The sequence below is a fragment of the Methylobacterium sp. WL12 genome (assembly GCF_008039475.1).
GTDB classification, from domain to species: domain Bacteria; phylum Pseudomonadota; class Alphaproteobacteria; order Rhizobiales; family Beijerinckiaceae; genus Methylobacterium; species Methylobacterium cerastii.
The window spans coordinates 1-55,929 of the sequence record NZ_VRUW01000018.1 but is presented as its reverse complement, the minus strand read 5'-3'; the positions used below and the strand labels follow the sequence as shown (position 1 = coordinate 55,929).

Annotated in this window: 54 protein-coding genes, 2 tRNA genes and 1 pseudogene (1 of these 57 only partly in view); 23 read left to right on the top strand and 34 right to left on the bottom strand. The window is 70.8% G+C overall.

The genetic code is table 11. The annotated features are described in order from the left end of the window. The 21 genes from FV226_RS09795 to FV226_RS09695 form a co-directional block, all read right to left on the bottom strand. Window positions 1-141 carry the start of an ABC transporter ATP-binding protein gene (locus tag FV226_RS09795; RefSeq protein WP_147762753.1) on the bottom strand. The gene continues 573 nt to the left of window position 1, outside the view, so the window shows 141 of its 714 coding nt (coding positions 1-141); the start codon lies at window positions 139-141; its stop codon lies off the left edge, out of view. 11 nt (window positions 142-152) lie between these two features. Further along, window positions 153-1,475 carry a lipoprotein-releasing ABC transporter permease subunit gene (locus FV226_RS09790; RefSeq protein ID WP_147751034.1) on the bottom strand — a complete coding sequence of 441 codons (1,323 nt, stop codon included), beginning with the start codon at window positions 1,473-1,475 and terminating at the stop codon, window positions 153-155. Between the two features lie 7 nt (window positions 1,476-1,482). Next, on the bottom strand, window positions 1,483-2,808 hold the full coding sequence (gene proS, locus FV226_RS09785) for a proline--tRNA ligase (RefSeq protein ID WP_147762752.1): 1,326 nt from the start codon (window positions 2,806-2,808) through the stop codon (window positions 1,483-1,485). A gap of 515 nt (window positions 2,809-3,323) precedes the next feature. Continuing rightward, entirely contained in the window at window positions 3,324-3,668 is a 345-nt protein-coding gene (locus FV226_RS09780) for a DUF1467 family protein (RefSeq protein ID WP_147751052.1), read from the bottom strand. Further along, window positions 3,665-4,069: a methylmalonyl-CoA epimerase gene (gene mce / locus FV226_RS09775; protein WP_147726100.1), complete on the bottom strand. Its 405-nt coding sequence runs from the start codon at window positions 4,067-4,069 to the stop codon at window positions 3,665-3,667. Before mce ends, FV226_RS09780 begins: the two co-directional genes overlap by 4 nt. Window positions 4,070-4,241: 172 nt before the next feature. Next, window positions 4,242-5,915, bottom strand: a complete 1,674-nt coding sequence (locus tag FV226_RS09770) for a ribonuclease J (protein WP_147751036.1) — start codon at window positions 5,913-5,915, stop codon at window positions 4,242-4,244. A gap of 16 nt (window positions 5,916-5,931) precedes the next feature. Next, on the bottom strand, window positions 5,932-6,720 hold the full coding sequence (locus FV226_RS09765) for a biotin--[acetyl-CoA-carboxylase] ligase (RefSeq protein ID WP_147762751.1): 789 nt from the start codon (window positions 6,718-6,720) through the stop codon (window positions 5,932-5,934). 4 nt (window positions 6,721-6,724) lie between these two features. Continuing rightward, the gene (nuoN, locus tag FV226_RS09760) at window positions 6,725-8,179 is read right to left on the bottom strand and encodes an NADH-quinone oxidoreductase subunit NuoN (RefSeq protein WP_147762750.1); all 1,455 of its coding nucleotides are present in this window, start codon (window positions 8,177-8,179) and stop codon (window positions 6,725-6,727) included. Between the two features lie 14 nt (window positions 8,180-8,193). Next, window positions 8,194-9,714, bottom strand: coding sequence for an NADH-quinone oxidoreductase subunit M (locus FV226_RS09755; protein WP_147762749.1), 1,521 nt, complete (start codon window positions 9,712-9,714; stop codon window positions 8,194-8,196). 188 nt (window positions 9,715-9,902) lie between these two features. Beyond that, window positions 9,903-12,014, bottom strand: coding sequence for an NADH-quinone oxidoreductase subunit L (gene nuoL, locus FV226_RS09750; protein WP_147762748.1), 2,112 nt, complete (start codon window positions 12,012-12,014; stop codon window positions 9,903-9,905). Window positions 12,015-12,076: 62 nt separating this feature from the next. Beyond that, window positions 12,077-12,382, bottom strand: coding sequence for an NADH-quinone oxidoreductase subunit NuoK (gene nuoK / locus FV226_RS09745; protein ID WP_147751041.1), 306 nt, complete (start codon window positions 12,380-12,382; stop codon window positions 12,077-12,079). A 55-nt stretch (window positions 12,383-12,437) separates the two neighbouring features. After that, on the bottom strand, window positions 12,438-13,058 hold the full coding sequence (locus FV226_RS09740) for an NADH-quinone oxidoreductase subunit J (RefSeq protein WP_147726107.1): 621 nt from the start codon (window positions 13,056-13,058) through the stop codon (window positions 12,438-12,440). Between the two features lie 144 nt (window positions 13,059-13,202). Next, window positions 13,203-13,691 carry an NADH-quinone oxidoreductase subunit NuoI gene (gene nuoI / locus FV226_RS09735; RefSeq protein WP_147751042.1) on the bottom strand — a complete coding sequence of 163 codons (489 nt, stop codon included), beginning with the start codon at window positions 13,689-13,691 and terminating at the stop codon, window positions 13,203-13,205. 44 nt (window positions 13,692-13,735) lie between these two features. Next, window positions 13,736-14,758: an NADH-quinone oxidoreductase subunit NuoH gene (gene nuoH / locus FV226_RS09730; RefSeq protein ID WP_147762747.1), complete on the bottom strand. Its 1,023-nt coding sequence runs from the start codon at window positions 14,756-14,758 to the stop codon at window positions 13,736-13,738. A 9-nt stretch (window positions 14,759-14,767) separates the two neighbouring features. After that, window positions 14,768-16,840: an NADH-quinone oxidoreductase subunit NuoG gene (gene nuoG / locus FV226_RS09725; RefSeq protein WP_147762746.1), complete on the bottom strand. Its 2,073-nt coding sequence runs from the start codon at window positions 16,838-16,840 to the stop codon at window positions 14,768-14,770. A 35-nt stretch (window positions 16,841-16,875) separates the two neighbouring features. Beyond that, on the bottom strand, window positions 16,876-18,177 hold the full coding sequence (gene nuoF / locus FV226_RS09720; RefSeq protein WP_147762745.1) for an NADH-quinone oxidoreductase subunit NuoF: 1,302 nt from the start codon (window positions 18,175-18,177) through the stop codon (window positions 16,876-16,878). A 19-nt stretch (window positions 18,178-18,196) separates the two neighbouring features. Continuing rightward, window positions 18,197-19,306, bottom strand: coding sequence for an NADH-quinone oxidoreductase subunit NuoE (gene nuoE, locus FV226_RS09715; protein ID WP_147762744.1), 1,110 nt, complete (start codon window positions 19,304-19,306; stop codon window positions 18,197-18,199). Window positions 19,307-19,327: 21 nt separating this feature from the next. Continuing rightward, window positions 19,328-20,518, bottom strand: a complete 1,191-nt coding sequence (locus FV226_RS09710; RefSeq protein ID WP_147751046.1) for an NADH-quinone oxidoreductase subunit D — start codon at window positions 20,516-20,518, stop codon at window positions 19,328-19,330. Between the two features lie 15 nt (window positions 20,519-20,533). Continuing rightward, entirely contained in the window at window positions 20,534-21,181 is a 648-nt protein-coding gene (locus FV226_RS09705) for an NADH-quinone oxidoreductase subunit C (RefSeq protein ID WP_147762743.1), read from the bottom strand. A gap of 9 nt (window positions 21,182-21,190) precedes the next feature. Then, window positions 21,191-21,778, bottom strand: a complete 588-nt coding sequence (locus FV226_RS09700) for an NADH-quinone oxidoreductase subunit B (RefSeq protein ID WP_147728470.1) — start codon at window positions 21,776-21,778, stop codon at window positions 21,191-21,193. A gap of 39 nt (window positions 21,779-21,817) precedes the next feature. After that, entirely contained in the window at window positions 21,818-22,183 is a 366-nt protein-coding gene (locus FV226_RS09695; protein ID WP_147728471.1) for an NADH-quinone oxidoreductase subunit A, read from the bottom strand. 359 nt (window positions 22,184-22,542) lie between these two features. On the opposite strand from FV226_RS09695, the gene FV226_RS09690 reads away from it, so the two are divergent. After that, window positions 22,543-22,619, top strand: a tRNA-Asp gene (locus FV226_RS09690). Window positions 22,620-22,692: 73 nt separating this feature from the next. On the opposite strand, the gene FV226_RS09685 is transcribed toward FV226_RS09690, so the two are convergent. Both FV226_RS09685 and FV226_RS09680 read right to left on the bottom strand, forming a co-directional pair. After that, complete coding sequence (locus FV226_RS09685; RefSeq protein ID WP_147762742.1) at window positions 22,693-24,060, bottom strand: ATP-binding protein; 1,368 nt, start codon at window positions 24,058-24,060, stop codon at window positions 22,693-22,695. After that, entirely contained in the window at window positions 24,060-24,725 is a 666-nt protein-coding gene (locus FV226_RS09680) for a response regulator transcription factor (RefSeq protein WP_147754654.1), read from the bottom strand. Before FV226_RS09680 ends, FV226_RS09685 begins: the two co-directional genes overlap by 1 nt. A 146-nt stretch (window positions 24,726-24,871) precedes the next feature. Between FV226_RS09680 and FV226_RS09675 the strand changes: the two genes are divergently transcribed. From FV226_RS09675 to FV226_RS09630, 11 genes are all read left to right on the top strand, one after another. Then, window positions 24,872-25,543, top strand: a complete 672-nt coding sequence (locus FV226_RS09675; RefSeq protein WP_147762741.1) for a DNA-binding protein — start codon at window positions 24,872-24,874, stop codon at window positions 25,541-25,543. A 127-nt stretch (window positions 25,544-25,670) separates the two neighbouring features. After that, window positions 25,671-25,970: a hypothetical protein gene (locus FV226_RS09670; RefSeq protein WP_348644093.1), complete on the top strand. Its 300-nt coding sequence runs from the start codon at window positions 25,671-25,673 to the stop codon at window positions 25,968-25,970. A 188-nt stretch (window positions 25,971-26,158) separates the two neighbouring features. Continuing rightward, window positions 26,159-27,910 (top strand): ABC transporter ATP-binding protein, encoded by a 1,752-nt coding sequence (locus FV226_RS09665; protein ID WP_147762739.1) that lies wholly within the window; start codon window positions 26,159-26,161, stop codon window positions 27,908-27,910. A 62-nt stretch (window positions 27,911-27,972) separates the two neighbouring features. Further along, window positions 27,973-28,851 carry an aldose 1-epimerase family protein gene (locus FV226_RS09660; protein WP_147762738.1) on the top strand — a complete coding sequence of 293 codons (879 nt, stop codon included), beginning with the start codon at window positions 27,973-27,975 and terminating at the stop codon, window positions 28,849-28,851. A 1-nt stretch (window position 28,852) separates the two neighbouring features. Continuing rightward, on the top strand, window positions 28,853-29,560 hold the full coding sequence (locus FV226_RS09655; RefSeq protein ID WP_147762737.1) for a uroporphyrinogen-III synthase: 708 nt from the start codon (window positions 28,853-28,855) through the stop codon (window positions 29,558-29,560). A gap of 157 nt (window positions 29,561-29,717) precedes the next feature. Continuing rightward, complete coding sequence (locus FV226_RS28555; RefSeq protein WP_246691541.1) at window positions 29,718-31,115, top strand: hypothetical protein; 1,398 nt, start codon at window positions 29,718-29,720, stop codon at window positions 31,113-31,115. Then, window positions 31,112-32,023 (top strand): hypothetical protein, encoded by a 912-nt coding sequence (locus tag FV226_RS28550; RefSeq protein ID WP_246691540.1) that lies wholly within the window; start codon window positions 31,112-31,114, stop codon window positions 32,021-32,023. Before FV226_RS28555 ends, FV226_RS28550 begins: the two co-directional genes overlap by 4 nt. A 151-nt stretch (window positions 32,024-32,174) precedes the next feature. After that, window positions 32,175-33,815, top strand: coding sequence for a heme biosynthesis HemY N-terminal domain-containing protein (locus FV226_RS09645; RefSeq protein ID WP_147762736.1), 1,641 nt, complete (start codon window positions 32,175-32,177; stop codon window positions 33,813-33,815). Between the two features lie 357 nt (window positions 33,816-34,172). Continuing rightward, complete coding sequence (locus FV226_RS09640; protein ID WP_147762735.1) at window positions 34,173-34,631, top strand: NUDIX hydrolase; 459 nt, start codon at window positions 34,173-34,175, stop codon at window positions 34,629-34,631. A gap of 118 nt (window positions 34,632-34,749) precedes the next feature. Beyond that, window positions 34,750-34,824 (top strand) — tRNA-Thr (locus FV226_RS09635). A 247-nt stretch (window positions 34,825-35,071) separates the two neighbouring features. Beyond that, window positions 35,072-37,054 (top strand): alpha/beta hydrolase domain-containing protein, encoded by a 1,983-nt coding sequence (locus FV226_RS09630; RefSeq protein ID WP_147762734.1) that lies wholly within the window; start codon window positions 35,072-35,074, stop codon window positions 37,052-37,054. Window positions 37,055-37,288: 234 nt separating this feature from the next. Here the strand turns inward: FV226_RS09630 and FV226_RS28945 are convergent, their stop codons facing one another. From FV226_RS28945 to FV226_RS09600, 7 genes are all read right to left on the bottom strand, one after another. Then, window positions 37,289-37,417 carry a hypothetical protein gene (locus tag FV226_RS28945; protein WP_281406033.1) on the bottom strand — a complete coding sequence of 43 codons (129 nt, stop codon included), beginning with the start codon at window positions 37,415-37,417 and terminating at the stop codon, window positions 37,289-37,291. 96 nt (window positions 37,418-37,513) lie between these two features. Further along, entirely contained in the window at window positions 37,514-37,789 is a 276-nt protein-coding gene (locus tag FV226_RS09625; protein WP_147762733.1) for an adenylosuccinate synthase, read from the bottom strand. Between the two features lie 20 nt (window positions 37,790-37,809). Beyond that, window positions 37,810-38,025 carry a Trm112 family protein gene (locus FV226_RS09620; protein WP_147762732.1) on the bottom strand — a complete coding sequence of 72 codons (216 nt, stop codon included), beginning with the start codon at window positions 38,023-38,025 and terminating at the stop codon, window positions 37,810-37,812. Window positions 38,026-38,110: 85 nt separating this feature from the next. Further along, a complete protein-coding gene (locus FV226_RS09615) occupies window positions 38,111-38,779 on the bottom strand; it encodes an LON peptidase substrate-binding domain-containing protein (protein ID WP_147762731.1) in 669 nt (222 codons plus the stop codon). Between the two features lie 37 nt (window positions 38,780-38,816). Further along, a complete protein-coding gene (locus FV226_RS09610) occupies window positions 38,817-39,731 on the bottom strand; it encodes a co-chaperone YbbN (RefSeq protein WP_147762730.1) in 915 nt (304 codons plus the stop codon). A gap of 228 nt (window positions 39,732-39,959) precedes the next feature. Next, the gene (locus tag FV226_RS09605) at window positions 39,960-40,442 is read right to left on the bottom strand and encodes a hypothetical protein (protein ID WP_147753790.1); all 483 of its coding nucleotides are present in this window, start codon (window positions 40,440-40,442) and stop codon (window positions 39,960-39,962) included. A 69-nt stretch (window positions 40,443-40,511) separates the two neighbouring features. Further along, window positions 40,512-41,489 (bottom strand): glutathione S-transferase family protein, encoded by a 978-nt coding sequence (locus FV226_RS09600; RefSeq protein WP_147762729.1) that lies wholly within the window; start codon window positions 41,487-41,489, stop codon window positions 40,512-40,514. Window positions 41,490-41,681: 192 nt separating this feature from the next. On the opposite strand from FV226_RS09600, the gene FV226_RS09595 reads away from it, so the two are divergent. Further along, a complete protein-coding gene (locus FV226_RS09595) occupies window positions 41,682-41,909 on the top strand; it encodes a hypothetical protein (protein WP_147753788.1) in 228 nt (75 codons plus the stop codon). A 92-nt stretch (window positions 41,910-42,001) separates the two neighbouring features. Here FV226_RS09595 and FV226_RS09590 read toward each other — a convergent pair whose 3' ends face one another. Then, a complete protein-coding gene (locus FV226_RS09590; RefSeq protein ID WP_147762728.1) occupies window positions 42,002-42,928 on the bottom strand; it encodes a hypothetical protein in 927 nt (308 codons plus the stop codon). A 73-nt stretch (window positions 42,929-43,001) separates the two neighbouring features. Here FV226_RS09590 and FV226_RS09585 point away from each other — a divergent pair, with 73 nt between their 5' ends. The 10 genes from FV226_RS09585 to purQ all read left to right on the top strand — a co-directional run bounded on the left by FV226_RS09585 (window position 43,002) and on the right by purQ (window position 50,797). After that, on the top strand, window positions 43,002-44,132 hold the full coding sequence (locus FV226_RS09585) for a spore photoproduct lyase family protein (RefSeq protein WP_246691539.1): 1,131 nt from the start codon (window positions 43,002-43,004) through the stop codon (window positions 44,130-44,132). Between the two features lie 44 nt (window positions 44,133-44,176). After that, the gene (locus FV226_RS09580) at window positions 44,177-44,731 is read left to right on the top strand and encodes a 2'-5' RNA ligase family protein (RefSeq protein ID WP_147762727.1); all 555 of its coding nucleotides are present in this window, start codon (window positions 44,177-44,179) and stop codon (window positions 44,729-44,731) included. Between the two features lie 14 nt (window positions 44,732-44,745). After that, window positions 44,746-45,504, top strand: coding sequence for a phosphatase PAP2 family protein (locus FV226_RS09575; RefSeq protein ID WP_147762726.1), 759 nt, complete (start codon window positions 44,746-44,748; stop codon window positions 45,502-45,504). Between the two features lie 119 nt (window positions 45,505-45,623). Then, window positions 45,624-45,962: a PilZ domain-containing protein gene (locus FV226_RS09570; protein ID WP_187278727.1), complete on the top strand. Its 339-nt coding sequence runs from the start codon at window positions 45,624-45,626 to the stop codon at window positions 45,960-45,962. Between the two features lie 69 nt (window positions 45,963-46,031). Continuing rightward, window positions 46,032-47,336 (top strand): Gfo/Idh/MocA family oxidoreductase, encoded by a 1,305-nt coding sequence (locus FV226_RS09565; protein ID WP_147762724.1) that lies wholly within the window; start codon window positions 46,032-46,034, stop codon window positions 47,334-47,336. Between the two features lie 67 nt (window positions 47,337-47,403). Further along, window positions 47,404-48,798, top strand: coding sequence for an ActS/PrrB/RegB family redox-sensitive histidine kinase (locus FV226_RS09560; protein WP_147762723.1), 1,395 nt, complete (start codon window positions 47,404-47,406; stop codon window positions 48,796-48,798). 39 nt (window positions 48,799-48,837) lie between these two features. Beyond that, window positions 48,838-49,437 (top strand): ActR/PrrA/RegA family redox response regulator transcription factor, encoded by a 600-nt coding sequence (locus FV226_RS09555; protein ID WP_147754105.1) that lies wholly within the window; start codon window positions 48,838-48,840, stop codon window positions 49,435-49,437. A gap of 112 nt (window positions 49,438-49,549) precedes the next feature. Continuing rightward, window positions 49,550-49,789 carry a hypothetical protein gene (locus FV226_RS09550; protein WP_147762722.1) on the top strand — a complete coding sequence of 80 codons (240 nt, stop codon included), beginning with the start codon at window positions 49,550-49,552 and terminating at the stop codon, window positions 49,787-49,789. An 88-nt stretch (window positions 49,790-49,877) separates the two neighbouring features. After that, on the top strand, window positions 49,878-50,117 hold the full coding sequence (purS, locus tag FV226_RS09545) for a phosphoribosylformylglycinamidine synthase subunit PurS (protein WP_147762721.1): 240 nt from the start codon (window positions 49,878-49,880) through the stop codon (window positions 50,115-50,117). After that, window positions 50,117-50,797, top strand: a complete 681-nt coding sequence (purQ, locus tag FV226_RS09540; RefSeq protein WP_147762720.1) for a phosphoribosylformylglycinamidine synthase subunit PurQ — start codon at window positions 50,117-50,119, stop codon at window positions 50,795-50,797. Before purS ends, purQ begins: the two co-directional genes overlap by 1 nt. Window positions 50,798-51,407: 610 nt before the next feature. Here the strand turns inward: purQ and FV226_RS09535 are convergent. The 3 genes and pseudogenes from FV226_RS09535 to FV226_RS09525 all read right to left on the bottom strand — a co-directional run. Further along, window positions 51,408-53,828, bottom strand: coding sequence for a penicillin-binding protein 1A (locus FV226_RS09535; RefSeq protein ID WP_147754101.1), 2,421 nt, complete (start codon window positions 53,826-53,828; stop codon window positions 51,408-51,410). A gap of 181 nt (window positions 53,829-54,009) precedes the next feature. After that, the gene (locus FV226_RS09530) at window positions 54,010-55,275 is read right to left on the bottom strand and encodes an N-acetylmuramoyl-L-alanine amidase (RefSeq protein WP_147762719.1); all 1,266 of its coding nucleotides are present in this window, start codon (window positions 55,273-55,275) and stop codon (window positions 54,010-54,012) included. Between the two features lie 323 nt (window positions 55,276-55,598). Continuing rightward, a pseudogene (locus FV226_RS09525) lies at window positions 55,599-55,929 on the bottom strand (Phasin); the annotation flags it as partial.

Here is a 55,929-nt window from a genome sequence, read left to right as displayed (position 1 = left end):
CAGCTCGCCCGGCCAGATCGCGAGGTCGGCCCCGCGCAGGATGTCGAGGCCGCGGTCGCCCTGCGCGTAGCGCCGCTCGACGCGGGAAAAGAACAGGGCCGGCACCGGCGGGATGCCGGCGGGCTCGGGGGTTCCGCTCATGGGAATGCCGCTCAGCCGTAGCGCAGCGCCTGCACCGGATCGAGCCGGGCCGCGCGCCAGGAGGGATAGACCGTCGCGGCGAGCGCGAGCAGGAACGAGGTCAGCACCACGACCGTGATCTCGGTAGGATTCATCTCGGCGGGGATCTCAGCGAGGAACCGCACCGTCGGGTCCCAGGCTCCGGGAAACAGCACCCGCTGGATCGGCTTGATGTTCAAGGTGATCAGGATGCCGAGCCCGAGGCCCGACAGCGTGCCGACGAGGCCGATCAGCGCGCCGTTGATCAGGAACACGCGCATTACCGTGCCCGGCGTCGCGCCCATGGTGCGCAGGATCGCGATGTCGCTCGACTTGTCGCGCACCAACAGGATCAGGCCGGAGACGATGTTGAGCGTCGCCACCACGACGATGAGGCTCAGGATCAGGAACATCACGTTGCGTTCGACCTCGAGCGCCCCGAAGAAGGTGCGGTTGCGCTGGCGCCAGTCGGTGAGCAGCACCGGCCGCTCGGCCGCCATCTCCAGCGGCTCGCGCATGGCGGCGACCGCGTCGGGGTTGTCGATGTAGATCTCGATCAGGCTGACGTCGCCCTCGCGGTTGAAGAACGCCTGCGATTCGGAGAGCGGCATGAACACGAAGGTCGAATCGAACTCGGTCATGCCGATCTCGAAGATCGCCTTCACATTGTAGCTCTTAGTCCGCGGCGCGGTGCCGAAGGCCGTGGTCGCCCCCTTCGGCGTCGAGAGGGTGATGGTGTCGCCGGCCTGGATCGCCAGGCTGTCGGCGAGCCGGCGGCCGATCAGCACGCCCGAGCCGTCGTCGAAGCCCTCCAGCGTGCCGCCGCGCAGGGATTTCGAGATGCCGCCGATCGCCCCGAGGTCGTCGCCGCGCACGCCGCGGACCAGCACGCCGCTGCCGCCGTAGGGCGAGGAAGCGAAGGCCTGGCCCTCGACCAGCGGGATCGCGGCGCGCACCCCCGCCACCTTCGAGAGCCGCTCGGACAGGTCGGCGAAGTCGGTGAAGGTGCGGTCGATCGGGGTGACGAAGATGTGGCCGTTGATGCCGACGATCTTCGACAGCAGCTCGGTGCGGAAGCCGTTCATCACGGAGAGCACGATGATCAGCGTCGCGACGCCGAGCGCGATGCCCAGCACCGAGAAGAACGCCACCACCGAGACGCCGCCGCCCCGGCGCCGCGCGCGGAGGTAGCGGCCGGCGATGATCCACTCGAAGGCGGCGAACGGCGCGGTCGCGCCGCCGCGCGACGCCGGCTTGGCACCCGGCTTGGCGTCCGGTTTGCGCGGGCTCGCCCCGGTTTCGGCTGCGACCGCCATGGGAGCCTCAGGCACGCCGGATGCGCGCGATCAGGTCCACCGCCGCCAGGGTCTCGCGCTCGCCGCCGGCGCGGCGCTTCAGCTCGACCTTGCCCTCGGCCAGGCTTTTCGGACCGACCACCACCTGCCAAGGCAGGCCGATCAGGTCGGCGGTGGCGAACTTGGCGCCCGGCCGCTCGTCGCGGTCGTCGTAGAGCACGCTGAGGCCGGCGGCCTCCAGCGTCGCCTGGATCTCGGCGCAGGCGGCGTCGGTGCCGGCGTCGCCGACCTTGAGGTTGATCAAAGCCACGTCGAACGGCGCGACAGCATCGGGCCAGACGATGCCGGCCTCGTCGTGCGAGGCCTCGATGATCGCGGCGACGAGACGGCTCGGGCCGATGCCGTAGGAGCCCATGTGGACCGGGCGCTCGATCCCGTCCGGGCCGGCGACCTTGGCGCCCATCGGCTCAGAATACTTCGTGCCGAAGTAGAAGATGTGCCCGACCTCGATGCCGCGGGCCGACATGCGGTTCTCCTCCGGCACCTCGGCGAAGGCGTCGGCCTCGTGCATCTCGTCGGTGGCGGCGTAGTGCGAGGTCCAGGCGTCGACGAGGCCCTGCAGGGCGGCGACGTCCTCGAAGTCCACGGTGGCGGGCGGGATCTCGAAATCGAGGTAGGCGCGGTCGCAGAACACCTCGCTCTCGCCGGTCTGGGCCAGGATGATGAACTCGTGGCTGAGGTCGCCGCCGATCGGCCCGGTGTCGGCCCGCATCGGAATCGCCTTCAGGCCCAGCCCTGCGAAGGTGCGCAGGTAGGCGACGAACATCCGGTTGTAGGCGTGGCGCGCGCCGGCCTGGTCGAAGTCGAAGGAGTAGGCGTCCTTCATCAGAAACTCGCGCGAGCGCATGGTGCCGAAGCGCGGCCGCACCTCGTCGCGGAACTTCCAGGAGATCTGATAGAGGTTCTTCGGCAGGTCCTTGTAGGAGCGCACGCTCGCGCGGAAGATCCCGGTCACGACCTCCTCGGCGGTGGGGCCGTAGAGCATCTCGCGCTCGTGCCGATCCTTGATGCGCAGCATCTCCTTGCCGTAGGCGTCGTAGCGGCCGGATTCCCGCCACGGCTCGGCCGACTGGATCGTCGGCAGAAGCAGCTCGATCGCGCCCGCCCGGTCCTGCTCGGTGCGGATCACGTCGCAGACCTTGTTCAGCACCCGCAGGCCGAGCGGCAGCCACGCATAGATGCCGGCCGATTCCTGGCGCACGAGGCCGGCGCGCAGCATCAACCGATGCGAGACGATCTCGGCTTCCTTGGGCGTCTCGCGCAAGGTCGGCAGGAAGTAGCGGGACAGACGCATGGGGCTTCTTTTGACGGTTCCGGCGGGCGGCTCGGGGCGGGCGGCGCGCACGGACGCCGATCCCGTTGCCGGGGGCACACAACACACTGCAACCGGAAAACACAAGCGGCTTGGATTTTTCGGGCCGGCCGGAGCCCAGTTTCGCCCGCGCGAGCGTCCGGCGGCGGGCCGGGAGGCCGATTCATGCGGCCTGTCGGCGAAAAAACGCAGATTTCTCTCTTCGACCCGGTGACAGGACGAAATGTTGTTCCTATAAGCGGCCCGCGATGGTTGCGAAGCCCCTTAGAGGGCACGCAAAGGTCCGGGTCTCGGGAGGAAAATCGACCGCCACGCAGTCAATGCGTAGGACAATCAAAGGTCGAGCCAGATTGACTGCTAGAAAAGCAAGGCCTCAGGCCTTGCTTTTTTGTTTTGCGAGACCACCGACGACCCTCCCAATCAGGCCGACAGCGGTCGAAACATGGACGGCACGCCGCCGGCCATCCGAGTACCAGCCCGCGCAGGCGGACGTTGCGCTAGAGCCCCGTCAGCGGAAACGCCGCGAGCGCGACCAGGAAGGCCGCGCCGGCGGCGAGCGTCGTCCAGATCGCCTTCTCGCGCAGACGCGGCGCGGCGGGCGCGCCGGGGTCCTGCCCCGGCACCACCCGAGCCGGGTCGGTCTCGGCCTGGTTGCGGATCGGCAGGATCGCGAAGAGCAGCGTCCACCACACCACGAAGTAGAGGGCGCTCGCCCCGAACACCGTCAGGCGGAACTGCAGCACCGCCACCGCGACGAAGGCGGCGACGAGGACGAGCACCACGCCGAGCGTCCGCGGGGTCGAGCGCGCCACGGCCTTGAGGAATGCGTTCACCCGGATCAGACCTGCTCCAGCTCGGTCAGCGTCCCGAGGAAGTCCTTCGGGTGGAGGAACAGCACCGGCTTGCCGTGCGCGCCGATGCGGGGCTCCCCGGTGCCGAGCACGCGGGCGCCCTCGGCCTTCAGCCGGTCGCGGGCCGCAATGATGTCGTCGACCTCGTAGCAGACGTGGTGGACGCCGCCGCCCGGGTTGCGCTCGACGAAGCTCGCGATCGGCGAATCCGCGCCCAGCGGCGCCATCAGCTCGATCTTGCTGTTGGGCAATTCGACGAACACGACGGTGACGCCGTGCTCCGGCTGCGGCAGCGGCGCCGTCAGCGTCGCGCCCAGCGTCTCGCGGTAGACCTTGCACGCGGCGTCGAGGTCGCGCACCGCGATGGCGACGTGGTTGAGCCGGCCGATCATTGGTTTCTCCCGATCTTCACCGTGCCCTTCCCTCTCCCCTCTGCGGGAGAGGGCGGCCCGCGAGCTAAGTCCGGAGAGGGGAGCGACGGTGCCTGGAATGGCGGTCCCCTCTCCCGACCTTCGCTCACGCGAAGGCCACCCTCCCCCGCTTCAGGGGGAGGGACGATTGCGATCAGACCTCGACCACCTGCACGTGGCAAGCGGGCTTCTTGCCCCAGACCTCGTTGACGGCCGAGCGCACGGCGCGGTCGACGGCCTTCTCGACGGCCTCCGAGTCGCGGCGCTTGCCCTTCGACAGGCCGGACAGCGTGCGCGAGACCGAATCGACGACGGTGTCGATCAGCGGCGCGCCGCCGCGGCCGCGGTTGGGCAGGCCGATGATGTCCACCGCCGGCTCGCCCAGCACCTCGCCGCTCTCGTCGATGGCGATCGCCACCGAGACGAGGCCGGCCTGCGCGAGCTTGCGCCGCTCGGGGATCGCGCGGTCCTTGCCGTCGATCAGGACGTTGCCGTCCTTGAACAGGCGGCCCGACTTCACGTGGTCGATGATCTCCGGCCGGCCGGGGCTCAGGCGGATCAAGGTGCCGTTGCGGGCCTTGACCACGTTGTCGACGCCGTGGGCGCGGGCAAAGCGCGCGTGCTCGTCGAGGTGCAGGGCCTCGCCGTGGACGGGAATCGCCGTCTGCGGCCGGGTCCAGGCGTACATCTCGGCCATCTCGTCCCGGCGCGGGTGGCCTGAGACGTGGACCAGCTCGGTCCGGTCGGTGATGACCTCGACGCCCTGCTCGATCAGGTCGTTGATGATCGCGCCGACCTCGCGCTCGTTGCCGGGGATGGCGCGCGATGAGAAAATCACCTGATCGCCCGCGGCGAGCGCGATGTCCGGGTGATCCTTGCGGGAGACGCGGGCCAAAGCCGCACGCGGCTCGCCCTGCGAGCCGGTGAGCAGCGCCACGACCTTGTCGCGCGGCAGGTCGCGCCAGGAATCGGCGCGGCGGAAGTCCTGCAGGCCGTCGAGGAAGCCGCATTCGCGGGCGACGTCGATCACCCGGTCCATGGCGCGGCCGACCGCGACCACCTCGCGGCCGCAGGCCTTGGCCGCCAGGGCCACGGCGCGGATGCGGGCGACGTTGGAGGCGAAGGTCGTCACCGCCACGCGCTGCGGCGCGACGGCGATGAGCTTGGCGAGCGTCGCGGCGACCTCGGCCTCGCTCGGCGAGAAGCCCTCGCGGACGACGTTGGTCGAATCGCAGACGAGCGCCAGGATGCCCTCGTCGCCCATGGCGCGGAACGCCTCGGCCGAGGTCACGTCGCCGAGGATCGGCGTCGGGTCGATCTTCCAGTCGCCGGTGTGCAGCACGAGGCCGGCGGACGTCCGGATCGCCACCGCGTTCGACTCGGGGATCGAGTGCGAGACCGGCACGTAGTCGATCTCGAACGGTCCGAGCGTCACCCGGCGGCCCGGCTTGATCTCGCGCAGGTCCACCTTCGGCGCGCCCGGCTCCGACAGGCGCCGGGTCTCGAGCAGGCTCTTGGCGAAGCGGGTGGCGTAAACCGGCACCTTCAGGCGCGGCCACAGCTCGGAGATCGCGCCGATATGGTCCTCGTGCGCGTGGGTGATGAAGATCCCCAGCAGGTCCTTCTTCCGCTCCTCGATGTAGGTGAGGTCCGGGAACATGAGGTCGACGCCGGGCATCGCCTCCTCGCTCGCGAAGCCCATCCCGCAATCGACCATGATCCACTTGCGGCCCTTCTCCGGCCCGAAGCCGTAGAGGGCGGCGTTCATCCCGATCTCGCCCACGCCGCCGAGCGGCAGGAAGACGAGCTCGTCGTGTCCCGTTGTCATCAGTTCCAAATCCATCTCATGCCGCCGTCGCGGCCGTCCCAAAATGCACCTCGCCCGCCGTCACGGTTCGCCGCGTTCCGTCCGGGGCGAGGATCACGAGCCGCCCCCCCTCGTCGATGTCTTCGAAATCGCCGACCAGGGTCTCCGTGCCGCTGCGGACCGCGATGCGCGACCCGAGGCCGGAGGCCCGTGCGAGCCATCGCTCGCGAATCTCAGGGAATCCCCGCCCGCGATCCCAGATACGGGCCGCCGCGGCAAGCTTATTCGTCAGATCCGCCAGCACCATGCCGGCATCACTTTGGTATCCGAATCCCGCGAGCGAGGCGGCGGAACTCGAAAACGCCTCGGGAACGCCTGCGACATTGACGCCGAACCCGATCGCCACCGCCCGCCTGCCGCCCGGCAGCGTCTCCGCCTCGAGCAGAATGCCGGCGAGCTTGGCGCCGCCCGCCAGCACGTCGTTCGGCCATTTCAGCCCGAACGTCCCGGCCGAGCCCGGGCCGCAGACCGCCTCCAGGGTCTCGACCAGCGCGACCCCGGCGACGAAGCCGAGGCCGGCGACCCGCTCCGGCTCGACGCCCGCCACCGGCCACAGCGCGCTGGCGGTGAGGTTCCCCGGCACCGAGGCCCAGGCGTTGCCGCGCCGGCCGCGGCCGGCCTCCTGGGCGTGCGCCGCGACCCAGAGCGGGCCGGTCGCCCCGGCGCGCGCCTGGTCGAGCGCTTCGGTGTTGGTCGAGCCGAGGCGGTCGTGGACGTGAAGGCGATGCCCGACGGCGCGCGCGCCGTCGCCGAGACGGAAGTCCAAGGCGCTAGAACAGCGACTTGGCCGCCGCGCCCGCAGCCCCGACGAGCGGTGCCGGCAGCAGCCAGAACAGGATCACGACGACGCTCGACAGGGCGAGCACGATGCGCAGGCCCGGGGCCATCGCCTCGTAGGGCGCCTTGGCCTCGTCGAAGTACATGATCTTGACCACGCGGATGTAATAGTACGCCCCGACCACGCTGGTGACCACGCCGACGACGGCGAGCGCCACGAGGTTGGCCTGGATCGCGGCGGCGAACACGTAGAACTTGCCGAAGAACCCGGCGAGCGGCGGGATGCCGGCCAGCGAGAACATCATCATCGCCAGGCAGAACGCGATCCACGGATGGGTGCGCGAGAGGCCGGACAGGTCCTCGATCGTCTCGAACATCTCGTTCCGGCGGCGCAGGCTCAGGATGATGGCGAAGGCGCCGAGCGTCGTCGCGAGGTAGATGATCATGTAGACCACCACGCCGCGGATGCCCTCCTCGGTGCCCGCCGCCAACCCGATCAGGGCGTAGCCGACGTTGCCGATCGACGAGTAGGCCATCAGGCGCTTGAGGCTGCGCTGGCCGATGGCGGCGAAGGAGCCCAGCGTCATCGAGGCGATGGCGATGAACACGATGATCTGCTGCCAGATCGCGGTGACGTCGGGGAACGCGCCGATGAAGACGCGGACCGTCATCGCCATCGCCGCCATCTTCGGGGCGGAGGCGAAGAACGCCGTCACCGGCGTCGGAGAACCCTCGTAGACGTCCGGCGTCCACATGTGGAACGGCACCGCCGCCAGCTTGAACGAGACGCCGGCCGCGACGAACACGATGCCGAGCACGATGCCGAAGCCGGCATCCTCGTGGAGCGCCGAGACGATACCGGGGAAGGACACGGTGCCGGTGAAGCCGTAGACCAGCGAGGCGCCGTAGAGCAGCATGCCCGAGGAAAGCGCGCCGAGGACGAAGTACTTCAGGCCGGCTTCGGTGGACTTCAGGTCGTCGCGGTGGAACGCGGCGATGACGTAGGCGGCGAGCGACTGCAGCTCGAGGCCGAGATAGAGCGCGATCAGGTCGTTGGCCGAGACCATGACCAGCATGCCGATCGTGCACAGCACGATCAGGATCGGGAACTCGAACCGGTCGATCTTCTCGCGCTGGAAGTAGTCGCGCGACAGCAGGATCGTCGCGGCGGAACCCAGCAGCACCAGGGCCTTCATCACCTTCGAGAAGCCGTCCTGGATGAAGCTGCCGGACAGCGTCGTCACCTTGGTGCCGGGCGCCTGCGACATCACCACGAACAGGGCGACGAGCAGCAGCGCGAGGGCGCCGACGTTGATGGTCTCGACGGAGCGCTCGCCGCGGAACGCGCCGTAGAGGATCAGCACCATCACGCCGACGCCGAGGATCAGCTCGGGCAGCAGCGGGGTGAGCGAGGGCAGGACGGTCTGCACGGTCTGGACGGTCGGCATCTCTGGCCCTGCCTTCAGCGCGCGAGGGGCAGCGCGGCGGCCGCGGTCTGCGTGTTCGAGAGGGCGGCCTTCATGCTCGTCATCAACGCCTCGGTGGAGGGGGCGAAGACGTCGAGGATCGGGGCCGGGTGGACGCCGTAGTAGATCGTCAGCGCGACGAGCGGCGCGAGGATCAGCTTTTCACGGTTGTCGAGATCGAGGATGCCCTGGAGGTTGGGCTTCTCGAGCTTGCCGTAGATCACCCGCGCGTAGAGCCACAGGGCGTAGCCGGCCGACAGGATGATGCCGAAGACCGAAAAGAACGCCACCGTCGGGTTCGCCTTGAAGGCGCCCATCATCGCCAGGAACTCGCCGACGAAGCCGGAGGTGCCGGGCAGGCCGACATTGGCCATGGTGAACACCATCATCGCCACGGCGTAGAGCGGCATCCGCTTCACGAGGCCGCCATAGGCCGCGATCTCGCGGGTGTGCATCCGGTCGTAGACCACGCCGACCCCGAGGAAGAGCGCGCCCGAGACGATGCCGTGCGAGATCATGAGGAACAGCGCGCCCTGGATGCCCTGTTCGTTGAGGGTGAACAGGCCGAGCGTGACGAAGCCCATATGCGCCACCGACGAGTAGGCGATGAGCTTCTTGATGTCGGTCTGCATCAGGGCGGTGAGCGAGGTGAAGATGATCGCGATCACCGACAGCGCGAAGACCAGCGGCGCGAAGGTGTGGCTCGCATCCGGCAGCATCGGCAGCGAGATCCGGATGAAGCCGTAGCCGCCCATCTTGAGCAGGATGCCGGCCAGGATCACCGAGCCGGCGGTGGGCGCCTCGACGTGCGCGTCGGGGAGCCAGGTGTGCACCGGCCACATCGGCATCTTCACCGCGAAGCTCGCGAAGAAGGCCAGCCACAGCCACCATTGCATGCTCACGGGGAAGCGGGTCTGCAACAGGGTCGGGATGTCGGTCGTGCCGGCCTGCCAGTACATCGCCATGATGGCGAGCAGCATCAGCACCGAGCCGAGCAGGGTGTAGAGGAAGAACTTGAAGCTGGCGTAGATGCGCCGCTTGCCGCCCCAGATGCCGATGATGAGGAACATCGGGATCAGGCCGGCCTCGAAGAACAGGTAGAACAGCACCAGGTCGAGCGCCTGGAAGACGCCGATCATCGTCGTCTCGAGCACGAGGAAGGCGACGAAGTACTCCTTCACGCGGGTGCCGATCGCGTGCCACGAGGCGCCGACGCAGAACGGCATCAGGAACGTCGTCAGCAGCACGAGCGGCATCGAGAAGCCGTCGACGCCGAGCTTGAACCGGATCGTCTCGGCGAGCCACGCGTGGCTCTCGACGAGCTGGAAGCTCGCCGAGGTCGCGTCGTACCGGTTCCAGGCGACGAGCGAGAGCAGGAAGGTGACGACCGTGGTCGCGAGCGCCGCCCAGCGGGCGTTCTTCGCGACGGCCTTCTCGTCGCCCGACAAGGTCAGGATGAAGGCCGCGCCGCAGAGCGGCACGATCAGCAGGCCGGAGAGGATGCCGAGACCGAACATCTAGCGAAGGCTCCAAACGATGGGATTCGCGCTCGGACGGCACGACGCAGCCCCCTCTCCTGTGCGGGAGAGGGTTGGGGTGAGGGATGAGGACGTGCCGGAGAGGTCACGCCCCTCACCCTGTCCCTCTCCCACTGGGAGAGGGGACCCGCGCAAGGGCCGGATGCGATGCTGAGCGACGACCATCGTCAGTGCCCCCCGGGCTTCGGAAGGCCGGCCATCAGGTACCAGCTCAGGATGCCCGCGACGCCGATCAGCATCACGAAGGCGTAGTGGTAGACGTAGCCGGTCTGGAAGCGGACGACGCCGCGGGTCACGTCGACGACGCGGGCCGCGATCCCGTCCGGGCCGGCGCCGTCGATGGCGCGGCCGTCGACCTGCCGCCACAGGAACAGGCCGAAATCCTTGGCCGGACGCACGAAGATCCGGTCGTAGATCTCGTCGACGTACCACTTGTTGAGCAGGAACCGGTACAGGGCCGGCTGCTGGGCGGCGAGCGCGCCCGGCAGCTTCGGCCGGCGGATGTACATGATGAAGGCCAGCACGAACCCGAGCAGCAGCATGATGAACGGCGCGTAGGAGACCAGCGCGGGCACGTGGTGGATGTCGTGCATGATGTGGTTGTCGGGCCCGTGCGCCAGGGCGTGGCCCCAGAACGCCTCCATGCCCTCGCCGATGAAGCGATCCTTGAAGATCAGGCCGGTGAACAGCGCGCCGAAGGCGAGGATGCCGAGGGGGATCGTCATCACCAGCGGGGATTCGTGTGGCGTGTGATCGCCGTGATGGCCGTGCCCGTGGTGGTCGTCGGCGACGAGGTCGCTCTTGTGCGCCGGCTCGATGTCGTGGCCGTGGTCGTCGTGCGCCACGCCCTCGGTGTGGCCCGGCGCGCCGTCGGCTTCGACGGCCTGAGACGCATGCGCGACGGCCGGCGTCGCGTGGTCGTCGTGATGGGCGTGCGCGCCCCAGCGCGCCGGCCCCTCGAAGGTGAGGAAGAACAGGCGCCAGGAATAGAACGAGGTGAAGAACGCCGCGATCACGGTCGCCATGAAGGCCAGCGTGTGCCCGGGCCGCGTCGAGGCGTAGGCCGCCTCGATGATCGCATCCTTCGAGTAGTAGCCGGCGGTGAAGGGGAAGCCGATGAGCGCCAGCGTACCGATCGCCATCATCGCGGTGGTGAACGGGATGTAGCGGCGCAAGTCGCCCATGTTCCGCATGTCCTGCTCGTGGTGCATCGCGTGGATGACCGAGCCGGCGCCGAGGAACAGCAGCGCCTTGAAGAAGGCGTGGGTGAACAGGTGGAAGATGCCGGCGGAGTACGCGCCGACGCCGAGCGCGACGAACATATAGCCGAGCTGCGAGCAGGTCGAGTACGCGATCACGCGCTTGATGTCGTTCTGCACCAGGCCGACCGTGGCGGCGAAGAAGGCGGTGATGCCGCCGATGACCGTGACGAACACGAGGGCGTCGGGCGCGAGCTCGAACAGCGGCGACAGGCGCGCCACCATGAACACACCGGCCGTCACCATGGTCGCGGCATGGATCAGCGCCGAGACCGGGGTCGGGCCTTCCATCGCATCCGGCAGCCAGGTGTGCAGCAGGAACTGCGCCGACTTGCCCATCGCGCCCATGAACAGCAGCAGGCAGGTCAGCGTCAGCGCGTGCCAATCCTGGCCGAGGAAGTGGAAATGCGCGTCCTTGAGCTCGTTCACCCGCGGGAAGATGCCGTCGAAGGCGACCGAGCCGAACAGCACGAAGACGAGGAAGATGCCGAGCGAGAAGCCGAAATCGCCGACGCGGTTGACGATGAAGGCCTTCATCGCGGCGGCGTTCGCCGAGGGCTTCTCGTACCAGAACCCGATCAGCAGGTAGGAGGCGAGGCCGACGCCCTCCCAGCCGAAGAACATCTGCACGAGGTTGTCGGCCGTCACCAGCATCAGCATGGCGAAGGTGAACAGCGACAGGTAGGCGAAGAAGCGCGGCCGGTGCGGATCCTCCTCCATGTAGCCGACGGAGTAGAGGTGCACGAGGGTCGAGACGGTGGTGACGACGACGAGCATCACCCGCGTCAGCGTGTCGATGCGGAAGGCCCAGTCGACGGTGAGGTCGCCGGCCGTGAACCAGGTCGCGACCTGCACCCGCGTGGCGTGGTCGCCCTCGATGAACACGCCCCAGGACAGCAGCGCCGAGAAGGCGAGGCAGGCGGTGGTGACGTACTCGCAGACCCGCGCGCCGATGAAGCGCCCGAACAGCCCGGCGATGAGGGCGCCGATGAGCGGGAAGAAGACGATCGCGTGATACATCGTGCGGTCCGGCCTCGCAGGGCGGCGGGTTTCTGGCGGAAGGGCGTCGCGGGGTGAGCCGCTCAGCCCTTCATCATGCTGATGTCCTCGACCGCGATGGAGCCGCGGTTGCGGAAGAACACCACGAGGATGGCGAGCCCGATCGCGGCCTCGGCCGCGGCGACCGTTAGCACGAACAGGGCGAAGACCTGGCCGGTGATGTCGTTCAGGTGGGTCGAGAAGGCGACGAAGTTGATGTTCACCGCGAGCAAGATCAGCTCGATCGACATCAGGATGACGATGACGTTCTTGCGGTTGATGAAGATCCCCAGCACGCCGAGCGTGAACAGGATCGCGGCGACCGTGAGGTAGTGGCTGAGGCCGATCATCGTGCTGTCTCCGCCCAGGTCTTCAGGGTCGCCCAAGCCGTCCGGGTCTCGGCCATCAGACCTCGACGCCCTGGCGGGAGGGCACCTTGCGGGTCTCGACCGCGTCGCCTTGCGTGCGCGCGTTCTGCAGCGCGATGTTCTGGCGCTTGACGCCGGGGCGATCGCGCAGGGTCAGCACGATCGCGCCGATCATCGCGACGAGCAGGATCAGGCCGGCGATCTGGAAGAAGTAGACGTATTCCGTGTAGAGCACCCGGCCGAGGATCACCGTGTTGCTGGTGTGCTCGCCCGCCGCCACGTTGCCGAGCGGCGCCTGCACCAGGCCGGGATCGATCGTCCACGAGCCGACGACGAGCAGAAGCTCGATCAGGAACACCGCGCCGATCATCGCGCCGACCGGGAGATACTGCTGGAACCCCTGCCGGAGCTGGGCGAAGTCCACGTCGAGCATCATCACGACGAACAGGAACAGCACCGCGACCGCGCCGACGTAGACGACGACCAGGATCATCGCCAGGAACTCGGCGCCCATCAGCACGAACAGGCCGGCGGCGTTCACGAAGGCGAGAATCAGGAACAGCACCGAGGCGATGGGATTGCGGGACGCGATCACCATGAAGCCCGAGGCGATGGTGAGGCCCGCGAAGAGGTAGAAGAAGGCGGCGGCTGCAGTCATGCGCTTGTCGGGATCGGCCGCCGGAGCGGCCCCTTCTGCCTCATGAGAAAACGGTCCGCAAAAACGGTCCGGACCCGGCCGGCCGTCTATAGAACCCGCTCCCGCGCCGCACAACCCGCGGCGCTGAGGGACGGGGCGGGGATGTCAGCGGTAGGGGGCGTCCATCGCGAGGTTTCGCGCGATCTCGCGCTCCCAGCGGTCGCCGTTCAGCAGCAGCTTCTCCTTGTCGTAGAGCAGCTCCTCGCGGGTCTCGACCGAGAACTCGAAGTTCGGCCCCTCGACGATGGCATCGACCGGGCAGGCCTCCTGGCACATGCCGCAATAGATGCACTTCACCATGTCGAGGTCGTAGCGGGTGGTGCGCCGAGTGCCGTCGTTGCGGCGGGGTCCCGCCTCGATGGTAATGGCCTGCGCCGGGCAGATCGCCTCGCACAGCTTGCACGCGATGCAGCGCTCCTCGCCGTTCGGATAGCGGCGCAGGGCGTGCTCGCCGCGGAAGCGCGGGCCGCGATGGCCCATCTCGAAGGGGTAGTTGATCGTCGCCTTCGGCTTGAAGAAATACTTCATCGCGAGGACGAACCCCGAGGCGAACTCCTTCAGCAGAAGGCCCTTGGCGACCTGATCGAGCTTCATGCCGCGATCTCCGATTTCTGGGTGAGGCTCAGGCGCGAATTCACTCAGGCACCTGGAGCGAGGCCGGTCAGCTTGAGCACGAAGGCGACGACCACGACCGAGACGAGCGAGAGCGGAAGGAAGACCTTCCAGCCGAGCCGCATGAGCTGGTCGTAGCGGTAGCGCGGGACCATGGCCTTCACCATGGCGATCATGAAGAACAGGAAGCTGGCCTTCAGCGCGAACCAGATCAGCCCCGGCACCCAGGTGAAGGGCGCGAACGGGATCGGCGAGAGCCAGCCGCCGAGGAACAACACCGTGCCGAGCGCGCACATGGTCATGATCGCCACGTACTCGCCGAGCATGAACAGCAGGTACGGCGTCGAGGAGTACTCGACCATGTAGCCCGCCACGAGCTCCGATTCGGCCTCCGGCAGGTCGAAGGGGGGGCGGTTCGTCTCGGCCAGCGCGGAGATGAAGAACACCACGAACATCGGGAACAGCCACAGCCAGTACCAGCCGAGGATGCCGAGCGAGGTGTCCTGCGCGATGACGATCTTCGAGAGGTTGAGCGAGCCGGCGCAGAGCAGCACGCAGATGATCACGAAGCCGAGCGAGACCTCGTAGGAGATCATCTGTGCCGCCGAGCGGAGCGCGCCGAGGAACGCGTATTTCGAGTTCGAGGCCCAGCCGCCCATCAGCACGCCGTACACGCCCAGGCTGGAAATCGCGAAGATGTAGGTCATGCCGACGTTGATGTCGGCGAGCGCCCAGCCCTCCGCGAGCGGGATCACGGCCCAGGCCGCGAGCGCGAGCGTCGCGAAGACCAGCGGCGCCAGCAGGAACAGCGCCTTGTTGGCGCCGGCGGGAATCACCGGCTCCTTCAGCACGAACTTCAGCAGGTCGGCGAAGGACTGGAACAGACCGAACGGCCCGACCACGTTCGGGCCGCGGCGCAGCTGCACCGCCGCCCAGATCTTGCGGTCGGCCAGCAGCGCGTAGGCGATGAAGACGAGCAGGCACGCCAGCAGCAGGAAGCTCTTCAGCGCCAGCAGCAGCACGAGGCCGACGGTTTCCCAGGGTGTCATGGCGGACCCTTACTCGGCGGCTTCGAGGGCGCGCCCGCGGGCGAGGCTCGAACATTCGGCGAGCACGCGCGAGGCGCGCGCGATCGGATTGGTGAGGTAGAAGTCGAGCACCGGCGAGGCGAAGGCGGCCTTGGCCATCGTGCCGCCGAGGCCGGCCAAACGATCGACCGCCGCCACCGTGTCGCCCGACTCGACGCTGCCGATGGCGGCCAGGTGCGGGTGTTCGGCGTAGAGCGCACGGCGCAGGGCCACCAGCGAATCGTAGGGCAGGCGGTGGCCGAGCACGTCGGAGAGCGCGCGCAGGATCGCCCAGTCCTCGCGGGCGTCGCCCGGCGGGAAGCCGGCGCGGTTGGCCTGCTGCACCCGGCCCTCCAGGTTGACGTAGGTCGCGCTCTTCTCGGTGTAGGCGGCGCCGGGCAGCACCACGTCGGCGCGCGAGGCGCCGCGGTCGCCGTGGGTGCCCTGGTAGATCACGAAGGCGCCGGCCCCGACCGTGCATTCGTCGGCGCCAAGGTTGAACACCACGTCCAGCGCGCCCGGCGCGATCATGCCGGAAAAGTCGAGGCCGCCCTCCCCCGGCACGAAACCGAGGTCGAGCGCGCCGACCCGGGCGGCGGCGGTGTGCAGCACGCCGAACCCGTTCCACTCCGCCGTGACGGCACCGACGTCCTTGGCGAGCGCCGCGGCTGCGGCGATCACCGCCGGGTCGGCGAGCGCCGCACCGCCGACGATCACCAGCGGGCGCTCGGCGCCCTTCAGGATCTCGAGGAAGCTGTGCTCGCCCTTGGCCAGGGCCGCCAGGGTGTCGGTGCCGGCGCCGAGATAGGTGTGGGGATAGGTGAGGTCGGTGTCCTCGCCGATCAGGCCGACCGCGAGCCGCCCCATCCGCCAGCGCTTGCGGATGCGGACGTTGAGGAGCGACGCCTCGGTCCGCGGGTTGGCGCCGACGAGCAGGATCGCGTCCGCCGCCTCGATGCCGGGGATGGTCGGGTTGAAGACGTAGGACGCCCGGCCCCAGGCCGGATCGAGCCGCTCGCCGCCCTGGCGGCAATCGAGGTTGGCCACGCCGAGCGCGGTCATCAGACCCTTGAGCGCGAAGATCTCCTCGACGCCCGCCAGATCCCCGACCAGAGCGCCGACGCGCTTGGGGTCGGCGCCCTTCACCTTGGCGGCGATCGCGGCGAAGGCCTCACCCCAGGAGGCGGGGCGCAGGCGGCCGTTCTCGCGCAGGTACGGCCGGTCGAGGCGCTGGACGCGTAGGCCGTCCACGGGATGGCGGGTCTTGTCGGAGATCCACTCCTCGTTGATGTCCTCGTTGACCCGCGGCTCGATCTGCATGACCTCGCGGCCGCGGGCGTCGACGCGGATCGCCGAGCCGACCGCATCCATCACGTCGACCGATTCGGTCTTCGACAGCTCCCAGGGGCGGATGTTGTAGCTCTGAGGCTTGGGCACGAGGGCGCCCACGGGGCAGAGGTCGGCGACGTTGCCCTGAAGCTCCGAGCCCATCGCCTGCTCGAGATAGCTCGTGATCTCCATGTCCTCGCCGCGGCCGATCGCGCCGAGGTCCGGCACGCCGGCGACCTCGGCGAGGAAGCGCACGCAGCGCGTGCAGTGGATGCAGCGGTTCATCGCCGTCCGCACCAGCGGGCCGATGTACTTTTCCTCGACCGCGCGCTTGTTCTCGCCGTAGCGGGTCGAGTCGACGCCGTAGGCCATCGCCTGGTCCTGCAGGTCGCAATGGCCGCCCTGGTCGCAGATCGGGCAATCGAGCGGGTGGTTGATGAGGAGGAACTCCATCACCCCCTCGCGCGCCTTCTTCGTCTGGCCGGAGCGCGTCAGCACCTCGGGCGGCTCGCCGTTCGGGCCGGGGCGGCAATCCTTCACCGCGTAGGCACAGGAGGCCACGGGCTTGGGCGCACCCTTCAGCTCGACCAGGCACATCCGGCAATTGCCGGCGATCGACAGCCGCTCATGGAAGCAGAAGCGCGGGATTTCCGCGCCGGCCATCTCGCAGGCCTGCAGCAGGGTGTATTCGGCGGGAACATCGACCTCGATGCCGTCGACGAGGATTTTGGTCATGCGTTCATCTCAGGACTGAGCGTCGGCAAAGGCGGTCACTCGGCGGCCATCGGCACCGCATCGGAATGCGGGTTGGCGCTGTAGCGGTCGATGCGCTTCTCGATCTCGGGGCGGAAGTGGCGGATGAGGCCTTGGATCGGCCAGGCCGCCGCGTCGCCGAGCGCGCAGATCGTGTGGCCCTCGATCTGCTTGGTGACGTCGAGCAGCATGTCGATCTCGCGCTTCTGCGCGCGCCCTTCCGCCATCCGCAGCATCACCCGCCACATCCAGCCGGTGCCCTCGCGGCAGGGCGTGCACTGGCCGCAGGACTCGTGCTTGTAGAAATACGCGATGCGGGCGATCGCCTGGACGATGTCGGTCGAGCGGTCGAGCACGATCACAGCCGCGGTGCCCAGGCCGGAGCCGAGGTTGCGCAGGGTGTCGAAGTCCATCTTGGCGTCGATGATCTGCTCGGCCGGCACCAGCGGCACCGAGGAGCCGCCGGGGATCGAGCAGAGCAGGTTGTCCCAGCCGCCGCGCATGCCGCCGCAATGCTCGTCGACGAGCTCGCGGAAGGTGATGCCTAGCTCCTCCTCGACGTTGCACGGCTTGTTGACGTGGCCGGAGACGCAGAACAGCTTGGTGCCGGTGTTGTTCTTGCCGCCGAGGCCTGCGAACCACGCGCCGCCGCGACGCAGGATCGTGCCGGCGACCGCGATCGACTCGACGTTGTTCACCGTCGTCGGGCAGCCGTAGAGGCCCATGTTGGCCGGGAACGGCGGCTTGAGCCGCGGCATCCCCTTCTTGCCCTCGAGGGATTCGAGCAGCGCCGTCTCCTCGCCGCAGATGTAGGCGCCTGCGCCGTGGTGGACGTAGATGTCGAACGGGTAGCCGTGGACGTTGTCCTGGCCGACGAGGCGGGCCGCGTAGGCTTCGTCCACCGCCCGCTGCAGCGCGTGCTTTTCGGCGACGTATTCGCCTCGGATGTAGATGTAGCAGGCATGCGCCGCCATCGCGAAGGAGGCCAGCATGCAGCCTTCGATCAGCAGGTGCGGATCGTGCCGCATGATCTCCCGGTCCTTGCAGGTGCCGGGCTCGGACTCGTCGGCGTTGACCACGAGGTAGTGCGGCCGCCCGTCCGACTTCTTGGGCATGAACGACCACTTGAGGCCGGTCGGGAAGCCGGCGCCGCCGCGGCCGCGCAGACCCGAGGCCTTCATCTCGTCGATGATCCAGTCACGGCCCATCTCGAGCAGGAATTTGGTGCCGTCCCACGCGCCGCGCTTCTGCGCGGCCTCGAGGCCGGGCGAGTGCAACCCGTAGAGGTTGGTGAAGATGCGATCCTGATCGGCCAGCATGGCTTTGGCTTTCCGTGTCTCAGGTGGCCGGATCCGACTTCGCCGGCTTCGCCGAAGGCTCTGCCGGTTTCGTCGAAGGCTCGGACGGCTTCGCGGCGGGCGCGTTCTCGCTCGCCCCGGACGCCTCCGGCTGCGGCGGCACCGCATCGCGCGGCAGGTCCGACTGCGCCCCCGCCTCTGCGCCCGCAGGCTCGCCCTCCGCCACGCGCTTGGCCGGCGAATCCAGCACGTCGGCGTCGCCCGGCCGGGCGCTGCCGTGCTTGGCGATGGAGCGACCGCGCTCGGCCGCGTCGGCGTGGTCGTCGGCCTTGATCGGCGCGTCGCCGCCTGCCGCCCGCTGCGCCGGGGCGTCGGAGACGGGCCGCTCGACGGGGCGGCCTGCATCGGGCTTGGCGATCTTGGGCTCGGTCGCGGCGCGGGCCTCGGTCGAGGCGGCCTCGTCCTTGGCCCGGGCCTCGTCGCCCTCCGCCTTGTTCTTGTCCTCGAAGCGCTGGCGCCAGGCGCCGACGCGCGAGCCGTCGAACAGCGTCGGGTCGCTCAGCGTCGCAGCCCCGCCCTGCGGCTCCGACGAGACGCGGCCGGTCTGCGAGCCGACCTTGACCGTACGGCCGGCGGCGAGGTCGTCCATCAGCGTGCCGAGACTCTCGGGCGTCAGGTCCTCGTAGTAGTCCTGGTTGATCTGCACCATCGGCGCGTTGCAGCAGGCGCCCAGGCACTCGACTTCGAGCCAGGAGAAGTTGCCGTCGGCCGAGACGTGGCCGGCCGGCCCGAGGCGGGCCTGCAGCATGCCCTTCAACTCGCGCGCGCCGCAGGAATCGCACGGCACCGTGCCGCAGAGCTGGATCCAGAACCGGCCCACGGGCTCCAGGGCGAACATCGTGTAGAAGGTCGCCACTTCGAGCACGCGGATGTGCGGCATGCCGAGCTCGTCGGCCACCGCCTCGATCGCGCGGCGCGGCAGCCAGCCGCCGTTCTGCTCCTGCGCCTTCCACAGCAGCGGGATCACGGCCGAGGCTTGGCGGCCCTCCGGGTACTTCTCGATCTGCCCCTTGGCCCAGGCGGCGTTCTCTTGCGTGAACGCGAAGCTCTCGGGCTGCTCGGAAGCGGGGGCGAGCCTGCGGTTCGACATCTCAGTTCTGGCCCTTCCAGCTCAACGGTCGACCTCGCCGAAGACGATGTCGAGCGTGCCGAGCACGCAGGACACATCGGCGAGCAGGTGGCCGCGGCACATCCAGTCCATCGCCTGAAGGTGGGCGAATCCCGGAGCGCGAATCTTGCAGCGATACGGCTTGTTGGTGCCGTCGGAGACGAGGTAGACGCCGAACTCGCCCTTGGGCGCCTCGACGGCCGCGTAGACCTCCCCCTCGGGCACGTGGAAGCCTTCGGTGTAGAGCTTGAAGTGGTGGATGAGCGCTTCCATCGAGCGCTTCATCTCCCGGCGCGGCGGCGGCGCGAACTTGCCGTCGATCGAGGCGATCGGACCCAGGCCCGCCGGCTCGCGCAGCTTGACGCAGCATTGCCGCATGATCTTCACGGATTCCCGCATCTCCTCCATGCGGATCACCTGGCGATCGTAGGTGTCGCCGTTCTTCCCCACGGGGATGTCGAACTCCATCTCCTCGTAGCACTCGTAGGGCTGCGACTTGCGCAGGTCCCACGGGATGCCCGAGCCGCGCACCATCGGGCCGGAGAAGCCCCAGGCCATCGCCTCGTCCACCGAGACGATGCCGATGTCGACGTTGCGCTGCTTGAAGATGCGGTTGGACATGACGAGGTCGTCGAGGTCCTGGACCACCTGCAGGAACGGGTCGCAGAACGCCTCGATGTCGTCGATCAGCGCGGGCGGCAGGTCCTGGTGGACGCCACCGGGGCGGAAGTAGTTGGCGTGGAGCCGGGCGCCCGAGGCCCGCTCGTAGAAGATCATCAGCTTCTCGCGCTCCTCGAAGCCCCAGAGCGGGGGCGTGAGGGCGCCGACGTCCATCGCCTGCGTCGTGACATTGAGCAGGTGCGAGAGCAGGCGGCCGATCTCGCAGAACAGGGTGCGGATGAGCTGCGCGCGCCGCGGCACCTCGATGCCAGCGAGCTTCTCGATCGCCAGGCAGAAGGCGTGCTCCTGGTTCATCGGCGAGACGTAGTCGAGCCGGTCGAAGTACGGCGTGACCTGGAGGTAGGTCTTGTACTCGATCAGCTTCTCGGTGCCGCGGTGGAGCAGGCCGATATGCGGGTCGACGCGCTCGACCACCTCGCCGTCGAGCTCCAGCACCAGGCGCAGCACGCCGTGCGCCGCCGGATGCTGCGGCCCGAAGTTGATCGCGAAGTTGCGGATATTATGCTCGGTCATGGTGAGCCCTCCGCCTCAAGCCGTCTTCTTCTCGTCGCCCGGAAGCACGTATTCGGTGCCCTCCCACGGCGAGAGGAAGTCGAAGTTCCGGAATTCCTGCGTCAGCTTCACCGGCTCGTAGACCACGCGCGCCTCGTCCTGGTCGTAGCGGACCTCGACGAAGCCGGTGAGCGGGAAGTCCTTGCGCAGGGGGTGGCCCTCGAAGCCGTAATCGGTGAGCAGCCGGCGCAGGTCCGGGTGGCCCGAGAACAGGATGCCGTAGAGGTCGTAGGTCTCGCGCTCGTACCAGTTGGCCGCCGGGAACACCTCGATCACGGAGGGGACCGGCGTGACCTCGTCGGTGCGCACCTTCAACCGGATGCGGGAATTGTTGCGCAGGCTGAGCAGGTGGTAGACCACGTCGAAGCGCTGTGCGCGGCTCGGGTAGTCGGCGCCGCAGATGTCGATGAAGTTCCGGAAGGCGCAGGCCGGGTCGTCGCGCAGGAACGTCAGCGCGAACACGATGTCCGAGGCCTGGACCACCAGCGTCAGCTCGCCGAGCGCGATGGTGCGCTCGACCACCGCCGGGCCGAGCGCCCCGGCCACGTGGTCCGACAGCGCCTGCAGGGCCGCGTCGCCGGAGACGGGCTGGGTGTGGGCGAGGATCGAGATGCCGTTGGTCATCGCCTGCCCTCAGCGCTCGATCGTGCCGGTGCGGCGGATCTTCTTCTGCAGCAGCAGCACGCCGTAGAGCAGCGCTTCGGCCGTCGGCGGGCAGCCCGGCACGTAGATGTCGACAGGCACGACCCGGTCGCAGCCGCGGACCACCGAATACGAGTAGTGGTAGTAGCCGCCGCCGTTGGCGCAGGAGCCCATCGAGATCACGTAGCGCGGCTCCGGCATCTGGTCGTAGACCTTGCGCAAAGCCGGGGCCATCTTGTTGGTCAGCGTGCCCGCGACGATCATCACGTCGGACTGGCGGGGCGAGCCGCGCGGGGCGAAGCCGAAGCGCTCGCAATCGTAGCGCGGCATCGACATCTGCATCATCTCGACCGCGCAGCAGGCGAGCCCGAACGTCATCCACATCAGCGAGCCGGTGCGGGCCCAGTTGATCAGGTCGTCGGTGGAGGTGATCAGGAAGCCGCGGTCGGCGAGTTCCGCGCTGATCGTCAGGAAGGTCGGGTCGTCGGCACCGATCGGGCGGCCGGTGTTCGGGTCGACGAGCCCCTTGGCCTGCGGCGCGATCGCCGGGGCACGGGACAGTTCGGGGGTGAAGGCCATGGATGCCTCAGGAGCGGGCGGGCGGGGCGACGACGCGGACTAGTCCCATTCGAGGGCGCCCTTGCGCCACTCGTAGACGAAGCCGACGGTGAGGACCCCGAGGAAGGCCATCATCGACCACATGCCGAACCAGCCGAGATCCCCGAACGTGATGGCCCAGGGGAACAGGAAGGCGACTTCGAGGTCGAAGATGATGAACAGGATGGCGACGAGGTAGAACCGCACGTCGAACTTCATGCGGGCGTCGTCGAAGGCGTTGAAGCCGCACTCGTAGGCCGAGAGCTTCTCCGGGTCCGGGCTCGAATAGGCCACCAGGAACGGGGCCACCAGAAGAGCCGCCGCGATGAACAGCGACACGCCGAGGAACACGATGAGCGGCAGGTAATCCGCCAGGAGACCGGTCATGCGACACCTCTCACGCGCTGGACCGCGCCGCCCTGAACTTCACCGAACGGCGATATGGAATTGCTCCAATGCCAGAGTGCGCGCGGGCCGAGGCTTAGTCGAGCCGACCCGGTGAAACAAGCCGTTTGCGCGTCGCACAATCGCGGCCTGAGACAGAGAGGTGGCGCGATGTCAGGTCTTCGCCAACACGGCAGATCGGCGCAGCCCCCCAATAGACAGATCCGGTTCGCCGACCGGAGAATCGGGGCCTGCGGACAATCGCGTCTCGCGTGGCAAGGTCACGCTTGACACTCCCTGCCCCCCCACCTAAACCCCCGCTCGTCGCCGAAGCCCACCGGGCTTTCGAGCGGATACGCCGTGCGGGCGTAGCTCAGTTGGTTAGAGTGCCGGCCTGTCACGCCGGAGGTCGCGGGTTCGAGTCCCGTCGCCCGCGCCACGTACCTTCCCGATCACATTAGTCGAACCAGCCCTCCGGCCCGACGCCGTCGAGGGCTTCTTGCGTTGGGTCCTCAGCCCGGCAGGACGAGGGTCGCGCGCAGACCGCCGAGGTCGGACCGGTCGAGGGTCAGGCCGCCGCCGTAGAGTTCGGCCAGCTCCAGGGTGATCGACAGGCCGAATCCGTTGCCCGGCACGGTCTCGTCGAGGCGCTGCCCACGCCGCAGGACCGAGGTCGCCGCCGCCGGATCGAGGCCCATCCCGTCGTCCTCGACGCCAATCGCCACCGCGTCGCCCTCCGTTGCCGCCGAGACCCGGACCTCGCCGCGGCACCATTGGCAGGCGTTGTCCATCAGGTTCCCGAGCATCTCGTCGAGGTCCTGCGCCTCGCAGCTGACAGTCAGCCCTTCGGCGATCTCCGTTCGGACGCGCACGCCCTTGGCGGCATGCAGGCGGCCGAGGGTCGCGGCGAGATCCTGGATAAGGCTCGCCAAGCCGATCCGCCCACGGGCCGTGCCTTCGAGCGCCGCCGCGCGGGCGCGGCGCAGGTGATGGCGGACCTGCCGGTCCATCGACCCGACGAGGCCGCGCAAGGTGCCGTCGGCATCGCGCGCCGGGTCGGCGAGCGCCAGGGTCAGGGTGGCGAGCGGCGTCTTGAGGCCGTGGGCGAGGTTCGCGACATGCGTGCGCGCACGCGCGAGGTTGGCGGCGTTCTGGTCGAGGAGCCCGTTGAGTTCGGCGACCAGCGGCCGGATTTCGGCCGGCTGCGCGACCGGCACCCGCTCGCGCCGCCCGGCGCGGACGTCGGCGAGGTCCGCGCGCAGGCGCTGCAGCGGCGCGAGGCCCAGGCGCACCTGCGCCAGCACCCCGCCGACGAGGCAGAGGCCGAGCACCGCGAGCGCCAGCGCCAGCGTGGTCAGGGCCTCGCGCAGCGGCCCGCGCAACGCCGCCGCGGGCGCCGAGGCGGCGATGGTCGTCGGCGCGGCCCCGTCCTCGGCGGGCAGCGTCAGGACTCGCAGGACGAGGCCGCGCCCGTGCGCGTCGGTCGCGTCGGCGGGCTGCGGCCGGTCCGAGCCCTCGTCGGGACGGGGGGCCGCCGGCACGGGCAGCGCCTCGCGTCCGAGCGAGGCGGAGCGCAGCAGCGTCCCGCCGCGCCGCACCTGCCAGGCCCAGCCCGAGCCCTCGCGGTCGAAGGGCGGCGCGTCGAAGTCGCGGGACAGGCGCGGACCGTCCGGCCCCTGCTCGAGCCCGGAACGGATCGCCACGATCTGCGCATCGAGCCGTCCGTCGATCTGCCCGCGGACGAACCGGTGGAGGATGAAGCCGATCGCGACGCCCGCGACCACGAGCGCGACGGTGATGAAAACGAGGGCTACCGCAAGGAGGCGGCGCGCGAGGGAACCGGTGAGGCCTGCGCCGTCGGCGGCGGATGCGCGGGCCATCAGGCGGCGTCCGCGTGCAGGCGCCAGCCGTGGCCGCGCACCGCCTCGATCTGCGCTGGCGCGATCTTGCGGCGCAGGCGCGTGATGATGACCTCGACCGAGTTCGAATCGACGTCGGCGTCGCCGTCGTAGACCCGCTCGATCAGCTGCGAGCGGGGCACCACCGCGTCCTTGCGCAGCATCAGGCAGGAGAGCACCCGCCATTCGAGGCCGGTGAGCTTCAGGGGCAGCCCGTCGCGCTCGAAGGCGCCGAGGCCGGGATCGAAGCTCAACGGCCCGCACACGAGCCGGCTCGCGCCGCTGGCCTGAGCGCGCCGCACCAGCGCCCGCAGGCGGATCACCAGCTCTTCGGTGCGGAACGGCTTGACCAGGTAGTCGTCGGCGCCGGCCTTGAAGCCCGCGACCTTATCGCTCCAGCCGTCACGCGCTGTGAGGATCAGGACCGGGAGCGTGCGTCCGCCTGCGCGCCAGGCCTGCAGCACCGAGACGCCGTCGCGCTTGGGCAGGCCGAGGTCGAGCACCACCGCGTCGTAATCCTCGGTCTCGCCCAGATGCTGCGCATCCTCGCCGTCGCGCGCGTGGTCGAGGGCGAAGTTTTCCGCGCGCAGCGCCTTCGCGATCTCGGCGCCGAGCGCCGCATCGTCCTCGACCAGCAGGACCTTCATGGATCTTCGAACCTCTCGGGGACGGGCGCCGGGGTTAGGCCGGCCGGTTTAACCGGAGCTGAACCGCGCGGTTCAGGGTGGATTGGCGGCCCTCTCCTAGAACGCCGTCAACCCGAAAGGGCCCACCCGAACAGGACACGATCATCATGAGCAACGAACAGGTCATCGACGGCACCGCCACCGAAATCCCCCAGGCTGCCGCTTCGAAGCCGCCAGTCCGCCGCCTGCCCCGCCGCACCCTCGTCGTCGGCGCCATCGCCGCGCCGCTGGCGCTGGGCGCCGTCGGCCTCTCCCTGGCGCAGAACGGCGCCCCTTCGACCACGCCGATCGCCCCGGTGGCGATCTCCGCCCTGGTGCCGTCGGGCGGCATCGCCGCCAAGGGCGAGGTCGCCGAGATCTTCGGCAACAAGTTCGTGCTGCAGGACGGCACCGGGCGGGCGCTGGTCGAGACCGGGCGCCAGGGCGAAGGCGGCACGCTGGTCGCCAAGGGCGAGACCGTCACCGTGCAAGGGCGCTTCGAGAACGGGTTCCTGCACGCGGCGGTGCTGACCCACGGCGACGGCAACCGGGTGCTGCTCGGCCCGGCCGGCGGCCCGCCCCCCGGCACCCTCGACTGGGCGAAGGACAAAGTCGGGCTCGGGGCCAACCCCGACGTGCCGGCGCTGACCGCCTCGGTGCAGGCGGCCGGCTACTCGGACGTGCGCGTCACCGGCCGCGGCCCGCGCCACCTCGAGGTCGCCGCCAAGGGCCAAGACGGGCGCGAGCGCGCGCTGCACGTCGGCTTCGACGGGCAGATCCGCGAGATGCGGGCGTTCTGAGCCGACGCCCCCGGGGTCGGCGCGGCACGATCCTCGCCTGGATCGGTGGGGTGCGATGCAACCGATCCCGGCCTGCCGCGTCATGGCGAGAGACAGACCACGAAGGAGCCTGCCCCGGATGGAGCCCATGAAGCCGATGGAACCGATGAAGCCGATGGAACCCATGAAGCCGATGAAGGGCATGGAGCCCTGGTGGCCGGAGGACCTCGGCAAGCCCTCGACCAGCGGGTCGCAGAACGGAATGAAGTACGCCTTCTTCCCCGAGAAGCACCGCCTGCTGATCGAGCAGGACGGCAAGACCACCACCTACGACAGCGGCGACCACAAGATCGGCGGCGTCTCGCAGCAGGACGGCGGCAGCAAGTCTCTCAGCTTCACCAGCCAGAACGGCGACGTGGACCTCGGCTCGCTGAAGAAGGTCGCCTGAAGGCCTGACGGGGCGGGCAGGGCTTCGCGGCCGCGCCCGCCCGCGTGGACAGCATGGCGCCGGGCCTCTATGCGCTCGGCCCACATGAGAGAGCGCTTCACAGAGAGATCCGCGCCGGGCGCCCTTCCCTCCCTACCCCGCAGGGGGGGAAAAGAGAGTCGCGTTCTGCCGATCCCGAGGACGCACCCTTGCGCGCGCTGATCGACCTCGTCCGCGCCATGCGGGCGCGCGACCGGCGGCGGCTGGCGCTGATCGCGCTCGGCCTCACCGGCGCGGGCCTGCTCGAAGTGGTCGGCGTCGCCTCGGTGATCCCGTTCCTGACGCTGGTCGGCGATCCCGCGGCCGCCACCCGCCTGCCCTACCTCGCCCACATCCGCGATACGCTGGGGCTGGCCGACGACCGCAGCTTCCTCATCGCCGCGGGCCTGGCGGCGCTGCTCGCGATCCTCGTCACCGCCGTGGTCAACGCCGCGCTGACCTACGCCCAGCTCCTGTTCACGCATCTCACCGGCTACGGCTTCGCCCGGCGTCTGCTGTTCCGCTACCTCGCGCGTGAACGCTTGTTCTTCACGCAGGGGAACAGCGCGGAGCTCGCCAAGAACGTGCTCTCGGAGACCGACCGGCTGGTCATCGGCGTGCTGACGCCGGCGACCGTCATCGCGTCCCGCGCGATCTCGGCGCTCGCCGTCATCGCCTTCCTGCTGGTCTACGCGCCGCGCCTCGCGCTGATCCTCGGCGGCGGCTTCGGCGGGCTCTACGTCGGCATCTACGTGGTGATGCGTGCGCGCCTCGCCTCGCTCGGCGCGCGCTCGGTCGGCGACAACGCGCAGCGCTACCGCGTGGTGCAGGAGACGCTGGGCGCGCTCACCGAACTCAAGCTCTACGGCCGGGCGGAGACCTTCGCCGGCAAGTTCGACACCCCCGCCCGCGCCTACGCGAAGGCCACCGCCGAGAGTCTGCTGACCGGGCAGATGCCGCGCTTCGTCATCGAGGCGCTGGCCTTCGGCGGCGTCATCGTGGTGGTTCTGTTCGCGCTGGCCCAGGGGCTCGACACCGCCGGCATCCTGCCGCTGCTCGGGCTGTTCGCCTTCGCCGGATACCGGATGCTGCCGGCCTTCCAGAACATCTTCAACTCGCTGGCGCTGCTGCGCTTCTACCTGCCGGCGGTGCGCGTCATCGTCGACGACCTCGCCGGCGAGACCGAGAGCCCGCCGCGGACTCTCGCCCGGCTGCCGTTCTGCGACGCGATCCGCCTGGAGGGCGTCGGCTTCGCCTACGCGCCCGGCCGGCCGGCGCTGGCCGAGGTGAGCCTGACGATCCGGGCCAACACCACCGTCGGCCTCGTCGGGCGCACCGGATCGGGCAAGTCGACCCTCGTCGGCCTCGTCCTCGGCATCCTGACACCGGATGCGGGCCGCATCACCGTCGACGGCACGCCCCTCGACGCGGACACCCTGCCCGCCTGGCAGAACCGGATCGGCTACGTGCCCCAGGACGTGTTCCTGGTGGACGGGACGGTGGCCGAGAACATCGCGCTGGGCCTCGAGCCGGTGGACCGCGCGGCGGCGGAGCGCGCGGCGCGGCTGGCCGGCGCGCACGACTTCGTCGCGGCCCTGCCCGAGGGCTACGACGCCCGGGTCGGCGAGCGCGGCGCGCGCCTCTCCGGCGGGCAGCGCCAGCGCATCGGCATCGCCCGGGCGCTCTACCACGACCCCGACGTGATCGTGTTCGACGAGGCGACCTCGGCGCTGGACGGCGAGACTGAGGGCGCGGTGATGGCCGCGCTGAACGCGCTGGCCGGCCAGCGCACGCTGATCATGATCGCCCACCGCCTCACCAGCCTGGAGGCCGCCGACACGGTCCACGTGTTGGAGGACGGCCGCCTCGTCGCCTCCGGCCCGCTTCATGCGGTGACCCAGCACCTCGGGGCGGCGGCGTGATCCGCGTGCTGGAAGGCCATTTCCGCCAGGGTGACATAGCCACGACCTCGGAGATCACGTCCATGTCCGACACGATCCACCTGAAAGCCGCCGACGGCACCGAAGCGGCCTTGGCGCTCGCCGGCGCCGAGCCGGTGTCGTGGCGGGTGGGCGGCACCGAATATCTCTGGAACGGCGATCCCGAGCACTGGAACCGGCACGCGCCCTGGCTCTTCCCGGTGGTCGGCGCCTCGGCCGGCGGGGTGGTGCGGGTCGAGGGCCGGACCTACCCGATGGCGCAGCACGGCTTCGCCCGCGACCTGCCCTTCGCGGTGGTGGAGCGGGCCGACGACGCCGTCACCCTGCGCCTGACCGAGACGTCCGAGACGCTGGCGCACTATCCCTTCCGGTTCCGCCTCGACGTCACCGCCCGGGTGCGCCCGGCCGGGCTCGACTTCGCGATCGCGGTCCACAATCCGGGCGATACGGCCCTGCCCTACGGGCTCGGCTTCCACCCGGCCTTCCCCTGGCCGTTCGCAGGCGGCACGCGGGCGGCGGGCGGCGGCTACGCGGTGGAATTCGAGCAGGCGGAGCGCGCCGGCGTCCCCGAGGTCGGCCCCGGCGGCCTGCTGCTGCGCGAGGAGCGCCCGATCCACCTCGACGGCACGACACTGCCGCTCGATCCGGCCCTGTTCACCGAGGCGCTGGTGTTCCGCGATGCGCTGAGCCGCACGATGCGCTTCACCGGGCCGGGCGGCCGGGCGATCCGGATGGCGGTGGAGGACTTTCCGCACCTGGCGGTGTGGACGAAGCCGACGGCGCCGTTCCTGTCGCTCGAAGCCTGGACCGGGCATGCCGACTGGGCCGGCTTCTCGGGCGAGCTCGCCGAGCGGGACGCGCAGCGCCTGCTGGCGCCGGGCGCCACGGCGCATCACGGCATCCGCCTCGACCTGGAGGGTTGAGGTGCGGATCTGGGTGGCGCGGCCAGAGCCCGGCGCCGCGCGCACCGGCGAACGCCTGGCCGCGCTCGGCCACCGGCCGCTGGTGGCGCCGGTGCTGGCAGTGCGCCCCACCGGCGCGGCCCTGCCGCACGGACCCTTCGACGGCCTGATCCTCACCAGCGCGAACGCCCTCGACGCGGTGCTCGCGACCACCGACGCCGGGGCGTTGCGCGGAATCCCGGTCTTCGCCGTCGGCGCGCGCACGGCGGCGCTCGCCGAGGCGCGGCTCGGACCGGTCGCGGTCGGCGCGGGCGACGCCGTCGCGCTCGCCGCCTTGGTGCGGGGCAGGCTCGCGGCCGGCGCGCGCCTGCTCCATCTGGCGGGCGCCGAGCGCAAGGCCGAGCCCGCGGCGGCGCTGACTTCTGCGGGCTACGCGATCGCGACGCACGTGGCCTATGCGGCCGAGGCCGTGCCGCACCTGCCGGACGCGGTCTTTTCCGCGCTGGCCGCGACGCCGCCCGGGCTCGATGCCGCCCTGCACTACTCCCGCCGCAGCGCACGCGTGGCGCATCGATTGTCGGGAGCGGCCGGACACGGCGGAGCTTTCGGCGCGTTGAGGCATTACTGCCTGTCGGACGACGTGGCCGCAGCCCTGGACCAAGCCGGGGTCGCGGCCCATTTCGTCGCTGGGCGACCGCGCGAGGACGACCTCCTCGCGGGCCTGTGCTGACATCCTTGCGATGCCGTCGGATCGGGTCTCGCCCGGTTCGAACCGGGGATGGTAGGAAGGCGTCGCACGAGGCGGCGCGGGGTCGCGGAAACGCTTGAGATCGGGGCGCCGGCAGAGCCGCCGCGCCGGGCACGTCGAGACGGGAGAGACAACGGCCGTGAAGCCACCATCCAACGACGCCGACCGCTCGAACGCCGGAACCCCGCCCCCGGGCGCCGCGAAGGACGGCCCGACGACTCCGAACGCCCCTCCCGCGCAGGCCGGCAAGCCCGGAGCGCCCGCGACGCCGCAGGGCCGCCCCTCCGACACCCTGCCGCCGGGCATCCACGTGAAGTCGGAGCCGGGCAAGCTCGAAGCCGGCAAGTTCGAACCGGGCAAGCCGGCGGCTTCCGTCGCCTCGCCTTCGCCCTCGTCCGCCCCCACCCCGGCGTCGAAGCCCGAGGCTGGCCGGACCGATCCGCCGACCTCCGCCAACCCCAAGATCGAACCCGGCCGCCCGGCTCAGCCGTCCTCTGCGGCGTCGGATCCGACGAAGACCGAGGCCAAGCCCGCGGTCGCGCCGGGCGCCGGCGCAGCGAGCCCTGTGGGCAAGCCTGGCACCGAGCCTGGCAAGCCCGGGCTCTCCGGCGTACCGGCCGGATCGTCCGCTGCAAAGGAGCCGGGCAAGCCCGAGACGAACAAGCCGGACGCCGGCAAGCCCGAGTTCGGTCGCCCCGGTGCGACCACCGAGCCGCCGAAATCCGCCGGCGGCCTGGCCCAAGGCGGGCCGCGCCCCACGGGCGCCCTCACCGACGGGCCGATCATCGACCTGAAGGCCAAGCGCGTCGAGGACGCCGCGAAGAAGCCGGACGCGAAGGGCGACGTGCACGGCGACGCCAAGGCGGCGGCGGCCGGCGCAGCGGGCCTCGCTGCCGGCATGGCCGCATCCAACGGCAAAACTTCCGAAAAGGCTTCCGACGACAAGGCTTCCGACAGCAAGCCAGGTGCCGCGACGGCCGGCGCCAAGCCCGCCGGCTCCGGCAGCGCCCCGCCGCGCGTCGGCCCGGCCGACGTGCCCGCCGCCCGCGGGCCGGGCTTCGGCTCGGTGGCGACCGCGGGCCTGCTCGGCGGCGTCATCGGCGCCGGCCTGCTTTTCGCGGTGGAACGCGCCGGCATCCTCGGCAACGCCGGAGACGACGCCCGGCTCACCGCGCTCGACCAGCGCATCTCCGGCCAGCTCACCGGCCTCGACCAGCGGATGGCGTCCTTGAGCCCGCGCGACGCGGTCTCCGCCCTCGACAAGCGCGTCGCCGCCAACGAGGCGACGCTGAAGCCGCGGCCAAGCAGGCCCTGGACCGCGCCGCCGGCGCGCCGGCCACGCAGGCCGCGGGCCAGGACGCGAGCCCGGCCCCGGCCGCGCTCCCCGCCGACATCGTCGCCCGCCTCGACAGCCTCGACCAGCGCGTCTCCGCCCTGCAGGAGGAGCCGGGCCGCGACCAGCCGGCGGATGCGCGCCTCGGCGCGACCCAGGCCGGCGACGGGCCGAAGCAGATCGCCGCCCTCGACGGGCGCGTGAAGGCGCTCGAGGACAAGGCGCCCGACAAGGCGGCGCGCGCGCCGGCGGCCGACCTCGCCCCGAAGCTCGCCGCGCTCCAGGGCGAGGTCGAGACGCGCACCAAGGCGAACGCCGAGGCCGACCAGGCGCTCGGGCAGCGCCTCGACGCCCTGCAGAAGACCCTCGACGACCGGGTGAAGGCCGCCACCGAGGCGGTCCAGACCGCGACCCAGGCCAGCCGCGAGGCGGCCGAGGCCGGCAGGAGCACGGCCGAGGCGGCGACCAAGGCCCTCGACCGGCGCCTGCAGGAGCAGGCGGAGAAGGTCGCGGCCCTCGACAAGGCGGTGGCCCTGCGGGCCGAGGCCAGCACCGTACAGGCCGCGCTGAAGGTCGTCACAGCGGACCGGATCGCCGCCGCGCTCGACGCCGGCGTGCCCTATGCCGAGCCGCTGGCGACCCTGCGCAAGCTCGAGACCGGCGACACGAGCCGGATCGACGCCCTGGCGCCCTTCGCCGACAAGGGCGCGCCCACGGCCGACCAGCTCGCCGCCGAGTTCCGGCCGATCACCGACAAGGCGGCGGCGGCGCGCAAGGCGGCGGCCTCCAAGGACGTGGCCGCCAACGGCGACCTGAAGAGCCGCTTCCTCAGCATCGCGGATTCGATCGTGCAGGTCCGCAAGGTCGACGCGCCGCAAACGGCCGAGGCCGCCGACACCGATCCGGTGGCGAAGGTCCAGGCGGCGCTCGACAGCGGCGCGCTGCTCGAGGCGTCGCAGGCCTACGCGGCGATGCCGCAGGACCTGAAGGCGCAGGCCGGCGGCTTCGGCGCGACGCTGACGGCGCGGGCCGCCGCGGCGCAGGCGGCGCAGGCGCTGCTCTCCGACGCCTTCAAGGGCCTGCCGACGACCGCGCCGGCCGCCAAACCTTGATGCATTCCTTGCCGTGATCGCATCGAAGCCGTGATCAGTCTCAAGTCGTGATCGCGGCGACACACCATCCCGCGGGGGCGCCCGACGCCCCCGCCCACGACCTCGTCGCGACGCGACGCCGTTCTCGCGGCTGACAGGAGTACCCGACCTCATGTGGCGCGCCCTCGCCTTCCTGGCCCTGCTTGCCGTCGCCGCCTTCGGGGCGGTGTGGATCGCCGACCGACCCGGCTCGGTCACCATCGTGTGGAACGGGTACGAGGTGGCCACCAGCCTCGCCATCGCGCTCGTCGGCGTCGGCGTCGCGGCGATCGTGCTCGGCCTGGTCTGGGCCGTGGTGCGCGGCCTCATCACCCTGCCGGACACCCTGGTGAACGGCTCGCGCGAGCGGCGCCGGGCGAAGGGCTTCACCGCCTTGTCGCGCGGCATGGTCGCCGTCGGGTCGGGCGACCCGCTCGCCGCCCGCCGCCATGCGGGCGACGCCGAGCGCCTTCTCGGCGCCGAGCCGCTGACCCTGCTGCTCAAGGCCCAGGCGGCGCAGATCTCCGGCGACCGGCAGGCGGCCGAGAGCGCCTTCCAGCGCATGGTCGACGACCCCGAGACCCGGGTGCTCGGCCTGCGCGGCCTGTTCGTCGAGGCCCGCCGCCGCGAGGACGACGTCTCCGCTCGCGCCTACGCCGCGGAAGCCGCACGCCTCGCCCCCAGCGTCACCTGGGCGAACGACGCCGTGCTCGAGGCGCAATGCGCCGACGGCGATTGGGGCGGCGCGCTTGAGATCGTCGAGCGCCGCGGCTCCCTCGGGCTGATCGAGAAGGCGGAGGCGCGCCGCCAGCGCGCGGTCCTGCTCACCGCGATGGCGCAGGTGCGCGAGGCCGGCGAGCCCGAAGCCGCCACCGAGCGCGCGCTCCAGGCGGTCAAGCTCGCGCCCGACCTCGTTCCCGCCGCCTGCATCGCCGGGCGCCTGCTCGCGCGCCGCGGCGACCTGAAGAAGGCCGCCAAGATCGTCGAGGCGGCCTGGAAGGCCAACCCGCACCCGGACCTCGCCAAGGTCTACCTCAACCTGCGCACGGGCGATTCCGTGCGGGACCGCCTAACGCGGGCCGAGACCCTGGCCAAGCTCTCGTCCTGGACCCCCGAGGCGCGCCTCGCCCTCGCCCAGGCCGCCTTCGACGCCCGCGACTTCGCCAAGGCGCGCGAGGCGATCCAGCCGCTCCTCGACGACGGCCCGACCGTGCGGACCTGCCTGATGATGGCGCGGATCGAGGAAGCCGAGCACGGCGCCGGCTCGGGCCGCGCCCGCGAGTGGTTGGCGCGTGCCGCGCATGCCCCGCGCGACCCCGTCTGGATCGCCGACGGCGTCGCCTCGCCGACCTGGGAGCCGATCTCCCCGGTCTCCGGCCGCATCGACGCCTTCGTCTGGCAGGCGCCGCCGAACCTGCTCACAGGCCAGGAGCCGTTCGAGAGCGCCGCACCCGAGGCCGAGTCCGCCGCCCTCGCGGCACCTCGCCCGGCCGCGCCGCCCACCGCGAACCCGGCGCCCGCCTTCCCCGCGAGCGTCTCGACGACCGAGCCGAAGCCGGCGACCGCGATACCGCCGAACGGCGCGACGTCGGCCACCACCCTGCCGGCCGGCGCCCCCTCGGCACGGACCGGACCTGCGACCGGCTCTTCCGCGAACCTCGCCGAGCCCGGACCGATGCCGGCGGGCACCGCAAGCCCCGTCGTCCTGCCGCAGCCCCTTCCTCCGGGCAGCCCGAACGAGGATGCAGAAGCCAAGGCCCGCCGGTTCGGCTGACCGGACTGGGCGCAGGTCCGAACCCTGCCCCGCATCGGGCTTTCATCGGACAGCTATCTCGATCAAGCGTCCTGCAGCACCAGATTGTCCGACAGGACGGGACCGAGCCGTGACTTGGCGCGTTTGACCCGGGTCAGGTCCGTGTCATGGGCGGGGAAATGGCCTGGATGTCGCAGGGCATTCGCTTCCCTGGACGACCCGGATCGATTATTTGCCGGGTAACTATTCGATCCGAGAGGCTTCGCCGCTGTTCCATCCCCGTTCCGGTCCTGGAAACCGCATCGTCCTGGCCGCGACCGGGCCGCACGTGATTGCGCGCCATGCACGCTTCGGCGCGTCCGCCCGGGGGCGGCGGGCATGACGACGATGCCGCTTGACGACGAGCGCGAGGCGCGCCCGCAGGTCGGGGCGCTGCCGTTCCGGCGCGAGCCCGACGGGAGCTACAGCGTCCTCCTCGTCACCTCCCGCGAGAGCCGGCGCTGGGTGATCCCGAAGGGGTGGCCGATGAAGGGGCGCAAGCCGTTCGAGGCGGCGGCACGCGAGGCCTACGAGGAGGCCGGCGTGCTCGGGCAGATCGGCAAGCGGCCGCTCGGCTTCTACCTCTACCAGAAGCGCCTGAAGAACCGCGATGCGGTGCTGTGCCAGGTGAAGGTGTTCCCCCTCGAGGTACGCAAGCACCGCAAGAGCTGGCCGGAGCAGCACGAGCGCGAGCAGCGCTGGTTCACGCCGGCCGAAGCCGCCGAGGCCGTCACCGAACCCGGCCTCGCGGCGATCATCCGCGCGGCGCTGAAGAAGGACGGCCGCGCCAAATCGTGAGCCGTCCGGTCGATTGCGCCGCCAGGACCGCCAGACGCGATTGCCAAGCCGCCGCCGATCCCTTAAAGCCCCTCTCGGTTGGACGGAGACGCCCCCTCGCGGGCCCCGAAAAGCCGTCGCTGCGGTAGCTCAGTGGTAGAGCACCTCATTGGTAATGAGGAGGTCGTGGGTTCGATCCCCCCTCGCAGCACCATCCATCACACCTCGCAAGATCAACGCTCGACCTCTCCGCAGGCGCCCGATACGGGCGCCTTTTTTGCGTCGGCAACATCGATGTCCGACCGCCCGTGCCGTCGATTGCCGCCGGACCGGCGACCGGCTCTCTCGGCTGACAGGTCGGCGAGGTCGGCACCTCTCGGACGACGCACCCCCTCGACGCTTGCCCCAACGTGTGGTTGCTGACCGCACCGGCCTTCTTCGAGCCGGACCAGGGAGTGACCATGCGAACCAACGGCGCCATCCTCGCCGCGCTCGGTTGCGCGCTGTGCGCCGCGCCCGCGGAGGCCCGCATCGTCGGGATCGACGTCACGGCGGTCGAGCCCTTCGCCGACGGAGCCATGTTCGGTGCGGCCGGCGCCTACGAGCGCGTCGTCGGCACGGCCCGCGGCGAGCTCGACCCGGCGGACCCAGCCAACGCCGGCATCGTCGACATCGCGCTGGCGCCGCGAAACGCCCGCGGCCTGGTCGAATACAGGACCGACCTCTTCATGCTGCGCCCGAAGGACCCCGCCCGCGGGAGCGGCACGCTGCTGTTCGAGGTGCTGAACCGCGGCCGCAAGTTCCTGTTCAACTGGGTGCTCGACGCGCCGGCGCAGGCGGCCCAAGCCGTCAACGATCCGCGCTCCGCCGCGGATGCCGGAACCGGCCTCGTCCTGCGCCGCGGCGACACGGTGGTCTGGTCGGGCTGGGAGGCGGACGCCCTGCGCCAACAGGGCGGCATGGCGATCGACGTTCCTGTGGCGACGCGCGACGGCAAGCCGATCGTCGAGACGGTGCGCGACGAGCTCGTCAGCGCCACGCGCGGGCCGCCCGAGGCGCCGTTCTACCTCACCTTCAAGGCCGCGAGCCAGGACAAGGCCGCGAGCCCCGACAAGGCCGGCGCGCAGCTCACCGTCCGCCGCCGCGAGGGCGACCCGCCGCGGCCGGTCCCGGCCGACGCCTGGCACTACGCGACGCCGCGGCAACTCGAGTTGCTGCCCAAGGGCACCAAGCCGCTGCCGGGGTCGCTCTACGAGCTCACCTACCAGGCCACCGAGCCGAAGGTGCTCGGCGTCGGCTTCGCCGCGACGCGGGACGTGGTGGCCTATCTGCGCGGCGCCGCGGCCGACGGGGCGAACCCGGCCGGCGGCTCCATCCGCCACGCCGTCGCCCTCGGCATCTCGCAGAGCGGGCGCTACCTGCGCGACTTCGTCTTCCAGGGCTTCAACCGCGACGAGGCCGGCCGCCGGGTCTTCGACGGCATGCTCTCGCACATCGCGGGCGTCGGCGGGATCTTCCTCAACGCCCGGTTCGGGCAGCCCTCCCGCACCAACACGCAGCACGAGGACCACCTCTATCCCGAGAACGCCTTTCCGTTCTCCACCGCGCGGCAGCACGATCCGATCACCGGCCGGACCGGCGCGCTCCTGCGCGACGACGGCTTCGACCCGCTCCTGATCGAGGTGAACACCGGCACCGAGTATTGGCAGAAGGGCGCCTCGATGCTCACCACGGACCCGCTCGGCCGGTCCGACATGCCGCTGCCCGAGACGTCGCGCGCCTTCCTGGTCTCCAGCGGCTTTCATTACGGGCGCGCCGGCTTGACCTCGACCAAGGGGGCGTGCGCGAACCCGCGCAGCACCCTGAACCCGGCGCCGGCCCTGCGGGCGCTCCTCGTCGCGCTCGAGGAATGGGTGACCGCGGGCAAGGCTCCGCCGGAGAGCCGCGTCCCCCGCCTGTCGGACGGCACGCTGGTGGAGGCCGCCGACGCCGGCTTCCCGTTCCTGGTGGGCATTCCCGTGCCGACGACGCCCAACGCGATCGCGCGGTTTTCCACCTATGTCGACCCGCGCCCCGAGACCGGGCCGCAGTACCGGCCGCTGGTGCCGCGTGTCGACGCGGACGGCAACGAGGCGGCGGGCATCCGCCTGCCCGCGGTCGCGGCCCCGCGCGCGACCTTCACCGGCTGGAACCTCTACGCCGACCCGTTCCCGGCCGGCGCCCTGTGCGATCGCGAGGGAAGCCAGATCGGCTTCGCGCGCACGCGGGCCGAACGCGAGGCGGCCGGCGACCCGCGCCCGTCCCTGGAGGAGCGCTACGCAAGCGCGGACGCCTACGTTGCGGCGGTCACGAAATCCGTCGACGCCCTCGTCGTGGACCGCCTGCTGCTGCGCGAGGACGGCGACCGCCTGATCGCGTCGGCACGCCAGGACGCGGCGCCCTAGCGCATTTTCATGCGAGGTGGATGCCGGCTCGCATGAGGAAAGTGCGACCACATAGCAAGTTATACCAGACCTCGATGAGCCCGACTCATTGAAGTCTGGCCCCCGCAACTGCGGGGCGGCGGCAATCCGCCGGACCTCATGGGTTCCTACCCATGAGACTTGGTATTAGAGCATGTTCCGTGATCCAGAGATCACGGAACATGCTCTCGCGCGATCGATCGCGCGAAACGCGATTCAGCGCGGGGCGGCGGCCGGCTCGGAGATCGACGGCTTGGCCGGCGCGCCCCTCAGGGCGATGAAGGCGCTGCCGAACACGGCCAGCACGATGGCGGCGGCGAAGGTGAGGAAAAGCCAGCGGGGCATGCCGTCCCCTAGCACGGGGGCGGGCGGACGGGCACCGCGGCACGTTCGTCGGCGTGCCTCGCGTCGGCGCGGCTTGCGTCGGCCGAGAGTGCGGCGTCAGGCCGGGTCGATCGCGAATTCCATGCCGCGGCCCGGACCCTGGTCGGCATAGCCGACGAGGACGTAGCCGCGCTCGGCGAGCGCGGTGTCTAGGTGGTCGCGGTGCTTGCGATAGAGCTGCCCGATCGCCAGCGGCGTCAGGCGCGGGTTGCCCTGACGCAGCCGGTCGACGCCGACCTGAAGCGGCGCGCCGTCCCGGTCGGCGATGCGCACGAGGGCCGACGCGAGGTCGGCGGCCTTGGTCTCGGAGGCCGATTTCGCCTTGAAGGCCATGCCTGGCTCCTCGTGCCGGATCAGTCCGTGAGCTGGCGCGCCTCTTCCGGCAGCATGATCGGGATGCCGTCGCGAATCGGATAGGCGAGCTTGGCCGAGCGGCTGATCAGTTCCTGGCGGCCGGCGTCGTAGTCGAGGGTGCCCTTGGTCAGCGGGCAGACCAGCAGCTCGAGCAGCTTCGGGTCGACGCGGGTCGCCTCGACGGCGGTGCCCGGGGTGGTCATGTCCTGCGTCATGCTCTCGATCTCCGTTCGAAGCCGTGCCGGTTGGTAGCGGAGGCGCAGGCGTTCGTCATCGCCGAACCCGCCGTGGGAACGCCCGCTACTGCATCGTCGGCTCGGGCCCGGTGCTGCGCACCATCTCCATCTCGGTGACCGCGACCAGGATCTCGGCGCGGGTCTTCAGGTCGGGCGCCTCGAGCATCGCCTGCTTCTCGCGGACGCCGAACGGGCTCATCATGCAGAGCGCGTTGACCAGCGCCTCGTTCGGGGCCTCCTCGATGCCCGCCCAGTCGACCTTGAGGTCGTTGGAATCGACGAAGTCGCGCAGGGCCCGCAGGACGCCGTCGCGGTCCACGGCGTCTTCCCCGGCGCGCGCGGTGAAGTCGATGGCGAAGTCGTCGTAGCTGACCTGGCAACGGCGGTAGGCGCCGGTGGTGGCGAGCTCGCTCATCACCCGGAAGCGGCCGATGCCGGTCAGCGACAGCAGGTAGCGGCCGTCGCCGGTCTCGGCGAACTGGGTGATGCGGCCGGCGCAGCCGACCCGGTACAGCTTCGGGCTCATCGGCGAGGCGCCGCCCTCGGCGTCCGGCTGGATCATGCCGATGACCCGGTCGGTCCGCAGCGCGTCGTCCACCATGGCGAGGTAGCGCGGCTCGAAGATGTTGAGCGGCATCTGCCCGCGCGGCAGCAGCAGGGCGCCGGGCAGGGGGAAGACCGGGATGACGGGGGGGCAATCGCCCGGACCCTTGTAGCCCGCATGCGTGCTCATGACGCCTCCAGCGATACGAAACCTTCGGAGTCCGACCTCACGCGAACAGCAGCGTCGAGAGCTTGCGCCGCCCGCGGATCGCGGCCGGGTCCATCGGACCCCAGGCCTCGAAGAACTGGAGCAGCTGCTTGCGCGCGCCGTCCTCGTTCCAGGTGCGGTCCCGGCGGATGATCTCGATCAGGTGATCGACCGCCTTCTCGCGCTCGTTCCCGGCGTTGAGCCCGAGCGCCAGGTCGAACCGGGCCTGATGCGCGTCGGCGTTGGCAGCGACCTCGGCCTCGAGGCCGGCGAGGTCGCCGAGCGCGGCGGCCTGCTCGGCCAGCTCGATCGCGGCGCGGATGCCGGCGAGCCCCGGGTCGGCGGCCTTGGCCTCCGGCACCATCGCGAGCACCTGCTTGGCGTTCTCCAACTCGCCCGCGTCGAGCTGGATCTTGGCGAGGCCGGCGAGTGCCGCGACGTTGTCGGGCTGCTGCCCGAGCACGGCGGCATAGAGCTCGGAGGCGCCGGCGAGGTCGCCCTCCTCCAGCGCCTGCGCGGCTTCCGCCATCACTTGGTCGATCTCGCTCGGCCCGGCGAGACGATCGAAGAACGTCTTGATCTGGGCCTCGGGCAGGGCGCCCTCGAACATGTCGACCGGGCGGCCCTGGTCGATGGCGACCACGGCGGGCACGCCCTGCAGGCCGAGCTGCTGGCCGATCTGGCCCCAGACCGCCGGATGCTCGTCGACGTTCATCTTGACGAGGACGACCTTGCCGGCGGCCACGCGGACGAACTTTTCGAGCACCGCCAGCAGCGTCTTGCTCGACGGGGCGCGGGGCGACCAGAACAGGACCAGCACGGGACGGTTCGCCGACTCGGCGATCACGTCCTGCCGGAATCCGGTCGTGGTGGTCTCTCGGATTAGGTCGGACGCACCGGGATGCGCGTCCGTCGCGAGCGTGTCGTTCAGCATGCGGTATCGGGCCTTGGAACCAAGTGTCGCCTGACGCGGTACATGGGACTCAGGCGCCCGGCTGACCAGTGCGGAACGCGCTCTGTCCGCAAGGGAATCCGTGCGCCAGGTCGCCGCCGGTGCGATCTTGCCGCCATCCTCGTCTGGCCGGCGTCGCGACGCGAGACATGCCCCCCCGGGAGCGATCTCCCGGAGGCGGAGTGGCCGACGTCTTCGAAAAAGCGCGGCTTATTGCGCGGGGGCGCCCGAGGCGGCCTTCGCCTGCGTCACGAAGGTGCCGGCGAAGGTGCGCCCGTCCGGCGCCGAAGCCTCGCAGGCGATGGTGGTCTTGCCCGGGGCCGGGGTCGAGAAGGTGCAGGCGCCGACCGCCGGCGTCGGATTGCGCACGATTCCCTTGTCGCTCGACGTGCCGGCGGTGACGAGGTTGATCGGCTGGAGCGGATCGGTCTCCTCCGTGCGCTCCTGCTGCGCGCCGGTGCCGCTGAAGCTCAGGGTGCGACCGTCGGTGGTGGTGAAGTCGAAGGTCGTGCGGCGGCGCTCGGCGGCGTTCCCGAGCGTCGGCTTGCAGGCGGCGGTGGCGTCCTTGCCCTCGATCACCAGCTTCTCGCAGGTGCCCTCGAGCTGCACCGCCGCCTGCGACCAGGCGGGGCCGGCGAGCGCCAGGGGCGCGGCGAGGAGGGCGAGGCGGCGGAGCGTCTGTGCGATCGTCATGGCGGCGATCTAACGCGCCGCGCGCATCCGTCGAGTCCGGTTTGCAAGTTCGCGCCACAAGTTCGCGCTTCACGCGCCGAAGCGCAGGGCCCTGTCGTTGGGCGCGGCGAAGTCCAGGTCCGGCCCCGCCGGCACGATGCCCGTCGGGTTGATGGTCGGGTGGCTCTCGTAATAGTGCCGCTTGATGTGGACGAGGTTCACCGTCCCGGCGACGCCCGGCAGGGCGTAGAGGTCGCGCAGGTAGTTCGACAGGTTCGGGTAGTCGGCGATGCGCCGCCGGTTGCACTTGAAGTGCCCGACATAGACCGCATCGAACCGCACCAGCGTCGTGAACAGCCGGATGTCGGCCTCGGTCAGCCGCGCGCCGCAGAGATAGCGCTGGCCGTCGAGGCGCGCTTCGAGGGCGTCGAGCTCGGAGAACAGCGCGGCGAAGGCCTCCTCGTAGACGGATTGTTCGGTGGCGAAGCCCGCCTTGTAGACGCCGTTGTTGACCCGGTCGTAGACCCGGGCGTTCACGGCATCGATCGCCGCGCGGAGGTCGTCCGGGCAGAGGTCCGGCCCGGTGCCGCCGAAGGCCGAATCGAACATGCGGATGATCTCGGCCGACTCGTTCGAGACGATCGTCCGCTTCTTGCGGTCCCACAGCACCGGCACGGTGACGCGGCCGGTATAGTGCGGGTCGGCGGCGCGGTAGACCTCGTAGAGCCGCGTCGCGTGGTGGATCGGATCGGGGGTGGCGCCCGGGCTGTCGCCGAACACCCAACCCTCCGAGCCCATGTGCGGATCGACGACGGAGACGGAGATCGCGTCCTCCAGGCCTTTCAGCGCTCGCACGATGAGGGCGCGGTGCGCCCACGGGCAGGCGAGCGAGACGTAGAGGTGGTAGCGACCCGGCTCGGCCGCGAATCCGCCCTCCCCCGAGGGGCCCGGCGCGCCGTCGGTCGTGACCCAGTTGCGGAACGCCGAGGCCTTGCGCTCGAAGCGGCCGCCCGTCGACTTGGTGTCGTACCATTGGTCCTGCCAGGCGCCGTCGACGAGCAATCCCATGCGATGCGTTTCCGGTGCTGCGCGCGTCCGCCCGCCCCTCGGGCCGGCCTTGCGCGGAAGGGAAGAAGGGTCGGTGCAAAACCTAGCCCGTTTCCTGCTTGGTTGTCTGGCTTGGCTATCTTGCTCGGCGGTTGCGGCCGGGCCGTGGGACGCCCGGCGCGACCGCGCCGAGATGGCCTGAATGGAGGATCGATGTCGCTCGCCCTCGCGATTCCCGCCGCCGAGGCGGCCGTGTTCACCGCCGGATGCGCCGCGATCCACGGGTTGCGGCGGCAGGCCGACGGGGTGACGCTGGGCCTGGCTGGAATCCTCGCGATCCTCGTCCTGCTGTTCGGCATCGCCGCGACGCCGGACGGGTACCGCGCCTTCCAAATCGACGACGCCCTGACGGAGACCAGCCTGGTCCAGCCGACGCCCTGAGCCGAGCCGCATCGGCAACGCGACCCTGCTCAGGTCCTTGGTCCGTCGCAAGTTTTTGACGCAAAACCGGCGGCCACTTTTGCAAAACTCGCTTAGACCGTCGCGACCCTGCGCCCGGCGGCCACGTCGAAGTCGTCGCTCGGCAGGCGGGCGAGGAAGCGCTCGGCCAGCTCGAACAGCAGGATGTCGGGGCGCACCCGCTCGACGTAGGCCCAATCGAGGTTCGCCGACCACACGAAGTGCACCTCGGCGAAGCTCTCGGCGAGCAGCCCCGTGAGCAGCATGGGCGCGAAATGCGCGTAGGAATCGCCGAACAGCACCACGCGCCGCGGGTCCGCGGCCGGGTTGTCGTTGCGGTAGACCACGTGCGCCCCCGTGTGCAGGTCGCGCTCGCGGCCCTCCGCCTCGTAGGCCGCGAGCAGCGCGCCGGCCTCGACGCGCACCGCGTCCCGCTGGATCTGCGGGCGCACCAGCCGCTCGACCGGCCGGCCCGGCAGCTTGGCGCCGAGGTCCATCACCCGATCCATGACGAGGGCGGGACGCGCACCGATGTCGGCCGGCGGGATCGCGGCGAGGGCACGCATCAGCTCGCGGTAGGCGAGCAGGCACCCGTCCGCCGACCAATGCGTGTCGGTCTTCAGGTAGAGGGGCGCCGGCCCGTCGCGGGCGGCGCGGAAGGGGCCGAGCAGGTCGAGGTAGGCGGCCTGTCCCGCGAGCTTGCGGGCGAGCCGCCGGGTCGAGGCGCGCGACGGGTCGTAGGGCAGGTCGATCGTCATGTGGTCGTAGACCGAGAGCTTCTCGGGCACGATGAACTGGACGCAGCGGATGCCGAGGCGGGCGGCGCGGGCGGCGCGCGCTGTCATCAGCCGGGTCCAGCCGCGCAGGGTCCACCATTGGCGCAAGGTGCCGCGGTAGCGCTCCATGACGTCGTTGCTGCCGCCGATCAGGAACAGCCAGCCGTCGCGCCCCTCGTGGACGGTTTCCCGGACGGGGGGGACGGGAGAACGCTGCGAGGCCATGGCGGTGCTTTAGCCGCAGGCCGCGCCCGGCGGAAGTCAGGAGCCGGCGCAGGGGCCGCGGCGTTCGCAAACCATGGAGACCGCCCAGACCCTCGCGCCGCCACCGGCCCTCGCGCCGCCGTCGTCGGCTCCCTCGCCCGCCCGGCCGGCGCGCCTGTGGCGACCGCGGCGCGTGCTGGTGACGCCGGCTGCCCTGGAGCACACGCACGGACGGGCGATGCTCGCCCGCGCGGAGGCGCAGGGCATCCCAGTCGAACGCCTGGCCGCCAACCGCCTCACCGGCCTGCGCCACGCCGACCCGCGCCGGGCCTACGTCGAGGCGAAGGCGACGCTCGCCCTCGTCGTGGCGCCGCCGACCAAGCTCCGGCTGCAGCCGATCCCGCCCTCGGCCGACTGGCGCTTCGACCTGGCCGAGGGCTGCCCGGCCCATTGCCAGTACTGCTACCTCGCCGGCTCGCTCTCCGGGCCGCCGGTGACGCGCGCCTACGCCAACCTCGACGCGATCCTCGGGAATCTCGAAGCTTACCTCGGCCAGGGCGCGGTCACCTCCGCCCAGGCCGAGCGGGCGCAGGAGGGCACCACCTTCGAGGCCTCGTGCTACACCGATCCGCTGGGCATTGAGCACCTCACCGGGTCGCTCTCGGCGGCGATCCGGCATTTCGGCGCCTGGGAGGCGCCGGTGCAATTGCGCTTCACCACCAAGTTCGCCGCCGTCGAGCCGCTGCTCGACCTTCCGCACCGCCGCCGCACCCGCATCCGGTTCTCGGTCAACGCCCGCGCCGCCACGCGCTACGAGGGCGGCACCGCGAGCCTCGACGCCCGGCTCGGGGCGATGCGGGCGGTGGCGCTGGCGGGCTATCCCGTCGGCCTCACCATCGCGCCGATCCTGCCGGTGCCGGACTGGGAGGCGGGCTACGCCGCGCTGATCCGCGAGGCGGCCGAGGCTTTGGCGGACGTGCCCGACCTCGACCTGACCGCCGAGCTGATCACCCACCGCTTCACGCCGGGCTCGAAGCAGGTGCTGCAGGGCTGGTATCCGGGCTCCGACCTGCCGCTCGACGAGGCCGGGCGCACGAAGAAGCTCACCAAGTTCGGCTCTGTGAAGTACGTCTTCCCCAAAGACGTGATGGGCGCGATGCGCGCCACCCTGTTCGCTGCGCTCGCCCGCGACCTGCCCGCCGCGCGAATCCTCTACTGGACCTGACCGCGCCCCGCGCCATCTTCGTTCGGCCGCGACCGAGAGCCCGCATGCCCGATACGCCGACACGAAACACCGGGGAGCCGGGCGCCGACGCGGCGCCGCTGATCCTGACGCTCGCCTTCGATGCGGGGACGTTCGCGCGGTTCGACGGCCTGCGCCGGCGCCACTTCCCGAAGGCGCTGAACCACATTCCGGCCCATGCCACGCTGTTCCACAACCTGCCGGGCGCGGCCGAGCCCGGGGTGCGCGAGACGATCGCGATGCTCGCCCGCACCGTGCCGCCGCCGGTGGTCGCGGTGACGGGCCTGCGCTTCACAGGCCGCGGGGTCGCCTACGTGCTCGAATCCGAGGCGCTGTCGGCGTTTCGCGCACGCCTGGCCAAGACCTTCGAGGCGCACCTCACGGCGCAGGACAAGCAGGGCTGGCGCCCGCACGTCACCGTGCAGAACAAGGTCGATCCCGAGACCGCCCGCGCGCTCCACGCCGCCCTCGCCGACGACTTCGCGCCGTTCCACTTCACCGCGCCGGCGACGCGGCTCTGGCGCTATCTCGGCGGCCCGTGGGCCGAGCGGGCGCAGTTCGCGTTCGGTGAGAACGCGTGAGCGGGATGTCGCCGATGCGTGCGCCCACCTTCGTCCGCCGCATCCCCTTCCTCTCCCACGCCACCTCCGTCTGGCTCCGGCTGCGCCTCAACGAGGTCGGGCCGCTGCTGGCGCTGATCTGCGTCAGCGGGCTCGGCTACGCGTTCTTCGCGCTCGCCCACGAGGTCGGCGAGGGCTCCACCGAGGCGCTCGACCGCCGGATCCTGCTGGCCCTGCGCAACCCCGCCGACCTCTCCGATCCGATCGGGCCGCCCTGGCTCGAAGAGACGATGCGCGACATCACCGGGCTCGGCAGCGTCTTCACCATCGTCCTCCTCACCGTGGCGGTGGCGGCCTACCTCGCCCTGTCGGGCAAGCGCCGGGTCGGCCTGTTCGTGGTCGGCGCGGTCGGCGGCGGCGAATTGGTCTCGACGGTGCTGAAGCTGTTCTATCACCGCCCGCGGCCGGACCTGGTGCCGCACGGCATGGACGTGTTCACCGCGAGTTTCCCAAGCGGGCACGCCATGATGTCGGCGATCGCCTACCTGACCCTGGCGACGCTGATCGCGCGGATCGACCGCCACCGCCGGGTCAAGGCGCTGGTGCTGGCGCTGGGCGTCGCCATGACCCTGCTGGTCGGGATCAGCCGGATCTATCTCGGCGTCCACTGGCCGAGCGACGTGCTGGCCGGCTGGTGCATCGGCGCCGCCTGGGCGGCTCTCTGCTGGTTCGTGGCGCTCCAGCTTCAGCGCAGCGGCGGCGTCGAGGCCCCCGACCCGCCCCCGCCCGAGTGACGCGCCGGCTGCGGCCAGGCGTTAAGCTTAACGAATGGTTACGCCTGACTCTAGGAAGCCTTTCATGCTTGGCTGCATTATCAAAGTAGCAACCTGAGATGGGAAACACGCCTGTGACCTTGACGACGCCCCCGATCGAGCGCCGCCAAAGTGATCGCCGTCGCGCCTGCTACGGCGGCACCCTGCGCATCGCGGCCTTCCTCCCCGAAGTCGAATGCCGCCTGCGGGATCATTCGCTCACCGGCGTCCGCATCGTGATCGCGGAGGACGTGGTTCTGCCGCGCGTCATCGACCTCACGGTGGCCTGCCGCGATCAGACCCGCCGCGCCGAGATCGTCTGGCGCAGCGGCACCCAGGCCGGCCTCGCCTTCCTCGAAGGACCGCCGCGCGAGGTCGCGACGGAGGTCGACGCGCGCGCCGCCTGGAACGCGGCCGCCCCGCCCGACCGGCTGCACTGAGCCGAAGCGCGGAACTCTGCCAACCGGCGCCGGGTTTCCCCGCCTCTCAACCGACCGAGACGGGGTGGCATGGCGGACGATTTCGGGCTCTCGCGACGGACCCTGCTGCGGGCCGGCGGCGTCACCCTCACCGGCGCCGCCCTCGGGGCGGCGGACGCGGCCCGCGCAGGCACGACGCCCGGGCCGACCGTGCCCGCCGACACCGGCGCCGTGCAGGGCGGCCGGGTGCAGTTTCCGAACTGGCGCGGCCAGGGCGACCGGCCGCCGGCGCCGACACCCGCGCCGCAGCCGCCGGGGCAGCGCGTCGGCTACTGCGTCGTCGGCCTCGGCCGCCTCAGCCTCGACGAGATCCTCCCGGCCCTGTCCCAGACCAAGCGCTCGCGGCTCGTGGCGCTGATGTCGGGCACGCCGGACAAGGCGAAGCTCGTCGCGCAGCAATACGGCGTGCCCGAGAGCGCGGTCTACGGCTACGGCGACTGGGACAAGCTGAAGGCCAACCCGGAGATCCAGGCGGTCTACGTCGTCACCCCGAACGCGGTGCACCACGACAACGTCGCGGCCGCGGCGGCGGCCGGCAAGCACGTGCTGTGCGAGAAGCCGATGGCGGCCTCCTCCGCGGAGGCGCGGGCGATGATCGCGGCGTGCGAGCGCGCCAAGGTCAAGCTGATGATCGCCTATCGCTGCCAGTACGAGCCGTACAACCGCGAGGTGGTGCGCCTCGTCCGATCGGGCGAATTCGGCAAGCCGCGGATGATCCAGGCCTTCAACGGCCAAACCTCGGGGCTGCCGGAGCAATGGCGCCTGAAGAAGGCGCTCTCGGGCGGCGGCGCCCTGCCCGACATCGGGCTCTACTGCCTCAACGGCGTTCGGGCGCTGCTCGGCGAGGAGCCGGACCTGATCCAGGCGCAGACGCATTCGCCGGCAGACGACCCGAAGTTCCGCGAGGTCGAGGAGGGCGTGAGCTTCACCCTGCGCTTCCCGTCGGGCGTGCTGGCGCAATGCATGACCAGCTACGGCGTCCACGAATCGCGCCGCCTGACCGTGCATACGGGGGGCGCCGACATCGATCTGCAGAACGCCTTCGCCTATGTCGGCCAGCGCCTCGTGGTCACCCACCGCGACGGCAAGGTGGTGTCGCAGGACACCAAGGTGATCGGCGCCAAGAACCAGTTCGCCCTGGAGATGGACCACTTCTCGCGCTGCATCCAGGAGAACCGCCGGCCGCGGACGCCGGGCGAGGAGGGTCTTCAGGACCACGTGCTGATGGAGGCGATCTACGAGGCGGCCCGCACCGGCGCGCCGGTGTCGATCCCGCCCGTCCCCGGTGCCGGCCTCGACGCCACCCGTGGCCCCGAACTCGACGAGGCGGGCTGAGGCGCAAGGCGGGAGGATCGTCGCGGGCTCTGGATCGGCCCGCCCCCGGCTCTATCGTTAGGCCATCATGCTCGACACCGATCCGAGCGGCTTCGTCCGCGACGCGCGCCACCTGCGCCTCGACACGTTCGTGCGCCTGCGCTGGCTTGCGATCACCGGGCAGAGCGCGGCCGTGGTCGGAGCGCAGTTCGGCCTCGGGCTCGGGCTGCCGTTCGGCTGGTGCTTCCTGGCGATCGCCGCCTCGTCCTGGCTGAACCTCGGCCTGCGCATCCGCTTCCCGGCGAGCTACCGGCTGAGCGCGGATTCCGCCGCCCTGCTGCTGGCCTTCGACATCGTGCAGCTCGCCGTGCTGCTGTTCCTCACCGGCGGCCTGCAGAACCCGTTCTCGCTGCTGTTCCTCGCCCCCGTCCTCATCTCGGCGACCGCACTGCCGCCGGAACGGACCTTGGCGCTCGGCCTGCTGGCGATCGGGCTCGCGACGCTGCTGGCCTTGGTCCACCGCCCGCTGCCGTGGTTCGCCGACGGGCGGATCGAGTTGCCGTTCCTCTACGTCTCCGGCGTGTGGACGGCGATCCTGCTCGGCACGGCCTTCACCGGCGTCTACGCCTGGCGAGTCGCGGAGGAGACGCGCCAGCTCGCGCAGGCGCTGGCCGCGACGGAGCTGGTGCTGGCCCGCGAGCAGCACCTGTCGCAGCTCGACGGCCTTGCCGCGGCGGCGGCGCATGAGCTCGGCACGCCGCTCGGCACGATCATGGTGGTGACCAAGGAGCTGGTGCGCCAACTCGGGCCCGACGCGCCGCCGGCGGTTGCCGAGGATCTGCAGCTCCTGCGCGAGCAGGTCGACCGCTGCCGCGGCATCCTCTCGAAGCTGACGTCGCTCGACGGCGACGGCGCCGGCTTCCTCGAGACCTTGAGCTTCAGCCATTTGATCGAGGAACTGGTGGCGCCGCACCGGGCGATGGGCATCGCCCTCGACATCTCGAGCCAGGGCGACGCCCCGGAACCGGATTGCCGCCGCAACGCCGGCGTGATGTTCGGGCTCGGCAACATCCTCGACAACGCGGTCGATTTCGCCGACGCCCGCGTGGTGATCGAGGGCCGCTGGACGCTGGACCGGGTGACGCTCGAGATCCGCGACGACGGCCCCGGCTTCTCCGCCGAGGTGCTGCTGCGGGCGGGCGAGCCCTACGTGACCACCCGCAGCCCCGACCGCGGGGCGGGGCAGGCGCAGGGCGGCACGGTCGGCGCCGGCCTCGGCCTCGGGCTGTTCATCGCCAAGACGCTGATCGAGCGCTCGGGCGCGCAGATCACCCTGTCCAACGCCTCGGCGCCGGGCACGCATGGGGCGCAGGTCCGGATCTCCTGGGCGCGCCACATCTTCGAGCGGGGTGCGGCGCTGCGTCATGCCCCCGAATTCGGCACACGCCCACCCCTGCCCGCGGGCGATGTCGCGCCTATATAAACTCTCAACGAATACAGCGAAATCTTTGAGGAGCTTCTCATGCTGACGCAATCGAGCTCGTCGGGCGCCCCGGATGCCGTGGCGCTCAGCGACGCCGACCCGCTGGCCGCATTCTCCGACCGCAGCCTCCTGATCGTCGACGACGACAAGCCGTTCTCGACCCGGCTCGCCCGTGCGATGGAAGCGCGCGGCTACCACGTCCAGGTCGCCGAGAGCGTGGCCGAAGGCGTGTCCGTGGTCGAGGCGCGGGCGCCCGCCTTCGCGGTGATCGACATGCGGCTCGGCGACGGCAACGGCCTCGACGTGATCGCCCGCCTGAAGGAGCGCCGGCCGGAAGCCCGCGGCGTCATCCTGACCGGCTACGGCAACATCGCCACCGCCGTCACCGCCGTGAAGCTCGGGGCCTTCGACTACCTGGCCAAGCCCGCCGACGCCGACGAGATCCACGGCACGTTGATGGCGCAGCCGGGCGAGCGGGCCGACCCGCCCGAGAACCCGATGTCCGCCGACCGCGTGCGCTGGGAGCACATCCAGCGGGTCTACGAGCTGTGCGGACGGAACGTCAGCGAGACCGCGCGCCGGCTCAACATGCACCGCCGCACCCTGCAGCGCATCCTGGCCAAGCGCGCCCCGCGCTGAGGCGGGGGCCACCCGCGAGGGGCGCTTGCCGGTTGCACAGCATGCGACAATCGGGGTACTGCCGCCGTCGTAAGCGGGACGCGAATCCGTGCCGCCGGCGGAAGGGGTCCTCGTGAACGCCCGCAACCTGATCACGATCCTCAGCATGATGGTGCTGGTGGGAACGGAAGTCTTCGCGGTGGCGATCGCCGCAGGCTGGGCCATCGCAGGCCTGTTCGAACTCGGCGACACCGTCGGCCACGTGCTGATGGGTCTGTTCAGCGTGCTCGCGGCCTGGATCATGTTCCAGCTTTGGCAGCGCGCGACGAGCATCGATCCCTTGCGCGCCGCACCGCGGGCCGCCCGCCGGTGACGGGCGGCCACGACACCCGAGGTGTCGGACCCCGCCCCGACGCCCGCCTCCGCCTCCTTCCGTTCCAGACCCTGCTGAGTGGCCCATCATGAAAGCCCGCATCGTCGTCACGCTGAAGACCGGCGTCCTGGACCCGCAGGGCAAGGCCATCGAGGCCGCGCTGAAGTCCTTCGGCATCGAGTCGATCGAGGGCGTCCGCCAGGGCAAGGTGTTCGACATCGAGGTCGCCGCCACGGACCTGGCCGGCGCCGAGGCCACCCTCAATACGGCCTGCGAGAAGCTCCTGGCCAACACCGTGGTCGAGAACTACGCGATCGAGATCGCGTGATGCGCGCCGCGATCGTCGTCTTCCCAGGCTCGAACCGCGACGCCGACGTCGCCCGCGCGCTCCGGCTTGCCGGCGCGGAGGTCACGACGATGTGGCACGCCGACGCCGCGCTGCCCTCCGGCACCGACCTTGCGGTCCTGCCCGGCGGCTTCTCCTACGGCGACTACCTGCGCTGCGGCGCCATCGCCGGCCGCGCCGCCGCCATGGATGCGGTCCGCGCCCACGCCGCCCGCGGCGGGCTCGTGCTCGGCATCTGCAACGGCTTCCAGATCCTGTGCGAATCCGGCCTGCTGCCGGGCGTGCTGATGCGCAACGTCGATCGCCGCTTCATCTGCCACCGGCAGACCCTGCGCGTCGAGCGCGCCGACACCCGCTTCGCCAGCGCCTACGCCAAGGGCGACGTCATCGACGTCTGCGTCGCGCATGGCGAGGGCAACTACTTCACCGACCCCGACACCCTCGCCCGGATCGAGGGCGAGGACCGGGTCGCGTTCCGATACTGCGACGCCGACGGTCAGGTGACGACGGCCGCCAACCGCAACGGCTCGCTCAATTCCATCGCGGGGATCTACTCCGAGGGCGGCAACGTCCTCGGGATGATGCCGCACCCGGAGAACTTCGTCGAAGGGCTCGTCGGCGGCACCGACGGACGCGGGTTGTTCACCAGCCTTGCGGCCTGAACCTGCGGCGATACTGATCTCGGGTAGGCCCAACGCGGCGACGACTTGAGGAACGCGCCCGCGTTGACGGCGCGTTAACCTCTTTTGTCCAATCTCACCGTAGTCCAGATGTCTGGATGTCGAGTGAGACCTCCGTCCCGCTCTGTTTGATGCCTCCCTGAGACTCCAAAGCCGCCCCCGCAGGGCGGCTTTTTTTGTCTCGGATCGCCAGGCGGCCGACTGACCGCATCGCCGGACCTCACGGCGTTCGGAGCGGGCGCGGGTTCCCTCTCCCGTGCGGGAGAGGGACAGGGTGAGGGATGAGAACTCACCGGAGAGGGCAACACCCCTCGCCCCAACCATTCTTCCCTGGGCAGGGTGTGATCGCAGACGGCGACCTGTTCTTGGGAGAAACCCGCCGGCAGCACCGCGTCATCCCGGGGCCGCGCAGCGGAGCCCGGGATCCAGAACCGCAGGTCGCACCGGACTTGGCACCGTCGGCGGTTCTGGATTCCGGGCTCGCCTGCGGCGCCCCGGAATGACGGTGCGGTGCCGTGTGATCGCCCTGCCCCCGGGGAGAGCGAGCCGTGCGGGGCGACCAGCGATCCGCAGAAAGCCTGGCGGCGTCCGCTCAGTACAGCCCGCCGGCCTGCGCCGCGCGGTCTGCGTCCGCCGGGACGGCGGCGGGGGCCGCGGCCTGGCCCGCCGGGGCGACGTAGGAATCGGGCGGCGCGGTGCCGGGCTTGAACGCCTCGAGGATCGTGCCGGCGCCCTCGCCCGAGCCGGCGCGCATGCCGGAGCCCAAGGCCACGCGGATCAGCTTGATCCCCGGCGGCACCCGGAACGGCGTCGGGGGCTTGTCCTTCAGGGCGACCTTCAGGAAGTCGAGAGCGATCGGCGCGGCGAGCCCGCCGCCGGTGGCGCGGTCGCCGAGCGAGCGCGGCTTGTCGAAGCCGATGTAGATGCCGACCGCGAGGTCCGGCGAGAAGCCGACGAACCACGCGTCCTTGGCGTCGTTGGTGGTGCCGGTCTTGCCGGCGAGCGGCTTGCCGATCTGCTTCAGGATCGTCGCGGTGCCGCGCTGGACCACGCCCTCCATGATCGAGACCATCTGGTAGGCGGTCAGCGGATCGAGCACCTGCTCGGAATCGTCCACCAGCTTCGGCTCGTCCTGGCCCGACCACTTCTCGGCGTCGCAGCCGACGCACTTGCGGCCGTCGTGCCGGTAGATCGTCTCGCCGATCCGGTCCTGGATCCGGTCGATCAGCGTCGGGCGGATGCGGCGGCCGCCGTTGGCCAGCATCGAGTAGGCGGTGACCATCCGCATCACGGTGGTCTCGCCGGCGCCGAGCGACATCGGCAGCACCGGCAGCATGTCGTCGTAGACGCCGAAGCGGCGGGCGTACTCGGCGATCAGCGGCATGCCGACGTCCTTGGCGAGCCGGACCGTCATCAGGTTCTTCGAGTGCTCGATGCCGTAGCGCAGGGTGTGCGGGCCGCCGGACTTGCCGTCGTAGTTCGAGGGCGTCCACGCCTCCTGGCCGGGGCCGGCCTCGATGGTGATCGGGGTGTCCTGAACGATCGAGGACGGGGTGTAGCCGTTGTCGAGCGCCGCCGAGTAGACGATCGGCTTGAACGACGAGCCGGGCTGGCGCATCGCCTGCGTCGCGCGGTTGAACTCGGACTCGTCGTAGGAGAAGCCGCCGACCATGGCGTGCACGCGGCCGGTGTTCGGGTCCATCGCGACGATGCCGCCGGACACCTCGGGCTTCTGGCGCAGCCGGTACTGGCCGCGGCCGCCGTCCATCGCCTCGACGTAGACCATGTCGCCGGCGGTGAGGTTCGCCCGGCCGGCCCAGCGCATGCCCTCGGCGGGGATCGTGCCGGTCTCGCGGTCCTTGGAGACCTGGCCCGAGGCCTCGCGCTTGGGCTGGAGGCCGACCTGCAGGCCGCCGGCGCCTTGCCCGAGCACCACGGCGAGCCGCCACGGGGCGACGTCGCCGAGCGCGCTCACTTCGGAGGCCGCCATGCCCCAGTCGCGCCCGGTCAGGTCGACCTTGGTGACGGGGCCGCGCCAGCCATGCGCCTGGTCGTAGCGCACGAGGCCGTCGACCAGCGCCTTGCGCGCCCAGCCCTGCATCTTCGGGTCGAGGGTGGTGCGCACCGAGAGGCCGCCCTCGTAGAGCTTCTTCTCGCCGTAGCGCTCGGAGATCTCGCGGCGGACCTCCTCGGTGAAGTAGTTGGCGTTGGCGGCGTTCGGGAAGGCGACGCGCGGGTTGACGCCGAGCGGCATCTTCTTGGCGGCGTCGGCCTCCTCCTTGGTGATGTAGTTGTTCTCCGCCATCAGGCGGATGATCTCGTTGCGGCGATCGAGCGCCGCCTGGGTCTTGCGGTAGGGGTGGTAGTTGTTCGGCCCCTTCGGCAGGGCGGCAAGGTAGGCCGCCTCGTTGATCGTCAGCTCGTGCACCGACTTGCCGAAATAGTCCAGGGCCGCCGCGGCGACGCCGTGCAGGTTGCGTCCGGGCACGATGGTGCCGAGGAAGATCTCGTTGAGGTAGAGCTCGAGGATCTTGTCCTTCGAGTAGGTCGCCTCGATGCGGAGCGCGATGAGCGCTTCCTTGATCTTGCGGTCGAAGGTCTGCTCGTTCGACAGAAGGAAGTTCTTGGCCACCTGCTGGGTGATGGTCGAGGCGCCCTGCTTCTTGCCGCTCTTGGCGTTGGTCAGCGCCGCGCGCACGATCCCTTCGGGATCGATGCCGCCGTGCTTGTAGAAGTTCTTGTCCTCGGCCGAGAGGAAGGCGGCGACGATGATCTTCGGCATCGCCTGGATCGGCAGGTAGAGCCGGCGCTCCTTGGCGTACTCGGCCAGCAGCGAGCCGTCGGCGGCGTGGACGCGGGTCATCACCGGCGGCTCGTAGTTGGCGAGCACGGCGTGGTCCGGCAGATCCTGGCTGTACTTCCAGTAGAAGAACGCGCCGCCCGCGGCCGCGAGCACGAACAGGACCGCGCAGGCGCTGAACAGGAAGCCGAAGAAGCGAAGGATGAGGCGCATCCGGTTTCCCGTCGATCGGTTTCGTCGGCCGTGCGCGCGAGCGCATCCGGCTAGGGGGGTCGGGGCTGCCCGCAAGACGCAGGCCGATCCGGCGTGCCCGCAGCCTTGAAGGTCCCCGTCGACGATGACCGATGAGAGGACGGCGCGACGGGGTCTCGAGTGCCCCGTATCGACACCGGATCTATGGTGAAACTGGGGCGATTGCCGCCGAGCGGCGGTTCGGCGAGGCCGGCCGCACCAGGCTGGCGCGGTTGCCGAAGAACTGGTCGATCGCCTTGGCCATCGAGCCGGTGACGGAGGCGCGCCACTCGGCCGATTGCAGCAGGTCGAGGTCGCGCTGGCTCGACAGGTAGCCGAGCTCGACCAGCACGCTCGGCACGTCGGGCGAGCGCAGCACCTTGAAGCCGGCCTCGCGGTGCGGCTTCGTGCTCATCTCCATCACCGGCCCGAGCTGGCCCATCAGGGTCTTGGCGAAGCCGGACGAGAAGCCGCGGGTCTCGCGCAGCGTCAGTTCCTGCAGGATGTCGGCGATCTCAGGCGGACCCTCGCCGGATTCGGCGCCGGCGGCGGCGTCGGCCTTGTTCTCGCGCTCGGCGAGCTTGGCGGATTCGCTGTCGGTGGCCTTCTCGGAGCCGGTGTAGATCGTCGCGCCGCGCACCTGCGGCGCCGACGAGATCGAATCCGCGTGGATCGAGACGAACAGGTCGGCCTTGGCGTCGCGGGCGATGCGCACGCGCTCGGAGAGCGGCACGTAGACGTCGCGGTCGCGGGTCATCGCCACGCGGTAGCGGCCGCCGGCCTCGAGGCGGGCGACCAGCGCCTGGGCGAAGCCGAAGACGATGTCCTTCTCGAACACGCCGCCCACCGCGATCGCGCCGGGATCGATGCCGCCGTGGCCGGCGTCGACGACGATCAGCGGGCGGCGGTCTCCGGCCTCCACCGGCGCCACCGCCTTGCCGGAGGCGGGCGCGAGGTCGCCGGCGCTCGCCGCCTTGCGGAAGCTGTCGCGGTCGGCGCGCTGGAACGGGACGGTGAGGACCACGGCGCCGTCGCGGGGACGCGTCGTCGTCTCGATCCGCCCGACCGTGGCGGGGCCGGCGAGGTCGACGACGATGCGCGAGCGGCCCGGCGCGAAGAGGCCGTAGCGGAACGACTGCACCAGGCCCTCGCGGCGGCGGCCGGTCTCGGGGGCGAGCTGGAAGTTGACCTCGGCGAGGTCGATCACCGCCCGGTCCGGGCGCTCCATGACGAAGGCGCGAGCGTCGACCGGCTTCGACAGGGTGAGGGTGAGCTTGGTGCCAGCAGGCGAGGCGGCGAGGTCGGCCGCGATCGCGACCGCCGGCGGCGCCCGGTCCTGCGCATGCGTCGGCGACACGGCGAGCGCCGGGTTCAGGGCCACGGCCAGCGTGAGGATCGCGGAACGGATCAGGCGCGCGGATCGCAGCATCGGTCGGCCTCCCGAGCCTCCGATACGGCATAGGAGCGACATGGTTAACCGAAGGTTTCCGGCTACGCTTCGTTCGGGCGGCGGCTGTGGCCGCGCCGCGACAGGGGATTGGCGCGGGGAGGCGGGAGCGCTTACGCGCACATCCGCTCTTTGGGGAGCTGCCGGGTTCACGCAGTTCGCCGCGCATGCCGAACCAAGCGCGGGTCCCCTCTCCCGACCGGGAGAGGGGACCGTGCCGTGCTCCGCGCGATCCGTCCAGAGCGGGCATGCGGACAGGTATGAATTCGACAGCGCTGAGGGGGGATAGGCGCGCCGCGCCTCCCTCAGCGCTGCGCGACCATCCGCGTCGCGCGCCGGGCGAGCTCGCTCCAGCAGGTGAGCGAGGCGTCGGCCGCGCGCTGCATCTCGTTGACCTGCAGGCGGATCGCGTCGGCCGGCGAGCGCGCGTCCTTGAGGGCGTTGAGGTGGGTGAGGACCGCGGAACTCTCGTCGCGCATGAAGGCGAACAGGGTCTCGCCGAGGCCTTCGAGGTCCTGGCGCAGGGCCGGGACGGGACGGCGGCCGGCCCGCCAGGAGGCCGGCGAGGGCAGCGCGCCGTCCGACAGACTCACCGGCGCCTCGCCGGCCTCGGCCGGTGCGGACACGGGCTCGGGC

Coding starts and splice junctions, on each gene's coding strand:
- FV226_RS09705 (WP_147762743.1), bottom strand. CDS start 21,181: ATGACCAACGGCATCTCGATCCTCGCCCACACCCAGCCCGTCTCCGGC.
- purS (WP_147762721.1), top strand. CDS start 49,878: ATGAAAGCCCGCATCGTCGTCACGCTGAAGACCGGCGTCCTGGACCCG.
- purQ (WP_147762720.1), top strand. CDS start 50,117: ATGCGCGCCGCGATCGTCGTCTTCCCAGGCTCGAACCGCGACGCCGAC.
- nuoI (WP_147751042.1), bottom strand. CDS start 13,691: ATGAAGCTCGATCAGGTCGCCAAGGGCCTTCTGCTGAAGGAGTTCGCC.
- FV226_RS09535 (WP_147754101.1), bottom strand. CDS start 53,828: ATGCGCCTCATCCTTCGCTTCTTCGGCTTCCTGTTCAGCGCCTGCGCG.
- FV226_RS09605 (WP_147753790.1), bottom strand. CDS start 40,442: ATGACGATCGCACAGACGCTCCGCCGCCTCGCCCTCCTCGCCGCGCCC.
- FV226_RS09630 (WP_147762734.1), top strand. CDS start 35,072: ATGCGAACCAACGGCGCCATCCTCGCCGCGCTCGGTTGCGCGCTGTGC.
- mce (WP_147726100.1), bottom strand. CDS start 4,069: ATGATCGGCCGGCTCAACCACGTCGCCATCGCGGTGCGCGACCTCGAC.
- FV226_RS28945 (WP_281406033.1), bottom strand. CDS start 37,417: ATGCCCCGCTGGCTTTTCCTCACCTTCGCCGCCGCCATCGTGCTGGCC.
- FV226_RS09660 (WP_147762738.1), top strand. CDS start 27,973: ATGTCCGACACGATCCACCTGAAAGCCGCCGACGGCACCGAAGCGGCC.
- nuoE (WP_147762744.1), bottom strand. CDS start 19,306: ATGTCGAACCGCAGGCTCGCCCCCGCTTCCGAGCAGCCCGAGAGCTTC.
- FV226_RS09590 (WP_147762728.1), bottom strand. CDS start 42,928: ATGGCCTCGCAGCGTTCTCCCGTCCCCCCCGTCCGGGAAACCGTCCAC.
- FV226_RS09685 (WP_147762742.1), bottom strand. CDS start 24,060: ATGGCCCGCGCATCCGCCGCCGACGGCGCAGGCCTCACCGGTTCCCTC.
- FV226_RS09645 (WP_147762736.1), top strand. CDS start 32,175: ATGTGGCGCGCCCTCGCCTTCCTGGCCCTGCTTGCCGTCGCCGCCTTC.
- FV226_RS09770 (WP_147751036.1), bottom strand. CDS start 5,915: ATGACAACGGGACACGACGAGCTCGTCTTCCTGCCGCTCGGCGGCGTG.
- nuoH (WP_147762747.1), bottom strand. CDS start 14,758: ATGACACCCTGGGAAACCGTCGGCCTCGTGCTGCTGCTGGCGCTGAAG.
- nuoG (WP_147762746.1), bottom strand. CDS start 16,840: ATGACCAAAATCCTCGTCGACGGCATCGAGGTCGATGTTCCCGCCGAA.
- nuoK (WP_147751041.1), bottom strand. CDS start 12,382: ATGATCGGCCTCAGCCACTACCTCACGGTCGCCGCGATCCTGTTCACG.
- FV226_RS09670 (WP_348644093.1), top strand. CDS start 25,671: ATGAAGCCGATGGAACCGATGAAGCCGATGGAACCCATGAAGCCGATG.
- FV226_RS09695 (WP_147728471.1), bottom strand. CDS start 22,183: ATGACCGGTCTCCTGGCGGATTACCTGCCGCTCATCGTGTTCCTCGGC.
- FV226_RS09615 (WP_147762731.1), bottom strand. CDS start 38,779: ATGAGCACGCATGCGGGCTACAAGGGTCCGGGCGATTGCCCCCCCGTC.
- FV226_RS09555 (WP_147754105.1), top strand. CDS start 48,838: ATGCTGACGCAATCGAGCTCGTCGGGCGCCCCGGATGCCGTGGCGCTC.
- FV226_RS09565 (WP_147762724.1), top strand. CDS start 46,032: ATGGCGGACGATTTCGGGCTCTCGCGACGGACCCTGCTGCGGGCCGGC.
- nuoN (WP_147762750.1), bottom strand. CDS start 8,179: ATGCCGACCGTCCAGACCGTGCAGACCGTCCTGCCCTCGCTCACCCCG.
- FV226_RS09580 (WP_147762727.1), top strand. CDS start 44,177: ATGCCCGATACGCCGACACGAAACACCGGGGAGCCGGGCGCCGACGCG.
- FV226_RS09610 (WP_147762730.1), bottom strand. CDS start 39,731: ATGCTGAACGACACGCTCGCGACGGACGCGCATCCCGGTGCGTCCGAC.
- FV226_RS09700 (WP_147728470.1), bottom strand. CDS start 21,778: ATGGCCTTCACCCCCGAACTGTCCCGTGCCCCGGCGATCGCGCCGCAG.
- FV226_RS09790 (WP_147751034.1), bottom strand. CDS start 1,475: ATGGCGGTCGCAGCCGAAACCGGGGCGAGCCCGCGCAAACCGGACGCC.
- FV226_RS09620 (WP_147762732.1), bottom strand. CDS start 38,025: ATGACGCAGGACATGACCACCCCGGGCACCGCCGTCGAGGCGACCCGC.
- FV226_RS09680 (WP_147754654.1), bottom strand. CDS start 24,725: ATGAAGGTCCTGCTGGTCGAGGACGATGCGGCGCTCGGCGCCGAGATC.
- FV226_RS09560 (WP_147762723.1), top strand. CDS start 47,404: ATGCTCGACACCGATCCGAGCGGCTTCGTCCGCGACGCGCGCCACCTG.
- nuoF (WP_147762745.1), bottom strand. CDS start 18,177: ATGCTGGCCGATCAGGATCGCATCTTCACCAACCTCTACGGGTTGCAC.
- FV226_RS09640 (WP_147762735.1), top strand. CDS start 34,173: ATGACGACGATGCCGCTTGACGACGAGCGCGAGGCGCGCCCGCAGGTC.
- FV226_RS09755 (WP_147762749.1), bottom strand. CDS start 9,714: ATGTTCGGTCTCGGCATCCTCTCCGGCCTGCTGATCGTGCCGCTCTGC.
- FV226_RS09710 (WP_147751046.1), bottom strand. CDS start 20,518: ATGACCGAGCATAATATCCGCAACTTCGCGATCAACTTCGGGCCGCAG.
- FV226_RS09625 (WP_147762733.1), bottom strand. CDS start 37,789: ATGGCCTTCAAGGCGAAATCGGCCTCCGAGACCAAGGCCGCCGACCTC.
- FV226_RS09675 (WP_147762741.1), top strand. CDS start 24,872: ATGAGCAACGAACAGGTCATCGACGGCACCGCCACCGAAATCCCCCAG.
- FV226_RS09530 (WP_147762719.1), bottom strand. CDS start 55,275: ATGCTGCGATCCGCGCGCCTGATCCGTTCCGCGATCCTCACGCTGGCC.
- FV226_RS09600 (WP_147762729.1), bottom strand. CDS start 41,489: ATGGGATTGCTCGTCGACGGCGCCTGGCAGGACCAATGGTACGACACC.
- FV226_RS09595 (WP_147753788.1), top strand. CDS start 41,682: ATGTCGCTCGCCCTCGCGATTCCCGCCGCCGAGGCGGCCGTGTTCACC.
- FV226_RS09585 (WP_246691539.1), top strand. CDS start 43,002: ATGGAGACCGCCCAGACCCTCGCGCCGCCACCGGCCCTCGCGCCGCCG.
- FV226_RS09740 (WP_147726107.1), bottom strand. CDS start 13,058: ATGACTGCAGCCGCCGCCTTCTTCTACCTCTTCGCGGGCCTCACCATC.
- proS (WP_147762752.1), bottom strand. CDS start 2,808: ATGCGTCTGTCCCGCTACTTCCTGCCGACCTTGCGCGAGACGCCCAAG.
- FV226_RS09575 (WP_147762726.1), top strand. CDS start 44,746: ATGCGTGCGCCCACCTTCGTCCGCCGCATCCCCTTCCTCTCCCACGCC.
- nuoL (WP_147762748.1), bottom strand. CDS start 12,014: ATGTATCACGCGATCGTCTTCTTCCCGCTCATCGGCGCCCTCATCGCC.